52 protein-coding genes, 9 tRNA genes, 1 rRNA gene and 1 other RNA gene (1 of these 63 running past the window's edge) are annotated in these 57,671 nt (G+C 45.9%); 12 read left to right on the top strand and 51 right to left on the bottom strand.

Annotated elements, in window-relative coordinates; translation table 11 throughout:
• Positions 1–169: 169 nt before the first annotated feature.
• The 5 genes from MKX46_RS16570 to MKX46_RS16550 form a co-directional block, all read right to left on the bottom strand.
• A complete protein-coding gene (locus tag MKX46_RS16570) occupies positions 170–430 on the bottom strand; it encodes a hypothetical protein (protein WP_341071486.1) in 261 nt (86 codons plus the stop codon).
• Between the two features lie 105 nt (positions 431–535).
• Positions 536–1,210 carry a hypothetical protein gene (locus MKX46_RS16565; protein ID WP_341071485.1) on the bottom strand — a complete coding sequence of 225 codons (675 nt, stop codon included), beginning with the start codon at positions 1,208–1,210 and terminating at the stop codon, positions 536–538.
• Between the two features lie 325 nt (positions 1,211–1,535).
• Entirely contained in the window at positions 1,536–2,087 is a 552-nt protein-coding gene (locus MKX46_RS16560; RefSeq protein ID WP_341071484.1) for a suppressor of fused domain protein, read from the bottom strand.
• Between the two features lie 214 nt (positions 2,088–2,301).
• Positions 2,302–2,772 carry a DUF600 domain-containing protein gene (locus MKX46_RS16555; RefSeq protein ID WP_102998384.1) on the bottom strand — a complete coding sequence of 157 codons (471 nt, stop codon included), beginning with the start codon at positions 2,770–2,772 and terminating at the stop codon, positions 2,302–2,304.
• A 13-nt stretch (positions 2,773–2,785) separates the two neighbouring features.
• On the bottom strand, positions 2,786–5,884 hold the full coding sequence (locus tag MKX46_RS16550; protein ID WP_341071483.1) for a DNA/RNA non-specific endonuclease: 3,099 nt from the start codon (positions 5,882–5,884) through the stop codon (positions 2,786–2,788).
• A gap of 326 nt (positions 5,885–6,210) precedes the next feature.
• On the opposite strand from MKX46_RS16550, the gene MKX46_RS16545 reads away from it, so the two are divergent.
• The 3 genes from MKX46_RS16545 to MKX46_RS16535 all read left to right on the top strand — a co-directional run bounded on the left by MKX46_RS16545 (position 6,211) and on the right by MKX46_RS16535 (position 8,210).
• Positions 6,211–6,606, top strand: coding sequence for a hypothetical protein (locus MKX46_RS16545; protein WP_341071482.1), 396 nt, complete (start codon positions 6,211–6,213; stop codon positions 6,604–6,606).
• Complete coding sequence (locus MKX46_RS16540) at positions 6,579–7,094, top strand: hypothetical protein (RefSeq protein ID WP_341071481.1); 516 nt, start codon at positions 6,579–6,581, stop codon at positions 7,092–7,094. The genes MKX46_RS16545 and MKX46_RS16540 overlap by 28 nt, the downstream gene beginning before the upstream one ends.
• Before the next feature lie 87 nt (positions 7,095–7,181).
• Positions 7,182–8,210 (top strand): hypothetical protein, encoded by a 1,029-nt coding sequence (locus MKX46_RS16535; RefSeq protein ID WP_341071480.1) that lies wholly within the window; start codon positions 7,182–7,184, stop codon positions 8,208–8,210.
• 48 nt (positions 8,211–8,258) lie between these two features.
• Here MKX46_RS16535 and MKX46_RS16530 read toward each other — a convergent pair whose 3' ends face one another.
• Complete coding sequence (locus MKX46_RS16530) at positions 8,259–8,600, bottom strand: helix-turn-helix domain-containing protein (protein ID WP_341071479.1); 342 nt, start codon at positions 8,598–8,600, stop codon at positions 8,259–8,261.
• Positions 8,601–8,830: 230 nt separating this feature from the next.
• On the opposite strand from MKX46_RS16530, the gene MKX46_RS16525 reads away from it, so the two are divergent.
• Positions 8,831–9,244 (top strand): hypothetical protein, encoded by a 414-nt coding sequence (locus MKX46_RS16525; protein ID WP_341071477.1) that lies wholly within the window; start codon positions 8,831–8,833, stop codon positions 9,242–9,244.
• A 110-nt stretch (positions 9,245–9,354) separates the two neighbouring features.
• Positions 9,355–9,654 carry a hypothetical protein gene (locus tag MKX46_RS16520; RefSeq protein ID WP_341071476.1) on the top strand — a complete coding sequence of 100 codons (300 nt, stop codon included), beginning with the start codon at positions 9,355–9,357 and terminating at the stop codon, positions 9,652–9,654.
• A gap of 111 nt (positions 9,655–9,765) precedes the next feature.
• On the opposite strand, the gene MKX46_RS16515 is transcribed toward MKX46_RS16520, so the two are convergent.
• On the bottom strand, positions 9,766–10,212 hold the full coding sequence (locus tag MKX46_RS16515) for a hypothetical protein (RefSeq protein ID WP_340959779.1): 447 nt from the start codon (positions 10,210–10,212) through the stop codon (positions 9,766–9,768).
• 665 nt (positions 10,213–10,877) lie between these two features.
• Here MKX46_RS16515 and MKX46_RS16510 point away from each other — a divergent pair.
• The 5 genes from MKX46_RS16510 (at position 10,878) to MKX46_RS16490 (ending at position 16,177) form a co-directional block, all read left to right on the top strand.
• Complete coding sequence (locus MKX46_RS16510; RefSeq protein ID WP_341071475.1) at positions 10,878–11,426, top strand: bifunctional DNA primase/polymerase; 549 nt, start codon at positions 10,878–10,880, stop codon at positions 11,424–11,426.
• Positions 11,408–13,318 (top strand): DNA primase family protein, encoded by a 1,911-nt coding sequence (locus MKX46_RS16505; protein WP_341071474.1) that lies wholly within the window; start codon positions 11,408–11,410, stop codon positions 13,316–13,318. The genes MKX46_RS16510 and MKX46_RS16505 overlap by 19 nt, the downstream gene beginning before the upstream one ends.
• Positions 13,319–13,715: 397 nt before the next feature.
• A complete protein-coding gene (locus MKX46_RS16500) occupies positions 13,716–14,165 on the top strand; it encodes a JAB domain-containing protein (protein WP_274483484.1) in 450 nt (149 codons plus the stop codon).
• A gap of 99 nt (positions 14,166–14,264) precedes the next feature.
• Entirely contained in the window at positions 14,265–14,432 is a 168-nt protein-coding gene (locus tag MKX46_RS16495) for a hypothetical protein (RefSeq protein WP_274483482.1), read from the top strand.
• Between the two features lie 185 nt (positions 14,433–14,617).
• A complete protein-coding gene (locus tag MKX46_RS16490; RefSeq protein ID WP_341071473.1) occupies positions 14,618–16,177 on the top strand; it encodes a recombinase family protein in 1,560 nt (519 codons plus the stop codon).
• Here the strand turns inward: MKX46_RS16490 and ssrA are convergent.
• The 10 genes from ssrA to MKX46_RS16440 all read right to left on the bottom strand — a co-directional run bounded on the left by ssrA (position 16,138) and on the right by MKX46_RS16440 (position 28,050).
• Positions 16,138–16,502: a transfer-messenger RNA gene (gene ssrA, locus MKX46_RS16485) on the bottom strand. The two genes, MKX46_RS16490 and ssrA, sit on opposite strands and share 40 nt — an antisense overlap.
• A gap of 250 nt (positions 16,503–16,752) precedes the next feature.
• Positions 16,753–17,232 (bottom strand): SsrA-binding protein SmpB, encoded by a 480-nt coding sequence (gene smpB / locus MKX46_RS16480; RefSeq protein ID WP_013308270.1) that lies wholly within the window; start codon positions 17,230–17,232, stop codon positions 16,753–16,755.
• 283 nt (positions 17,233–17,515) lie between these two features.
• Positions 17,516–20,131: a ribonuclease R gene (gene rnr / locus MKX46_RS16475; protein WP_341071472.1), complete on the bottom strand. Its 2,616-nt coding sequence runs from the start codon at positions 20,129–20,131 to the stop codon at positions 17,516–17,518.
• 189 nt (positions 20,132–20,320) lie between these two features.
• Complete coding sequence (gene secG / locus MKX46_RS16470) at positions 20,321–20,554, bottom strand: preprotein translocase subunit SecG (protein WP_013308268.1); 234 nt, start codon at positions 20,552–20,554, stop codon at positions 20,321–20,323.
• Positions 20,555–20,894: 340 nt separating this feature from the next.
• Positions 20,895–22,181 carry a phosphopyruvate hydratase gene (gene eno, locus MKX46_RS16465; RefSeq protein ID WP_013308266.1) on the bottom strand — a complete coding sequence of 429 codons (1,287 nt, stop codon included), beginning with the start codon at positions 22,179–22,181 and terminating at the stop codon, positions 20,895–20,897.
• Positions 22,182–22,244: 63 nt separating this feature from the next.
• Positions 22,245–23,789: a 2,3-bisphosphoglycerate-independent phosphoglycerate mutase gene (gene gpmI / locus MKX46_RS16460; protein WP_013308265.1), complete on the bottom strand. Its 1,545-nt coding sequence runs from the start codon at positions 23,787–23,789 to the stop codon at positions 22,245–22,247.
• A gap of 1 nt (position 23,790) precedes the next feature.
• Entirely contained in the window at positions 23,791–24,543 is a 753-nt protein-coding gene (tpiA, locus tag MKX46_RS16455) for a triose-phosphate isomerase (protein WP_023986490.1), read from the bottom strand.
• 59 nt (positions 24,544–24,602) lie between these two features.
• The gene (locus tag MKX46_RS16450) at positions 24,603–25,784 is read right to left on the bottom strand and encodes a phosphoglycerate kinase (RefSeq protein ID WP_029518988.1); all 1,182 of its coding nucleotides are present in this window, start codon (positions 25,782–25,784) and stop codon (positions 24,603–24,605) included.
• Positions 25,785–25,907: 123 nt separating this feature from the next.
• Entirely contained in the window at positions 25,908–26,918 is a 1,011-nt protein-coding gene (gene gap, locus MKX46_RS16445; RefSeq protein WP_013308262.1) for a type I glyceraldehyde-3-phosphate dehydrogenase, read from the bottom strand.
• Between the two features lie 94 nt (positions 26,919–27,012).
• Entirely contained in the window at positions 27,013–28,050 is a 1,038-nt protein-coding gene (locus MKX46_RS16440; RefSeq protein ID WP_029518990.1) for a sugar-binding transcriptional regulator, read from the bottom strand.
• 269 nt (positions 28,051–28,319) lie between these two features.
• Between MKX46_RS16440 and MKX46_RS16435 the strand changes: the two genes are divergently transcribed.
• Positions 28,320–28,394: transfer RNA gene (locus MKX46_RS16435), tRNA-Arg, on the top strand.
• A 212-nt stretch (positions 28,395–28,606) separates the two neighbouring features.
• Positions 28,607–29,203 (top strand): ATP-dependent Clp endopeptidase proteolytic subunit ClpP, encoded by a 597-nt coding sequence (clpP, locus tag MKX46_RS16430; RefSeq protein WP_013368815.1) that lies wholly within the window; start codon positions 28,607–28,609, stop codon positions 29,201–29,203.
• Positions 29,204–29,330: 127 nt separating this feature from the next.
• Here the strand turns inward: clpP and MKX46_RS16425 are convergent, their stop codons facing one another.
• From MKX46_RS16425 to MKX46_RS16260, 34 genes are all read right to left on the bottom strand, one after another.
• The gene (locus MKX46_RS16425; RefSeq protein WP_341071471.1) at positions 29,331–30,437 is read right to left on the bottom strand and encodes a PdaC/SigV domain-containing protein; all 1,107 of its coding nucleotides are present in this window, start codon (positions 30,435–30,437) and stop codon (positions 29,331–29,333) included.
• Between the two features lie 241 nt (positions 30,438–30,678).
• Positions 30,679–31,440, bottom strand: coding sequence for an SIMPL domain-containing protein (locus tag MKX46_RS16420; RefSeq protein ID WP_341071470.1), 762 nt, complete (start codon positions 31,438–31,440; stop codon positions 30,679–30,681).
• A gap of 271 nt (positions 31,441–31,711) precedes the next feature.
• Positions 31,712–31,981 carry an HPr family phosphocarrier protein gene (locus tag MKX46_RS16415; RefSeq protein ID WP_013308257.1) on the bottom strand — a complete coding sequence of 90 codons (270 nt, stop codon included), beginning with the start codon at positions 31,979–31,981 and terminating at the stop codon, positions 31,712–31,714.
• Between the two features lie 136 nt (positions 31,982–32,117).
• A complete protein-coding gene (whiA, locus tag MKX46_RS16410; RefSeq protein WP_341071469.1) occupies positions 32,118–33,062 on the bottom strand; it encodes a DNA-binding protein WhiA in 945 nt (314 codons plus the stop codon).
• 5 nt (positions 33,063–33,067) lie between these two features.
• Complete coding sequence (locus MKX46_RS16405) at positions 33,068–34,054, bottom strand: gluconeogenesis factor YvcK family protein (RefSeq protein ID WP_341071468.1); 987 nt, start codon at positions 34,052–34,054, stop codon at positions 33,068–33,070.
• A 12-nt stretch (positions 34,055–34,066) separates the two neighbouring features.
• The gene (gene rapZ, locus MKX46_RS16400) at positions 34,067–34,966 is read right to left on the bottom strand and encodes an RNase adapter RapZ (protein WP_013308254.1); all 900 of its coding nucleotides are present in this window, start codon (positions 34,964–34,966) and stop codon (positions 34,067–34,069) included.
• A gap of 65 nt (positions 34,967–35,031) precedes the next feature.
• Positions 35,032–35,982 carry an ROK family glucokinase gene (locus tag MKX46_RS16395; protein WP_029518997.1) on the bottom strand — a complete coding sequence of 317 codons (951 nt, stop codon included), beginning with the start codon at positions 35,980–35,982 and terminating at the stop codon, positions 35,032–35,034.
• Between the two features lie 292 nt (positions 35,983–36,274).
• Positions 36,275–37,228, bottom strand: coding sequence for a thioredoxin-disulfide reductase (gene trxB / locus MKX46_RS16390; protein WP_029518998.1), 954 nt, complete (start codon positions 37,226–37,228; stop codon positions 36,275–36,277).
• 39 nt (positions 37,229–37,267) lie between these two features.
• The gene (locus tag MKX46_RS16385; protein WP_165149358.1) at positions 37,268–39,037 is read right to left on the bottom strand and encodes a tetratricopeptide repeat protein; all 1,770 of its coding nucleotides are present in this window, start codon (positions 39,035–39,037) and stop codon (positions 37,268–37,270) included.
• A 235-nt stretch (positions 39,038–39,272) separates the two neighbouring features.
• Positions 39,273–40,097 (bottom strand): histidinol-phosphatase HisJ, encoded by an 825-nt coding sequence (hisJ, locus tag MKX46_RS16380; RefSeq protein ID WP_341071467.1) that lies wholly within the window; start codon positions 40,095–40,097, stop codon positions 39,273–39,275.
• A gap of 36 nt (positions 40,098–40,133) precedes the next feature.
• The gene (gene hisIE, locus MKX46_RS16375) at positions 40,134–40,874 is read right to left on the bottom strand and encodes a bifunctional phosphoribosyl-AMP cyclohydrolase/phosphoribosyl-ATP diphosphatase HisIE (protein ID WP_069012126.1); all 741 of its coding nucleotides are present in this window, start codon (positions 40,872–40,874) and stop codon (positions 40,134–40,136) included.
• Positions 40,871–41,629, bottom strand: coding sequence for an imidazole glycerol phosphate synthase subunit HisF (hisF, locus tag MKX46_RS16370; protein ID WP_341071466.1), 759 nt, complete (start codon positions 41,627–41,629; stop codon positions 40,871–40,873). Before hisF ends, hisIE begins: the two co-directional genes overlap by 4 nt.
• 11 nt (positions 41,630–41,640) lie before the next feature.
• Positions 41,641–42,372, bottom strand: coding sequence for a 1-(5-phosphoribosyl)-5-[(5-phosphoribosylamino)methylideneamino]imidazole-4-carboxamide isomerase (hisA, locus tag MKX46_RS16365; RefSeq protein ID WP_341071465.1), 732 nt, complete (start codon positions 42,370–42,372; stop codon positions 41,641–41,643).
• Positions 42,373–42,466: 94 nt separating this feature from the next.
• Entirely contained in the window at positions 42,467–43,096 is a 630-nt protein-coding gene (hisH, locus tag MKX46_RS16360; RefSeq protein WP_341038303.1) for an imidazole glycerol phosphate synthase subunit HisH, read from the bottom strand.
• Between the two features lie 3 nt (positions 43,097–43,099).
• Positions 43,100–43,708 carry an imidazoleglycerol-phosphate dehydratase HisB gene (gene hisB, locus MKX46_RS16355; RefSeq protein WP_341038301.1) on the bottom strand — a complete coding sequence of 203 codons (609 nt, stop codon included), beginning with the start codon at positions 43,706–43,708 and terminating at the stop codon, positions 43,100–43,102.
• Positions 43,692–45,005, bottom strand: coding sequence for a histidinol dehydrogenase (hisD, locus tag MKX46_RS16350; protein ID WP_341038300.1), 1,314 nt, complete (start codon positions 45,003–45,005; stop codon positions 43,692–43,694). Before hisD ends, hisB begins: the two co-directional genes overlap by 17 nt.
• Before the next feature lie 69 nt (positions 45,006–45,074).
• A complete protein-coding gene (gene hisG / locus MKX46_RS16345; protein ID WP_029519011.1) occupies positions 45,075–45,719 on the bottom strand; it encodes an ATP phosphoribosyltransferase in 645 nt (214 codons plus the stop codon).
• Complete coding sequence (locus tag MKX46_RS16340) at positions 45,673–46,920, bottom strand: ATP phosphoribosyltransferase regulatory subunit (protein WP_341071463.1); 1,248 nt, start codon at positions 46,918–46,920, stop codon at positions 45,673–45,675. Before MKX46_RS16340 ends, hisG begins: the two co-directional genes overlap by 47 nt.
• Before the next feature lie 231 nt (positions 46,921–47,151).
• On the bottom strand, positions 47,152–48,303 hold the full coding sequence (locus MKX46_RS16335) for an acyltransferase (RefSeq protein WP_341071462.1): 1,152 nt from the start codon (positions 48,301–48,303) through the stop codon (positions 47,152–47,154).
• A gap of 147 nt (positions 48,304–48,450) precedes the next feature.
• Positions 48,451–48,945 carry an acyltransferase gene (locus MKX46_RS16330; protein ID WP_029519016.1) on the bottom strand — a complete coding sequence of 165 codons (495 nt, stop codon included), beginning with the start codon at positions 48,943–48,945 and terminating at the stop codon, positions 48,451–48,453.
• A complete protein-coding gene (ppaX, locus tag MKX46_RS16325; protein WP_341071461.1) occupies positions 48,942–49,595 on the bottom strand; it encodes a pyrophosphatase PpaX in 654 nt (217 codons plus the stop codon). Before ppaX ends, MKX46_RS16330 begins: the two co-directional genes overlap by 4 nt.
• Positions 49,592–50,647 (bottom strand): prolipoprotein diacylglyceryl transferase, encoded by a 1,056-nt coding sequence (lgt, locus tag MKX46_RS16320; protein WP_318628126.1) that lies wholly within the window; start codon positions 50,645–50,647, stop codon positions 49,592–49,594. Before lgt ends, ppaX begins: the two co-directional genes overlap by 4 nt.
• 43 nt (positions 50,648–50,690) lie before the next feature.
• A complete protein-coding gene (gene hprK, locus MKX46_RS16315; RefSeq protein WP_029519020.1) occupies positions 50,691–51,629 on the bottom strand; it encodes an HPr(Ser) kinase/phosphatase in 939 nt (312 codons plus the stop codon).
• Positions 51,630–51,966: 337 nt separating this feature from the next.
• Entirely contained in the window at positions 51,967–53,091 is a 1,125-nt protein-coding gene (locus MKX46_RS16310) for an ABC transporter ATP-binding protein (RefSeq protein WP_029519022.1), read from the bottom strand.
• 103 nt (positions 53,092–53,194) lie between these two features.
• Positions 53,195–54,337 (bottom strand): PucR family transcriptional regulator, encoded by a 1,143-nt coding sequence (locus tag MKX46_RS16305; RefSeq protein WP_165149384.1) that lies wholly within the window; start codon positions 54,335–54,337, stop codon positions 53,195–53,197.
• Between the two features lie 160 nt (positions 54,338–54,497).
• Positions 54,498–54,570: transfer RNA gene (locus MKX46_RS16300), tRNA-Lys, on the bottom strand.
• Between the two features lie 7 nt (positions 54,571–54,577).
• Positions 54,578–54,663, bottom strand: a tRNA-Tyr gene (locus MKX46_RS16295).
• Between the two features lie 9 nt (positions 54,664–54,672).
• Positions 54,673–54,745 (bottom strand) — tRNA-Phe (locus tag MKX46_RS16290).
• 78 nt (positions 54,746–54,823) lie between these two features.
• Positions 54,824–54,900, bottom strand: a tRNA-Asp gene (locus tag MKX46_RS16285).
• A gap of 23 nt (positions 54,901–54,923) precedes the next feature.
• Positions 54,924–54,999: transfer RNA gene (locus MKX46_RS16280), tRNA-Thr, on the bottom strand.
• Between the two features lie 4 nt (positions 55,000–55,003).
• Positions 55,004–55,079 (bottom strand) — tRNA-Val (locus tag MKX46_RS16275).
• 10 nt (positions 55,080–55,089) lie between these two features.
• Positions 55,090–55,166, bottom strand: a tRNA-Met gene (locus MKX46_RS16270).
• 31 nt (positions 55,167–55,197) lie between these two features.
• Positions 55,198–55,289: transfer RNA gene (locus tag MKX46_RS16265), tRNA-Ser, on the bottom strand.
• Positions 55,290–55,417: 128 nt separating this feature from the next.
• Positions 55,418–57,671 (bottom strand): 23S ribosomal RNA (locus tag MKX46_RS16260) (it continues 674 nt past the right edge of the window).

Genomic DNA, 57,671 nt, shown 5'->3' with positions numbered 1-57,671 from the left:
GTCAGACCTCTCTACCATAAGTATTGAGTCGTTTAATTCTGGATGTAATCATCTAAAATCCCTGTCCAGCATTGACCAATGTGGTTTTATATGGACAAGGGGTTCGTTTTCCGAGGGGAGTTACAGTTCTAATGTTAGTTCAGCAAACGACCTGCTAGATTAACGGATTTTATTTAGATTTATTTCTATCCTCAAAACCTGTCTGGCCTGGAAGAAAATCATTACCTTTAGCCCACGCTATTTCTTTCTCTGTTGATTGGTTTACTGTATATACTTCTCCATCCTTGAAGTACACTTCAATATATGTGTCTATAGCTTTTATATGATCAATAGATTCATTTACAATAGCTTTTGTTAAATTATTTGTTTTACTGTATTCAGTTACAAACTGGTCAAACAATTTATTATGGCTCTTATCGATTTTTTTCATACATAACTCCTCCCATAATGTTTCAATATATTGGAATTCTATAAAACAATATTCTCACACCGTGTTATTACTGTCAAATAATTCATCCCTACTAAAGACCCCACGCTAATCACCCCAACGTATTCCAATTTTTCCAAAGGAAGTTTCGCTTTCATTCAATCCCTCAGAATCACTCGTTCCAATCGCTTCAATTTCTTTCTTGGTTAATATTATGTCATTACTTAAATCTTTAACCTTTCTCGTGTATATTGATTTAAGAAGTTCAACTTGTTCATCCGTCATCTCATAATAATCTCGCCAAGATTCAACCGCTGAATCATATTCCATTAACTGTATTTCTAAAAGATAGCCACCATTTAAAATGATTCTTACTACGTTATCTATAGAGACCATATTATCCTGGTCCCCCCAGAAAGCTGTAGTAATGGAAGGGATGGGCACACCATCTTCCCCTTCTTCCAGCAGATACTCCAAAGTTTCGTTTTTAGCTAGCTCCACGACTTCATCGGGTGCTCCTTTAAAATAATCAATAGCAGCTGTAACATCAGAACGAGTAACATTGTCATTTCTGAATGCTGCAACACAATACTTTTCACTGAATGTAATTGTTGCTCTCCCACCTGTTCCGTCAATAACACTGTAGTTCATTCCATCCCAAGAATGTTCATAGGACAGTTCAGGGTAATGGGCCACCATAATTGCGTGCGCAATAGATGAAAGTATACATCCCTTCCAAAGATCATGTTTATTCCATCCTTTAGTTATCATTATAGGCTTCATTATGGTCTCCCTTTTTTTGGGTTTTGAAATTGAATTGGCTTTATCTCTTCTATTTCATCCCTAAGTTATAGTCCCATACCGAGTACATAATGAAAACCCACTATGATCAGTCTTATCATAGTGGGTTTAGCCCTATTGAAATTAATCTGTCATTATATTTTTCTAAGTATGTTTTTAATTAGTAGGCAATCTCTGCAACAAAAGAAAAGAGGTACAGAGGTACACCCTGCTTTTGCTTTCGGCCATCTCAAAACGTAGTCCAATTCGAAGACAGTCATAAAATTATTCTGGATGTTAGAGGAGCCTTCTCCACCTTTAAGGTCTTTTAATTATTCGACTTTGCTAGATTAACCCTATTAACACTGTATATATCATAGTCCTTGCTATGCCAAAAATCTTTGATCCCTATTCTTTTCATTAGATCAAATTCCTCTTTGTACAAAGGATACATCCCAACTAACTGTATTGTCTTATCGGGCAGTTCAATCACCGCGTCCTCTTTTTCTAGTATTGCAGAGGCAAAAACAAAATAACCCGTCATATCAGACTCTTGTGATATAGGTTCATCTAAAGTAAACAAATCTGCATACGAGAATGCCTGTACTCCCCTAAATTCAGCAGCAAAATAAGCAGCAGCCAGCCCCCAACTTTCATCTTGCGTTTCTAGACTTATGATTAGTTCTGGCTTCGCGTTCTTCCAGCCTATAAATTCACCATCAGATAAACCATACGTCACCGCTGTTAGCATACCTTCTTCAGGCAAATCATAGTAAAAAAACACATGTAATGGCGTACTTCCATCTGAAGGCTCTACTTTTTTTATAACGTCCTCCTGACCAAATATTCCCTCAAGCTTATTCATATAGAGTTTCGCCATTGTTTGCTTCCTCTTCGTATACAGACATGCAAAAAGGCTCATTCCTCTTAACCGTTCAAGTTAGAATGAACCTTTGAAAGCTTATCAAGTGTGTTTACCAAGTTTTTTTAGTGTTTGGTTTGTTGATTATACTGTCTGCATGATCTTGTTGTTGTAGTTGTGATCTATTCACAAAAAAATTTCTGGTAACACCGATTAATATATACAACAAGACTCATTTATTGTTAAAATCCGCTTCGATCTGTTCAAACCACTCCATAGCAATGTCATCAGCAGTTTTAACTGGATCATTGGAATATACTAAATCATATTTATACTCTGCTTTCAGACTATTTTCCCTTACATCATAGACTAATTTAATCTCTGTAGGCATTTCTCTTTTGTATTCATTACATAACTTGTATATTTTTTTAATATCATCATTAATAATATTCATAACAGCCTTTTGACGCTCTACAGAAGTATTATATTCCATATTTTCTGTAATAGCCTCTACTGCATCATTAAGCTTATGCTTCTTAACAACTTTCCCATTAATACAATAAAAAAAATCGTTTGAAATAACTCTTTCTTCAAATGAACAGTATATAAAGATTTTTTCAGTTTTATCTCCAACATATTCCATACAAATTGAAACCATGTCTGCTTGTAATTCACTAAAACTATCTTCAAAAACTTTAGTCATAATAATCTCCTTTTCAATTCAATAAATTCTTGACGAAAACTTCACCATCTATTTCATACTGTACATTAAATTCGGAAGGTCGCAAACTATCCTCCTCATATTTAACTTCTGCGTCGACTTTCACCTGTTTTCCATTTTTCAAGGCTTTAGCCCACTGGTTTTCTATTTTTTTGTATTGACTTAAATTTATATTACTAGACTGTGAAACCAAATTGTCCAGATCTGGTGAACCACCAAATCTATCTCCTGCTAAATGACCGGCATGGTCGCCTGGCTCTTTGCCTGGCGTTTTCGGATTATGTGGTAAACGTTCTTCTCTTGTAGTTAATTTTAAATCATCTGTACTAAACTTATCAATTCTCCCCAGATGATCTGTTTCATAATCATATTGGTGCTCACCAGCTTTATACTTCACATTCGGTTTAAGTTTCCCTGCATCATCAAATGGATTATCGGCAGAAGTCTTATTAGGAGCTTTATCCATCCCCTTAGTTCCGGGCGGATTCTCGTTTGGTTTGCTCGGTTTCTGTGAGCTAGGTGTTCCTTCGCTCTTGCCTGACTTCGCACTAGAAGGTTTAGACGGCGTTGAACTATTTAGACCCTCGCTTTTAGACATTCGATAAAGATCCTTAGCACTTTCCACACTATTGGATGCTCCGGTATACGTTACCGCCGACCCATGTGCTCCCAAAACAACAGATTGTGCCATAGCAAGGACGCCTACAGGTGCCCCTACTCCTGAAGCTGTTACCAAACCACCTAAGAATCCTTCTGTCACAGCACCAACCGTTTCTACAGCTCCGGCTACAGTTGTCAAAGAATGTCCGATCACTTCACCTGTTTTACGCGCCATCGGATGATCTGAGGTATATTCCTTATTCATTAATCCGAACGAATAATCTTCTACAACCGCTGCTGCTGCTCCTAATGCAACTTCTCCGCTCACATCTGCGGTATACTCCAACTCGTTCGCCATCTGCTTCGCCATAATAGCTTCGTTTTCCGCATTCTGGAGTTGGGCTGCCGCCATAAGATCCCACCACGACTGGGGTCCTTCTTCTTGCTTCGGCTTCGGCTGTTGAGCCATGTAACTGTCGTAGTTCGCCCTCCAGCGTTGTCTCAACTCGGCGGGAATTTGCTGATAGGCATGAGCCATAGCATTCGATTCTTTCAGCAAGTTTTGAACGAGCTCTAGGGGACCACCGAAATGGGCCACATGACGCGCACTCGTATATACTTTGCCTAGAATCCACTTGCTATAATAGGCTTGTTTCGCTTGCTCATGCTCGTACTGGCTAATCAATCCTTGAAGCGCCAATCCTGCCAGATGTTTCAACGGATGTACACCCGTTTCCTTAGACGCTCCCAAGGTAGGCGTTCCTTTGCTCCGAACAGGGATTGCTGCGGATACTTGTATAACCGTTGCCGCCACTTTACCTGCTAATCCACCCGATGTATTCAACATCACATTGGCTACTTTCCCGACTGCTGGAATGGAGCCTAAAAGCTTAGACACTGTACCCAGCAAAGCATTGGCCTGCTGAAGCGCCGCTGGACTTGTGACTTTCGCGGTAGGAGTATTGCTGGATGGAGCTTTGGCTGTTGCTGCAGTTTGAGCCGCTTCATAGGCTTTAATATTCATCAATGGAGGCTCAGGTACAGGAGGAAGATCAGCTACGAAAACTGGAGCTTTTACCGTACCTTCCTGATAAATCACTGGAGCTTTGATGTCTGTCTCACCATCTAGCACCATACTGCTGGCTCCACCTTTTAAATATAGTGCAGTTCCAGCTTCCAGTGATAGTTCCTGACTTGCATCCAGCTTCACATGACCGCCCTGGATCTGTACATTCCCCGGACTGTTGACAGTGATGCCCGTATCCTCATGTAGTGTAATCGAAAACCCATCGGAAGTGGACAGGATCAGCTCCTGCTCAGACATTTCGATGCTGCTGCCTTGTACGTGTTTCCATACCTTCACATCTGGTTGTCCATTGGCGTGGCGATGCTGTCGTAAGGAATCGGCCACATAGGCTTCCTGTTCACAGTGTGTAGGTAAATACAGCTCCACTTGTTCCCCAATTTCAGGCATGTCGTACCAGCCGCTATGCTCTTCCGCTACATAACGGGTGGCTACGGGAAACCAACAAGCTTTAGCTGGGTCTTGCTTCGGATCAATTTCCAGTTGAAGTTGTACCAAATCCTGTTGTACTTTCAACACCGTGCCCGTGAGTGAAATCCCGATGGCTTGATCATTTTCATACCGAGCATACTGAATATCCTGTTCGGCTTGGAGATCGTAACGAGTTTGGAGTAAACCGTCCTTTAACTCTGTCACTGCCCTCACAACGACCAGCTCTTTGCCTTGTCCAATGGGTAACGTAATCAAGTCACCCAGCGCATAGTATTGCAGATTTTCAATCGTATAGGTGACATACGCGCCAACACGTTTCCCTGGTTTTCCTGTATCTAACTCATGAAATGTTTTCCGTACCCTGTAAAATACATCTCGTTCCACCTTATACTGCTTGCCTTCTGGCATTCCAAAGAAAATCTTAGGTGATGCAGCCGTGATCTCCGGTACAAGTACCGAACCAAAGCGAGAGACAAGACGCTTTAAAAAGGCCCAATCGGTTTCTTCATATTGTAAAACAAAAGTACCTAATTTAGCATAATTAGTCACCGTATCAATGGCATCCCCATACATGTACTTCCGAACCATTGTAGTGACTAGATCATCATAAGTACGGTGAATATTCTGATAGGAGCGCCTTTTCGTTTTGGTATCCATTTGATAGGAATGCGAAGCCGCCTCCAGTTCAAAAGTGTATACTCCCCGTATGCAGTGCACAGACATGCGTGTAATTAATCCATGAAATAAGCGTCTAAGCGACTGCCCTTGCTCATCTAGCTGACGTATGACAATCGGTTCCTGCTCCATGTCCTGTCCAATGCACGCGGCTCCCTGTTCTTCCGACAGCATGCCGCTCACATATAGGAATACATGATCGTTAACGGCCCTGGTAATTCGCAATTGTTCCATATGCTGAGGTTGAAAAGGACCGTATAAGCGTAGACTTTCATACCCTATTCCGTTTTGCAGTACGTCCAAATGCTTTCATATCTCCTTCCCAGCGACACAAGGCACATTTCGCCAGCTACCTTGTGTTTATATGTGTTCGTAGCTACCATACAATTCAAATTGTGAGTTTAAGAGGTTATTTTTAACAGCAAACCATTCTTATGTATGTATCGGATAGAATAAAGATTTTGTTTACATAAACCCCCATCCATTCTGTTATTTTGAATTAACATAGCGAACGAATGAATGCATAAATTACCCTAAAACCGTCTTGGCCTTAAATGAAAATAGATATTATTACTTTGAAAGGCTTCCTGTTATCGGCGAAGCCCTATTTTATTTTAGGAGGTTACGTTGTGCGCATCATACAGACCCAGCAAGACATCGACTCACTGCAATACTCTTCGCTTTCCCCCTCTTTTTTAAAACACATCCAAGAATACTTCACTCAGCTTCGCAACTCATTCCATAACCAAGATGATCCGTATTTTTCCCTCCAGCCTTCCGGCCCTATCTTCATACTAGAAGCAGGGGATAACCTACACGATCTTAGCCTCGTAGGTTTTAGACGAGAAGACGACGGACTTTTCGGTAGTTACCCTGAATACGTCGAGCTGTTCGACCTAGGCAGCATTCAAATTTACAAAATCGCTGTCATGAACACCAATGACTACATCATTACCCTGTTTACACAAGTCGGGATTCACCACAAGGAGGCCGAACAATGGCTAAAAGAACAAGCAGAAGTCTAAAGGCAAATGAGGACAATGTACTAAATAAACTAAAAGAGGTCATTGAATACAACGGGGACGTTGTAGATAATCCTGAATCGTACGGAAACACTTGGATCATGGCGCTAGCGATTAGGCCGTTCAACCACAATCAAAAACAGTTCCTACCCGCCTGTTTGGAAGAGCATGAAGTGCTCCATTCCGAACAGGCCTTTTTTGTACGTGTGATTATCAGAACAACCGATCAGAGTGGAACAAACAGATACGTGGATGGTACGAATCTGTTTGTGACGATAGACCAGGATACTGGAATTGTAGATATTGTAAAAGAAGATGAAGTACTGTCAGACAGTCCTGTATTTCTTGGCGGAGAAATTGCAGATGCCTTGCGTTGGGTGAATGAGTTAGCCGATCCTTGTTACATCGCGCTAGAAGACCCGTTCCTTACACCGGAGCAACGCATTCTGTTCATGCAGACTACAAAAGAAGATGATCCTTTTACTCTATAAATGAATCTTTCCAATCAAAAAAGCGACAGTACGGGCATGTGAATGTCCATACTGCCGCTATTCTTATTTAGAAATGGAGCAAAAATCATGACAACGCTAACCTTCACGGAAAAAGAAAAACGTGCCCTCGTTGCTCTCATTCAAGAGCAGATAGATACACATCTCTCACGCTTCCCATATGCCAGATATCCTGTATATCCTTTGGAAGAATGGAAGCGTCTTTTGTGTGATCCAGCTACTGTGACGCCAACGATTTTAAAACAAATACTTGGTTGGACATTCGGAGGCTGGCAGCGGAAAGACCTGCCCTCTGCACAAAGTAGTGTGGTTAGAAACATCATCAAGCTGTGGTCGGAGTTCACAGAAAAGATGCCATCAGAATCCGCTGGCATCCTTCAATTTTGGGAAGTGCGGCTGACAGACTGGACGAATGGATTTCAGGCTGTTTCCTTCCTTTTACACCTCATGCGTCCTGACGAATACGAAATCACGGACTCCCATCGCCTTCAAGCCATGTACGAATTGCTTCAAACGATCAGTCACCAGGAAAACGACCGTAGTTTGTCACGTTCGTTACTTGACCTTGAAAACTACTCCAGCTTCTTCCGCGCCATTTTACCCAAGCTTCCCTTTGGTGATCACAACCGCATACAACTCGACCGCTTTCTAAAAGCCTACGGCAATCGTCATGCTTACAAAAATGTCGACAGCAGCTACACCACCAGTGAGCCTCACATCTGGCAATTCTCTTGGAGTGACGCTAAAACAGAACACTATGACCTGGAGAAAATCACTTTGCGCTCCAATGCAGATGTTCTATTTGCTTGCCTACTCTCCTTACTTGATAAACAGCCTGATGCGGGGCAAAAACTTACCATTGGACAGATCGTTGAGCTGCTCCCTTTGGGCACTGGAGGCATTTGTAATCCCGCCAGCTTTAAATACGCGCTCATTTCTTTGTTTGGTAAGCAGAAAGGGAGGGATTACTTCATTACGGAGGATTCCTCTCTTCAACAGGCTTTTACAGACCAAGCCAACCAATCGACTCGTGACATGAAGTTCTACAGTAAACATGATAGCGAACAAATAAAGGTTAATCCGAAATATCTAAAATAAATATAAACTTGGAAAAAGGAATCTGTACAAATCGTTTTGAGGAAGCAATTAAATTTCTTCAAGTAGTACGTCAATCATTTTTAATACTTTTTTCTGTTCTGAAACTGAGCATCCTCGCAATCTGTTCACTATTAATTCCAAAGTGGTAATCTCTTGGTTTCCTTCTTTGCTTGTAGGCTCAATATAGCGAAAAAATTCACTTAAGGAGACTTCGAGGGCATCTGTCAATTTGGATAACATTTCAATTGAGCAAACTTTCTCTGCTCTTTCCAATTTACCAATGTAGCTTTCATTTATACGCGCCAAATGTGCCAGTTCTTCCTGACTCAAGCCACGTTCCTTACGATAATGGCGTATGCCTTCTCCAACTTTTTTCATTACTATGCTCACAGTTATCACCCTAAGCCAAACATAAGTGAGGTCATAAAACTGACCAAGGGACTTTAGGGATTTATTACTTAAAATAGTCTCTATAGAGACTTTTTATGATACAATAGGACCAATTACTTAGGTTTTATTTTCTACCTATTCAATTGGACTATCCAAAGGAGGTTAGGACGTTATCACACTAATTGCACGATGTGACTTTTAAACAATAAGAAAGGATGCAAACAGACTTTATGAATTCTATACAAAGAAACGCTAGCCCTTATTTCCGTTCATTAACCTTTCTGTTTCTGTGTATGTTACTACTATTCCTTATCTTGTTAACAGGTTGTTCGAAAGAGGAAAAGAACGAGAAGGATAAAGCTTATTACGATGTTACCTTGATCATCAACAGAGAAGGAGCCTGGGGCGGCGCTTTCCTTGACTATTCGATTTACTTGGATGATGAGGAAATATCCAGTGTTTCTAATGGCTCAACTAAACAATATGTCCTCTCACTTGCAGAAGGAAAACATACTATTTATCTGAAGTGGGGAATAGTTTCCAGTGATAAAATTGATTTTAGTGTGAGCAAGGAATCACTCAGTTTTTCCTTTTCTGCCAAAACCAAAAGCACATGGGGAATCGACCTTTGGAGAAATGACTAAGCACCTAACAATATGTAGCCGCTATTCAGTTAACTTGAGAAGCCTTTCCTTAAAAAACGTCAGACTACTAACTTTACTTGCTAAATACTAAAAAGGGTGGTTCGTACACAATGGAAGATTTCATACTCATCGGAGCGCTCATTCTCGGCTTTATTATTTTTCGAATCATGAATCGAATCTTCACGATTGGACATTGGGGATTCAAAGGAGTTTTAATGTTTTACGGAGGTTGCTGTGTCGCTGCTTACATCATCCTCATGGCAGGTGCTGCTCTCTTTTCAAACTATTACGTTTGGATCATTGCATTGATTGTAGTCGCACTCATTTTTTGGCTGGTGAAACGGAACCGTGTAAAAAAAGAGCAAGATAACGTTTCAGAGTCTGAGCGCAATAATAACAATCAATACTAACTAACATTAATTTTATTCAGACCGTCCTCTTTAGGTCGGTCTTTTCAACTTGCACATCTAACCTGGTCATATGTCTTTATTTATTTGACCACATAGGACCAAAATAAAGGCTTAGTCAGTACTATTTATTAATTTCTGAAGGCGTTCCTTCATTCTAGTTCTCCTTGTACTATTTTTCACGACTACTTGCAACATATTTTCTCCGGGTATACACCCCAATACGCTACTCGGATATTTTTCTTCAATCATTTTACCTAGCAAAGCTGCCGATCCAGGCTTTGTTTGAACATAAAAGCTAACATGATTTTTAGGGACATCCACAATAAGGCCCTTCCAAAGTGTTTTATAAAAAGCCTCACTTTCTCGCTCTTCTTCACTCTGCCCCGTGTAATAACCATCTTCTTTAGTAATACCTAGGTTTTGTAGCTCCCTACTAAGAGTGGCCTGAGATATTTTAATTTTTTTTTCAGATGCCAGTTTGTCTTTCAATTCTGTTTGGGTCTGGATTTTATTATTGTTAATAATGTCTTCAATTGCTTCCTCGATTTTCGTTTTCATAGTGCACCTCAAATTTTTTTATTTGAAATAAATAAGTACAATGGTAGATTATTCATGGATATTTTGGATTCTAAATCCAGAAAGTGAATGCGATTATGGGTTTTTATGGGCTTTCAAGCAACAAAAATGCTCTTAAAATACTGAATAACATTCATAGCCCCGAAACCATTGTCCTACCTGGGAAAATTCTCAGGAAACTCTTCTCCTCTCTATCCTCCCTTTTTATTTATTCATAATACGAATAAAATACTTTATTTTCAAGAATAATCATGAATATTTTTTCTGGAAATCGGAAATTCCATATCCCCTTATTTACGAATATCCCTTGATTAACAGCCTCTTTACAAGCAAAAATCCTTGTTATATGATCACTTGGCAGCTCTTTGAAAGTTGAATATTACTTGACTTTTATATTACGATATCAACTTTGGAATATTATCACGCATCATTTTTACTTTCCCTAATGCGTAGGAGCATAGAGTGGATAAATGACAGAAAGGTAAACAAGGAAAACCAGTAGATTGTTTGTATTTCCTTATCTCTGGTTACTATGTTCACCAGATAAGTTTACATCCCTCCCTACATATTCCGCCTTTGCAGGAAAGTCTTTTGAGAAGTAGAGCAACACTGATGCGTATTTTCACTTACTTTGAGGAGGAAACAGTATGAACACTGCAAACGGTCAAAACCAACACGCTCAGGAAATTCGAAAGTACTTTTACAAGTATGCCGACATGGGCTTACCTGTCATTCCTCTTTGCCCTCACGATCACGAAGGAATGTCTGAGAGGCATAAAGAAACGTGTAGTCATCCTGGAAAAGCCCCTTTTTTGAAGGGGTGGCAAGAGGCTGTGCCACCATCCCAAGCCAAGATTGACCATTGGCTCTCCAAATACCCGTCATGTAACATCGGGTTGGTACTAGGAGAGAATAGCGGCATCATCGGTATCGACGTGGATGGAGAGAAGGGATTTGACATCCTAGAGCGCCTTTCCCAAGGGAATGTACCCTCTACATGGCAATTCAGTACCCCAGGCGGAGGAATGAGGTACTTGTACAAAATCCCGGAAGGATCGTCGTTCACTAGTTGGGTAGAGCGACACCCGACGGAGTCACATTGCGAAGTAAACGTGTTGGGAAGTGGACGTCAGACCGTTCTTCCCCCATCCATTCATACAAACGGAGGTCAATACCAATGGATCATCGAACCCTAAAGGCCAGTACAGTGCTGGCAGAAGCACCCTCTTGGATTTTTCAGCGCCCTACTCGGGTGCCAAGCAACAAGAGCACGTTTGCATCTGCACAAACCAACGTACAAGGTAGCTTGAAAACCTTGCACGATCGTTGCCCTCGTTTTGCCCAGGACTACGCTACCCAGCAACAACAGGGTCTGGATGAAGAAACCTGGTTTAAGTGGGTACAGTTACTTCCAGAGGAATTAGCATTGGAGTTTTCGGCGCTTTCGGATAAACACGACACACACAGCCAGAATCGCATTCGTCAATTACAGCAGAACAAGAAGCCACCTACACGCTGCCGCACGCTTGGCTGTAATGAACAACAAATCGCCACTTGCTTTCATCACCGTGTACGTAAAAATGAGGAGGGAATCATCGTGAATAGTCCTGCTAAAATGTTAAGTCAACCTAAAACCAAAAAAAGTACTCGTGCTAATCCCTACATGTCCAAAACTACCAAACTGAAGTCTGTGCACAATATAGGTCCGAAAGACGTTGGCTTTACCTTAGATAATAACAATAAGCCAACACGTTTAAACCCTAACCTGTTTTCAGAATTCATTCGTCGTCATTACCTCAAAACTATTTTTGTAGCTCCTGAGCAACGCTACTATGTTTACAAATCTGGGGTGTGGCAGGATCAACTCCCAGATGTACTAAAAAGGAATGCACGAAAAATTCTTCACACTTGGGCTCCTCATTTCTGGCGTTCTAAAATCGAAGCGGAGTACATGACTGCCTTGACACGTGATTGCACACTGGAACATTCAATGGACAGCGAGCGCGATTATATTAACCTGAGAAACGGGATGCTTGACCTACGTAACTTCAAGTTAGAGGAGCATGATCCTACGTTCTATTCCAGTGTACAGGTTCCCATTGACTATGAACCTGAAGCTCCCTGTCCGAATTTTGAAGCCTTTTTGAAGGACATTTTTGATCACGACCAGGAACGTATTGACCTCATTGCAGAAATCTTTGGCTACTGTCTTACCACATCCACCCAAGCTGAACAAGTCTTTCTTTTTTACGGAAAAGGGTCTAACGGGAAGTCCGTGCTCGTTCATGTGCTAAAAGGCCTGATTGGAGAACGTAATACATCGGCTCTCTCTTTAAATGACCTAGAAAAACCTTTTGCCCGTTCCGAGATGATCAACAAACTGGTCAATATTACGACGGAAAATGAAGTTGGCAGTAAAGGGATTGAAACAAGCTACCTAAAGGCCATTGCTTCCGGTGATCCCGTTCGTATTGAAGAAAAATTTAAACAAGGGTACATGCAGGAACTATTTTGTAAGCTTATTTTCGCAACGAACAACCTGCCCTACTCCAAGGACAAAAGCTACGGACTAATCCGTAAAATGACCATGGTTCCCTTTGAAAAAACGTATACGGACGCTCAGAAAGATCCGGATTTGAAAGTAAAACTGATGAAGGAAGGCTCAGGTATTTTGAACTTTGCGTTAGAAGGATTGAAGCGTTTACGTAAACACTCATACCTTTTTACAAAGTCGAAAAAGGTACAGCAACTGGCTAACCAGTACAGCCAAATGATTAATCCAATTCAAGTGTTTGTTGAGGATATGGTTGAAGCTAAACCTGAAAGTAAGCTGCTTAACAAGGATTTAAAAGCTGGTTTTGTAAACTGGTGTCACCGCGAAGGCCATAACGGTCTGTCCAACATCAGTAATCAGCAACTGACGGGTAAAGTGAAAGAAGTTTTAAAGGAACAAGGAATCGTATTTGAACCGGATAAGTCTGGCGGGGAACGCTTAATCAGAGGCATTTGCCTGAAAACCGCCCCTAAGCCTTCTTGGATGAATAGTACTCAGATCCAAGTCGTTGATAACATTGAAGATCTGGATTAAACGGTAGCAAGAGGCATTGTGGGGCAGTCAGGGGCGAGGATGTGACAGATACATCGAAGGTACGCCACATCTCAATTCCTTGCCCGGTAAGGATTCTGGAGAAAGTGGGGCGCTTGTGGCTTTCTTTTTCCCCCCTGACAATTTTTTTATCCTTCATCATCTAAAAATAAAAAGAGTAGTTTTCCAGAAAAAGGGTCACAAACGCCACGACACCTAAAAAAGCCATGCCCTGCAAAGAAAGAGGCTGTGGCACAGGCTTTCACAAACGTCACTTTCGGGTCGCTCCAGCGCCACCACCTAAACAGGTAATCCGTTTCAACTCCTCTTTCAAACAGACATTATATCTTTGTAGTCCTGATCGCAAGACTACTCACAACCTGTTTAAAGGAGGAACACCATGAAACAAACCGCTAAACGTGTACAGGTGCTACACCTGCACACCATTCGAGAGAAATCCCTGCTCTTTGCAGATCGGGTGGTTCACAGGCCTGAGGACACCGTTTGCCTTTTCCGAGAGTTCATCGGGGACTGTGACCGGGAGGCCTTTTGTGTCCTAACCCTGAACACCAAGAACCAGCCCATGGCCTTACAGTTGGTTTCGCTGGGTACACTGAGCTCGTCCTTGTTACACCCGAGGGAGACGTTTAAACTAGCGGTGCTTTCCAACGCTGCGTCCATCATAGCTTGTCATAATCATCCTTCTGGCAAGCCAGATCCTTCTACGGAAGATCTGGACATGACCAAGCGGCTCCAACAAAGCGGTGCTATTTTAGGTATTGAACTGCTGGATCACATCATTTTGGGCGATAACTCGTTTGTCAGCCTCAAGCAAAGGGGGCTCATGTAATGAATCAAGCCATACTCACGTTGATTGTCGCTGCTGCTCAGTTGGCATTCGAGATCATCGCCCAATCAAAAAAAAGATAAGTAAGGGGTTTTTGCTCTCATGCCAATGCATTACTCGACTCGTATTTCCAGACGCAAGCTCAAACAATTTTGCACTGATCCCGATGCCTCTTCCTGGATTACTGCCGATCAGGTACAGGAAACGACTACTTCATACTACCAACCTGCCGTTGAAATGCTGGATACCATTTTGAAACGAAAACGATAGGCTCACAGTTACGTTCCTGATGATACCTAAGCGGTAGACTTTTCAGAACGCGAACACATCCATATACTTTAATACTTTAACGCTTTTGTTAGCTATATCAATCTGTGGCCTCTCCTTTTACAGAGGGGCTATATCAAATTCATCACCATCATCATTCGCCTTCATCGAAAGGGGTAACTATACTAATGACCATTCAACGCGCCGCAGCTTACACTCGCTTCTCCAGTGACAACCAACGGGATGAATCCATTGACGCTCAGATTCGAGCCATTGAAGCCTACTGCAAACAAAAAGGCTTTGAACTCGTTAAAATCTATATCGACCGCGCCAAAAGCGCCACCACAGACAAACGCCCACAGTTCCAGCAAATGATTGTCGATAGTGAAAAAGGCCTTTTTGATGTGCTCATCGTTCATAAGCTGGATCGTTTTAGCCGGGATAAATACGACAGTGCTAAATACAAACGCAAACTGAAATTGAACGGTATTAAACTGTACAGCGTCACCGAAAACCTAGATGGCTCTCCCGAAAGTATCATTATGGAAACTTTTCTGGAAGGTATGGCTGAGTACTATTCCAAAAACTTGGCCCGTGAGGTCATGAAGGGAATGAAAGAAACAGCATACCAATGTAAACATACAGGCGGCTTACCTCCCATCGGCTATGCTGTAGATCCTGTAACAAAAAAGTACATCATTAATGAAGAGGAACGCGGCATCGTCGAAACGGTTTTTTCGATGTTCCTCGCTGGTCACGGGTACAATCAGATCATTCGGGAACTGACGGAGCAAAGTTACAAATCCCGTTACGGTAAACCCATCAGCAAAGGCACCTTGGGTACCATTCTTCGCAATGAAAAGTATACAGGCACTTACATTTTCAACCTCACCGACAGCAAGGATGCGGCTGGTAAGCGTAATGGTAATCGACATAAAAATAGTGAAGATGTGATTCGTGTCGAAGGTGGTATGCCACAACTTGTAACCAAGGAAGATTTTCAGAAGGCACAGGAAAAGATGAATCAAAACAAACGTCAGCCTGGTGCTTACAAGGCAAAAGAAATGTACCTGCTTAGCGGACTCATTGTTTGTGGGGAATGTTTGAAAAACGTAGGTATTCAGTATGCCATGATGGGCAATACCAAATACAGTGGTAGAAGCAAACTGAAATATGTCACCTACCGTTGCGGCAACCGTGACCGAACAAAGGCATGCAAGAATCCCGAATTACGCCGGGAGTACATTGAAGCCTATGTACTAGCCCAACTCCAAGAGAAGATTTTTAACGATGAAGCTATCCCTCTTCTGGCTAAACAGCTTAATGAGTACCAGAAGTCCAAAGAAACTCGTGTGAAAGCCGATCAACAACGCCTGAACAAGAGTCTGGAAGGTGTAGAGCGCCAGATCGATAACATTGTAAATGCGGTGGCTGGCGGTCTGAACAATCCTACCATTCTCGAAAAGTTGTCCTCACAGGAACAGCAAAAGATTGAGCTAGAAACGAAACTGCTTGAGGCTCAGCAGGTAAAAGAAAAAGCAGCCATCACAGAGGATGCTCTGCGACAACTGCTTTCTGGCTTTCAGGACCACATCACCAGCCGAAACCTTCCTGAGATCAAGAAGTTCATCGGCAGCTATCTAGAAAAGGTGATCGTCTACAAGGAACACGTAGAAGTCATCTTTAAGCTACAAGTTGTGGATTTGATCAATGGAGGCGAGGGGAGTCGAACCCCTGTCCGAAGATAACGACACATAAGCTTCTACGGGTGTAGTCACAGTTTTGATGTCACCCGAGTATCGCCCCGTAACCGGCTATACGTTGGGTCAGCCTGATTATCTTCTTCAGCTCACCGCAGGCGGAGATGAGACAGCGTATCCCACTATTTGTTAGCCCCTATCCCTGTCACATGGGCGATGCAGAGTAGAAGCACGCACACAGTTTCTTAGGCTGCGAAAGCGTAGTTGTTTTGTTGTTTGCCGTTTAATAGGCTTTAGCGTTGATGAAGCGGACGCGTCCCCACTACCCGCTACCCATGCTCGAACTATCCCCGTCGAATCCATAAACGCCCCCTTATTATAAAAGGGCTCCACGGATAAATCCGGAAATACCGGAGCATAAGCATGCATAATATCAAAAGCTGAATCCTAAGATTCAACACTCGAAAAAAGTTAAAAGCTTTAAAACTGACTACTTCGTTAGTATACCATATTACAGGTCATTACGAAACGAAATGAAGCCATTTAAGCCTTATAAAATAGCACCATTAGAGGAACAAGTAACTTTTCCACGTAATTTGTACCATAACTAATAATACAATAACTTATCTCGCAATTTTCTGCTTCTCACGTAAAGCACGTTGGATATCACGTTGTGCATCGCGTTTAGCGGCAGCATCACGTTTATCATACTGCTTTTTACCTCTACCCAGTCCGAGCAAAAGCTTGGCATAACCATTGCGAACATAAATCTTTAACGGAACAATCGTGTAACCTTCCTGTTTGGACAGACCGATAAGCTTGCGAATCTGCTCTTTATGCAACAGCAGCTTACGCGTACGCGTCGGATCGGTAGGATTATTACGATTACCTTGCTCAAAAGGACTGATATGCATATTGTGAATATGAATTTCGCCATTACGGATCGTAGCAAATGCATCACTTATATTGGAACGACCATTTCGCAGAGACTTAATTTCCGTTCCCGTTAATACCATGCCCGCCTCGTAGGTGTCCTCAATAAAATAGTCATGGGAAGCTTTTTTGTTCTGGGCGAGCACTTTCCCGTCTGCCTTCTTACCCATGAATACCACTCCTTATGAATAACGTAATTCACTCTTGAAATCCAGGCATCAAAATCTGGCTACAAAGAGCCACCTAGAAATATATTGTAACAAATTTCAGATGGTAAAAGCAAGAAGGGTCAAGCCTTCTACATTTCTAACTAACACTAACATCACACTTAAAACAAGGCGGCTCCTATCCGTTACTGCAGACAGAAACCGCCTTTATACCTAAGTCGCATGATTAGTTTCATCCCCTGCCACGAAAGAAGACTCCTGCCTTCTAGCAAGCAAGTATAGCCACCTACTTCTTCTTTTTCCGCACAAAGCCAGCGGTGCTATTGCCGCCACTTCCGCCCTTATTCTTCCGTTTGCGTCGTGCTGCGCCTTCACCGTTTGGTCTGGCATCACTTCCTGGTGTAGCTGCTCCGCCGATGAAAATACCGCTGGCAGACGTCTTCTTCCGTCGCTTGCTTGCCCCGGATGCTGGCGAGTTATACCCGCCCTTGCCACTGCCAAAGCCGAAGCTGCTAGCTGAACCAGCTCCTGCCCCGTTCCCACCGCCGCGCCCTGAACGGCCTGCGGTGCTAATGCCTCCGTTACCTGCGCCAGCCTCTTTTGGCTTCCCGGTAACATCACGACTGCCTTTACCCTCTTTGCCAGTCTTATCCTTGCCGCCCTTGCGGTCACGCCCTTCTCGGCCTTTGCCTTTACCACGGCTCTCGCCACGTGCAAAGCCTCCGCCCTGTCCTGTACCGCCAGTCCGTTCACCGCGTTGCCGTTGCTTCATATCGACAAGTTCAAAGTCAATTGTGTAATCTTCCATATTTACACGTGCGACCCGAACCTTAACCTCATCTCCAATGCGGAACACCTTGGAGGTGCGTTCGCCGATCAACGCCATATGCTGCTCGTCAAAATGATAATAGTCGTCCGTAAGCGCACTCAGACGCGTCAGACCCTCCACTGTATTGTCGAGCTCAATGAACATTCCGAAGCTGGTTACACTGCTGATGATTCCCTCGAATTCCTCGCCGACCTTATCCAACATGTACTCAGCCTTTTTCATCTGCTCTGTATCACGCTCTGCATCCACAGCTACACGCTCACGCTCGGAAGATTGCTGCGCAATATCAGGCATACGTGCAGTCAAATATTCCTGACGTTCGGCTGTTAAAGCCCCGCCATTCTCCAATACCTCACGAATGACACGGTGAATCACCAAGTCAGGGTAACGACGAATCGGCGATGTAAAATGAGAGTAATATTCCGCTGCTAGTCCAAAATGACCTGTCGACTCCGCATCATACTTTGCCTGCTTCATCGAACGCAGCATCATCGTGCTAAGCACGGTTTGCTCCTTCGTACCCTGAATGTCTTCCAGCAACGTTTGCAGTGCACGCGGATGAATGGAATTCCCTCTACCTTTGATCTGATGCCCAAAATTAGCTGCGAAAGCCATAAAGTTTTGCAGCTTCTCTGGATCTGGGTCCTCATGAATCCGGTACAAGAAAGGTACTTTGAGCCAATGGAAATGTTCAGCTACCGTTTCATTGGCCGCCAACATAAACTCTTCAATAATTTGTTCAGCTATCGTACGATCCCTCTTCACAATATCGACAGCTTTACCTTCATCATCAACAATCACTTTGGCTTCATCAAAATCAAAATCAACTGCACCTCGGCGCATTCGATTAGCACGCAGCTTCAATGCCAATTCCTTCATCGTGTCGAATACATCAACCAGATCCTTGTACCGTTCCATCAGTTCAGCATCTTCCTCTTCGAGGATTTTGCGAACGTTAGTGTACGTCATCCGTTCCTTCGTTTTAATCACACTGGTGAAAATATCATGCTTTACAACCTTCATATGCTCATTGAATTCCATCTCACAGGATAAAGTCAGTCGATCCACCTGTGGATTCAAAGAACATATTCCATTCGAAAGTCGATGTGGAAGCATAGGAATGACACGGTCAACCAAATACACGCTACAACCGCGGTTATATGCCTCCTGATCCAGCTTGGAGTTCTCACGCACATAATACCCTACGTCGGCAATATGAACGCCCAGACGGTAGTTTCCGTTCGGCAAGCGCTCTACATTGACAGCATCATCCAGGTCTTTGGCATCCTCACCATCAATGGTAACAATGATCTTATCACGCAGATCGCGCCGTCCCTGACGTACAATCTCTTCTTCCGTAATCGCGTCGGGAGCATTCTCGGCTTCCTCTGTCACTTCATCTGGAAAAGCTTCCGGAAGCTGATGCTTGCGAATAACGGACAAAATGTCAACGCCTGGATCATCCTTATGACCCAAAACCTCCAACACTTCGCCTTCCGCCGCAGCTCGTCCTTCTGGATAGCTCACAATGCGCACAACGACCTTTTGCCCGTTCACAGCTCCGTTGAAGCTATCCTTTGGAATGAAAATATCCCGGTTAATGCGCTTATCATCCGGCAAAACAAAACCGTATGCTTCGTGGCTCTGAAACACGCCTACTACTTGAAGCACTGCGCGCTTCACGATCCGCACAACTTCGCCTTCTAATCGGCCACCCGCAGGTCCCTTCGACGTCACTCTTACCAGTACCGTATCTCCATTCATCGCACTCTTCAAGTCGTTAGCATGAATATATACATCCGGGTGCTCCCGGTCCTCTGGAATCAAAAAGGCAAATCCCTTGGCATGAGCCTGCAAACGCCCACGCTGCAAATCCATCCGTTCCGGCACGCCATAACGGTTTGTGCGGGTCAGCAGAATTTTCCCCTCTTCCTCCAAGGCATTCAAAAGCTTAAGAAATTCACGGAAATCTTCGGCATCCTTAATATCAAAATGCTGCTCCAGCTCCTGGTAAGTCATGGGTTTGTATGCGGTCTCGCGCATAAAATCGAGTAGTTGTTGCTCTGTTATCATAATATTGTCCACCTCGGGTGACCTTTAATTTTCAGTAATAAAATCCGCATGTCCTTGTTCCTGATACAAGGCTCTTAATATACTCATACCCTAGTATACACGAATTTAATCGACGGCATCCCTGCCTGTCCAAAATCTAAAAAAAGCCCCCGTTTCCCGCGAAACGAAGGCTTAAGGTACATATTTATCTTATTTTGCAAAAAATGCAACTAAAACAGAAACGATCATGAAACCCGCACCCAAAACAGCAGTTGCGCGTTGTAAAATCAAATCCATACCGCGAGCTTTTGTCTTGCCGAACAGATGCTCAGCACCGCCAGAGATGGCACCGGACAAACCTGCGCTTTTCCCCTTTTGCAGTAAAACAACCGCAATAACAGCAATCGAGAACACAACGAGCAGCACTTTCAAAAAGATTTCCATGAAAAATCCCACCTCCTGAGCTTATACATCTGTTTTGCAAAACAACACAGCCTCTTTTATGAAAACATGTACATATCATGTTATAAATAGCCGGAGATTAACGCAAAACACTATTTTTATTCTACCACAGCTTCCAGTAGATAACAACAGCTATAGCAAGTCACTCAGCCATTAAGCCTTTGCAAAGTTATAAATTCTCATACACATCCATAATAACAAAAAACAGACCTGCTCGCGGTGGCGAGTAGGCCTGTTTTATTCATGCGTAAAAGCTTTGAGCGTTCAGACTTCATGATCATAAACCATGGGTCAGAGACGCCATCAGCATTTTTGCGCAATATTATTTTTTCAGGTTGTAGAAAGATTTCAGGCCGTGGTATTGAGCCAGTTCACCCAGTTGATCCTCAATGCGGAGCAATTGGTTGTACTTCGCAATACGGTCAGTACGGGAAGGAGCACCTGTTTTAATTTGGCCTGCATTTGTTGCAACAGCGATATCAGCGATTGTGCTGTCTTCGGATTCACCGGAACGGTGAGAGATAACAGCTGTGTACCCTGCACGTTTAGCCAATTCGATAGCATCGAATGTTTCAGTCAGCGTACCGATTTGGTTTACTTTGATCAGGATGGAGTTACCGATGTTTTCATCGATACCTTTAGCCAGACGCTCTGTGTTTGTTACGAACAGGTCGTCACCAACCAATTGGATTTTGTTGCCCAATTTTTCAGTGAGCAATTTCCAACCTTCCCAGTCATCTTCGGAGCAACCATCTTCAATAGTGATGATTGGGTATTTATCAACCCAAGAAGCAAGCAGGTCAACGAACTCAGCAGAAGTGAAGGATTTGCCTTCGCCTTCCAAAGTATATTTTCCATCTTTGAAGAACTCAGTGGAAGCAACGTCCATACCGAGGAATACGTCAACGCCTGGTTTGTAACCAGCTTTTTCGATCGCTTCGATAATAGTGGACAGAGCTTCTTCGTTAGATTTGAAGTTAGGAGCAAAACCACCTTCATCACCAACAGCTGTGTTCAAACCTTTGGAGTTCAGTACGGATTTCAGGTTGTGGAAGATTTCTGCGCCTACACGCAGAGCTTCTTTGAATGTAGGAGCGCCTACAGGCAGAACCATGAACTCTTGTACGTCAACGTTATTGTCGGCATGAGCGCCACCATTAACGATGTTCATCATTGGTACTGGCAATTGTTTAGCATTGAATCCGCCCAGGTAAGTGTACAGTGGCAAGCCCAGAGCTTCAGCAGCAGCACGAGCTACAGCCATGGATACAGCCAGAATTGCGTTTGCACCCAATTTACCTTTGTTATGTGTACCATCCAATTTGATCATCAGCGTGTCGATTTCTACTTGGTTCACAGCATCCAAGCCGATTACTTCAGGAGCAATAATTTCGTTCACGTTTTTAACAGCTTGCAGAACGCCTTTACCCAGGTAACGGGATTTGTCGTTATCACGAAGTTCTACAGCTTCGTGAGCGCCTGTGGAGGCACCGGAAGGAACGATAGCACTACCGATAGCACCGGATTCCAGATATACTTCAACTTCAACCGTAGGGTTACCACGGGAGTCGAGGACTTCGCGAGCGTACACGTCAGAAATAATAGTCATTTGTACTTAATCTCCTTTGTGAATCATGATTTATTGGTCAAGCCTATACTTATTAAATCAAGCTTACTTGCGGGATGCAATCATAGATTTTCCTGTCATTTCCGCAGGTTGCGGAAGTTGCATCAAATCCAGAAGCGTTGGAGCTACGTCAGCCAATATTCCATGCTCACGCAAAACGATATTTTCGTCAGTCAAAATGAACGGAACCGGATTCGTTGTGTGAGCTGTGAACGGACGTCCCTGCTCATCAATTTCCATATCCGCGTTACCATGGTCGGCAATGATAATAACCACGCCACCTTTGGCTTTAACCGCATCTACAACACGTCCAACACATTCATCCGTCGTCTCTACCGCCTTAATCGTTGGCTCCAGCATACCGGAGTGTCCAACCATATCCGGATTGGCAAAGTTCAGGATAATCGCATCATGCTTGTCGGCTTCGATTTCCTTAACAGCAGCATCCGCTACTTCATACGCACTCATTTCCGGCTGCAAGTCATATGTAGCCACTTTAGGCGAGTTGATCAAAATACGAGTTTCGCCAGGAAGCTCCACATCACGTCCGCCACTGAAAAAGAAAGTAACGTGCGGATATTTTTCAGTCTCAGCAATACGCAATTGCTTCTTGTTGTTTTGAACCAACACTTCACCAAACGTGTTATCCAGATTTTTCGGTTCGTAAGCTACAAAGCCCTCAACCGTTTCGCTGAACAACGTCAGGCAAACAAAGTGCAAATCTTTAGGCCATTTCGGGCCACGGTCAAAACCACGGAAGTCCGCGTTTGTAAATACCTGAGACAGTTGAATCGCACGGTCAGGACGGAAGTTGAGGAAGATAACAGAGTCATTGCTTTCGACCAGCCCTACAGGACTTCCGTCAGCCTTCACAATAACAGTTGGCTCCACAAATTCGTCGAACACTGATTTTTCATACGATTCTTTCAATGCTTCCATTGGATCTGTGTATTGAGGTCCTTCTCCGTATACGATTGCACGGTAAGATTTCTCTACACGTTCCCAACGTTTGTCGCGGTCCATAGCATAATAGCGTCCTTGTACAGTCGCAATTTTACCTACGCCCACTTCTTGAATCTTAGCGATCAGCTGCTGCATGAAGCCTACGCCGCTGTCTGGCATAACGTCGCGTCCATCCATGAAAGCATGAATGTACACTTCTGTTAGGCCTTCTTTTTTCGCCAAGTCCAGCATAGCGAACAGATGGCTGATATGGCTATGCACGCCGCCGTCGGACAGAAGTCCGTACAGGTGAAGTTTCGTGTTGTTCTTCTTGGCATGTTGCACTGCTTTAACCAGTGTTTCATTGTCGTAGAATTCACCTTCACGGATGGACTTCGAAATACGAGTCAAGTCTTGATATACGATACGGCCTGCGCCGATGTTCAAGTGACCCACTTCAGAGTTACCCATTTGTCCTTCCGGCAAACCTACTGCTTCGCCAGAAGCCGTCAGCGTCGTATGAGGATACTGTTGTAAATACCGGTCGTAATTCGGTTTGTTGGCCTGTGCAACCGCATTGCCTTCCACGGTGTCACGCAGTCCGAACCCGTCCATAATAATTAAAGCTACCGGTTTTGGTGCTGTCATCTTACTTCGCCCCCTCAACAAGCGCGATGTACGACGCCGGTTGAAGACTGGCACCGCCCACGAGCGCGCCGTCGATATCGCTTTGACCCAGGTACTCAGTAACATTTTCAGGTTTTACACTACCACCATACTGAATACGTACAGCATTTGCTGTATTTTCATCATACAGCTCTTTAATCAGACTGCGGATATAGGAAATCACTTCATTCGCATCCTGCGAAGTGGAGGATTTGCCTGTTCCGATGGCCCAGATTGGCTCATAAGCAACAACTACTTGTGCAGCCTGATCCTTAGCCAAACCAGCAAAAGCTGCTACAGTTTGCACTTTTACAACTTCTTTGGTTTGTCCAGCTTCACGATCTTCCAGCTTTTCGCCTACACATACGATTGGAGTCAGGTCATGACGGAATGCCGCATGAACCTTTTTGTTCACCGTTTCGTCTGTTTCATTAAAATATTCACGACGTTCGGAGTGTCCGATCACAACGTAGTCTACGCCCAGATCTTTCAGCATTCCGCCGCTAATTTCACCTGTAAATGCACCATCTTCTGCAAAGTGCAGGTTTTGTGCGCCAATTTTAATAGACGTGCCTTTTACTGCTTCAACCAGAGCAGGAAGATTCGTAAATGGTGCGCAAATCACGCTTTCCACTCCTGCAACCTCTGCTTTGCCTTTGATCTCTTCGATGAAAGTTTTAGCTTCTGGTACGGTTTTAAACATCTTCCAGTTACCCGCGATAATCGGTGTTCTCAATGGTTTCAACTCCTAACTATTAGGTGCCCTAAAGCTTTATTCACGCATAGTGCGTTTGATTATTTATCGTTCAGTGCAACAACACCCGGAAGTGCTTTGCCTTCCATAAATTCCAGAGATGCGCCGCCGCCAGTGGAAATATGATCCATCTTGTCAGCCAAGTGGAATTTTTCAGCCGCAGCCGCAGAATCACCGCCACCAATGATGGTGTATGCTTCAGTTGTTGCGCAAGCTTCCGCTACTTCACGAGTACCACCAGCGAAAGGCTCGATTTCAAATACGCCCATTGGTCCGTTCCATACAACCAGTTTGGAGTTTTTGATTACATCTGCATAGATTTTACGTGTTTTCGGTCCAATGTCCACGCCTTCCCAAGCTGCAGGAATGCCGTCGATATCCACAATGTCTGTGTTCGCCGTAGCGCTGAAATCGTCAGACACAACAATATCTACCGGAAGATAGAAGTTTTTGCCGAGTTTCTTCGCTTTTTCGATAAATCCAAGAGCTACGTCCAGTTTGGATTCATCCAGCAAAGATTGACCCACTTCATAACCTTGAGCTTTGAAGAATGTATAAGTCAAACCGCCACCAATGATTACGTTATCTGCAATGTTCAGCAGGTTGTCGATCACGTCGATTTTGTCTTTTACTTTGGAACCGCCGATAATGGCTGTAAAAGGACGATCTGGATTCGACAGAGCTTTACCAATAACAGACAATTCTTTTTCCATCAGCAGGCCGGAAACAGCCGGAAGAATATGAGCGATACCTTCAGTGGAAGCATGAGCACGGTGTGCTGCGCCGAATGCGTCATTCACGAAAACGTCAGCCAATTCAGCAAATTGCTTCGCCAACTCAGGATCATTCTTTTCTTCTCCTGCATAGAAACGTACATTTTCAAGCAACAGCACGTCGCCGTTTTGCAGTTCAGCCACTTTCGCTTTAACAGCTTCGCCTACCGCTTCGTCCACTTTAACTACTGGCTTTTTCAGCAGTTCAGACAAACGTACGCCAACAGGAGTCAGGCGCATGGATTCAACAACCTGACCTTTTGGACGTCCAAAGTGACTCGCCAAAATAACTTTTGCACCTTTTTCAATCAGGTAGTTAATGGTTGGCAAGGTTTCACGAATACGCTTGTCATCCGTAATTTTACCGTCTTCAACTGGAACGTTAAAATCTACACGAACAAACACCCGTTTTCCATTCAGTTCTATATCACGTACGCTCTTTTTGTTCATCTCCATATTCCTCCGCACCCTTATAATTTTACGAAACAGGAATTTAAGGCACATTTTGATATATAAAGAGCGGAAACAATAACCTGTTTCCGCTCTATGATGTTGCTAATAAGAAAGTTCTTATTATTTAGCCAGTTTAGCGAAGTATTCCAACGTGCGGATCAATTGTGCAGTGTAGGACATTTCGTTGTCATACCAAGCTACAGTTTTCACCAGTTGTTTGTCGCCAACAGTCAGAACTTTAGTTTGAGTTGCATCAAACAAAGAACCGAAAGTGATACCTTTGATGTCGGAAGAAACGATTTGATCTTCAGTGTATCCAAAAGTATCAGGATCGGAAGCTTCTTTCATCGCTGCGTTGATTTCTTCAGCAGTTACGTTTTTCTCCAGAACTGTTACCAGCTCAGTCAGGGAACCAGTTGCTACTGGAACACGTTGAGCCGCGCCATCCAGTTTACCTTTCAGTTCAGGGATAACCAAACCGATTGCTTTAGCAGCACCAGTTGTGTTAGGAATGATGTTTTCAGCTGCTGCGCGAGCACGACGGAAGTCACCTTTAGCATGTGGAGCATCCAAAGTGTTTTGGTCGCCAGTGTAAGCGTGAATTGTAGTCATCAAACCTTCGATGATACCGAATTTGTCTTGCAGTGTTTTAGCCATAGGAGCCAGGCAGTTTGTTGTGCAAGAAGCACCGGAGATTACAGTTTCAGTACCGTCCAGAATTTCATGGTTTACGTTATAAACGACAGTTTTCATGTCGCCAGTAGCTGGAGCGGAGATAACAACTTTTTTAGCGCCGCCTTTCAAATGTTTCTCAGCAGCTTCTTTAGTTGTGAAGAAACCTGTGCATTCCAGAACGATGTCTACACCCAGGTCTCCCCAAGGCAGTTCTTCAGGGTTGCGGTTAGCCAAAACTTTAACTTCTTTACCGTTTACTTTGAAGAAGCCGTCATGTACTTCTACTTCTCCTTGGAAAGTACCTTGTGTTGTATCATATTTCAACAAATGTGCCAACATTTTGGAATCTGTCAAGTCATTGATTGCTACTACTTCAATACCTTCCACGTTTTGAATCCGACGGAAAGCAAGGCGTCCAATACGTCCGAAACCATTAATACCAACTTTAACTGTCATGAGTGAGTTCCTCCCAAAGTTCGTTTAGTTTAGTTTTATATATTCAAGACAGACCCGAAAGCCCGTCAAGACAACACGATTCATAAATCCTATATTAATCATTTAAATAACGACTTACAATCTCAACAGCAGCGCCTTCGTCGGTGACTAGAATGTCTTCTTGTCCGAAACGCAGTACCGCATGAATAGCGGCAGCCTTGTTCTTACCTCCAGCTACACCTAGAACCGTATCGGTACGCCTAATGTCCTCCAATCGGAGTCCAAGCGTCAGCATTCTGTGAACAACGACGCCATCTTCGTTAAAATAATAACCAAACGATTCGGCTACCGCCCCTTCACTGCTGATCTGGGCAAAGGTTTCGGGATCAAGTTTACGTCTATGTGCCATCGCTATGGCGTTGCCTATCCCGTGAATGATGATACGACTCTCGCGAATCAGGCTCAATATATCCTGAATGTTCGTATCTTCAAGCAAGGAGTTGTAAGCATGATTGCTGAGCAAATCCGGTACATGGAGCAGACGGTATTGAGCGCCGACCTTGCGAGCCATTGTGGAAGCAATTGTGTTGGCCTGCATTTCCATGCTTTCTCCCAAACCCCCGCGTGCCGGTACAAACCACCCACCCTTAAGGGGGCCATTAGAAGGTAATGCCAGTTGTTCCGCCACGTCTGCAATCGTCGTGCCACCTGTTACAGCGACCACATCCTCGTCGTCCATAACACTTAGCAACGCTTTTGCTCCAGCGCGCCCCAGCTCCTGCTTTGTTAACGGAGAAACATCCGAATCCCCTGGAACGACAACCACCTTCCTCAAACCATAGGCTTGACGAATCTGGTCCTCCAATTGGGACAGGCCGAACAAGTTGTTCGCAATCGGCTCCAGCTGTTCCAGCAGATCCAGTCCTGCTTTGCTCACCTTCATGCCTACACTCTCAATCTCAATTAACCCCTGAGCTTTAAGAAGATCGGTTTCGGCGCGCAACACGCGCTCGGTCATGTTCAGTGAAGCTGCCAGTGTTCTGCGTCCAACAACATCGGACAGCATAATCTGATGCAGGATCGTGTACCTTTTTTTCAAAACATCCATGAGGTCGGGCAGAAGCTGCTTCTGTATTTCTAATATCTTTCGCATGCTTTCCACTCCCGCACACTTCTAAGTTCTGTCTCTAATGCTCTATCTCTAACTGGTCTTAAAACGTCCCGGGATAACTTTTTAAGTCCCACGTATATCTTAACCAATATTTGCTCTACATGCAAGTCTATCTGAACCTATATTTCTCAACCATTTGTCTGAATATGCGCATTTAATAAAAGCTTGCAATTCACTGCTGTATATCATATAATCATCTTTGTTTCCAATTAGCTGTTTAATTAGTTAGTTGTTTGCATTGATTCAACTATGCGCCCGTGGTCCAACGGATATGACGTAGGCCTCCGGAGCCTGAGATCGAGGTTCGATTCCTCGCGGGCGCGCCATTTTAAATGAACGCTTAAATGCTTATATATAATGTTTTAACCAATAAGAGCGCTGAGGGCTCTTTTTTTAAAATCATTAGTTTGACTTTCTTTGACTTTTTGTTTGAAATTGTTTATCATGTGGTTAATACGGTAACAGTTTATAAATAAGGGACGTGTAATCGGCATGTCCACCAAAATCCACTAACGATATTTAAGGGAGGTTTTTTGACGTGAGCTATGTTCCTATGGTAGTAGAACAAAGTAACCGCGGCGAACGCGCCTATGACATTTATTCCAGACTGTTAAAGGATCGCATTATTTTGTTAGGCTCGGACGTCAATGACGTTGTAGCCAACTCTATAATTGCGCAAATGCTGTTTTTGGCTGCCGAAGATCCTGAAAAAGATATTCACTTGTATATTAACAGTCCTGGCGGTTCCATTACAGCGGGTATGGCCATTTTTGATACGATGCAATACATTAAACCTGATGTATCTACGATTTGTGTAGGTATGGCGGCTTCCATGGGCGCGTTCTTGCTGAATGCAGGCGCCAAAGGTAAACGTTTCGCTTTGCCAAACAGTGAAATTATGATTCACCAACCTCTGGGTGGTGCACAAGGCCAGGCAACGGATATCGAAATCCGCGCACGCCGCATTCTGAAAATGCGTGATAAACTGAACCGCATTCTCGCAGATCGCACAGGCCAACCACTGGAACGTATTGAAAAAGATACAGACCGTGACTACTTCATGTCTGCTGATGATGCCAAAGAATACGGTATTATTGATAAAGTGCTAACTAGCTCCTCTCCAGAAGGTGTATAAGAGAAGAAATTCGCCTCTCGATAGCTGGTAAATGAAAAAGCTGCTCCGGATGTTATTATCCGGTAGGCAGCTTTTTTGCTTTATTGTTTCTTAGAGTATAGACAGTCCAACCTATTCATTTCTACTATTAAATCTGTCCCGCAAAAGGCTTTCCGCCTTGAGGCAGCAGTTGACCGAACGAGTAGGTAAACTCTGGAATCCCATACGCGTATGGTGCATAATCATACAAATCAAACACGATTGTTACCCCACTGTTCGTCACATAAAAATTCTGATCTGCCGCCAGCTCTTTAAATTTGCCGAATCCTTCACCAGCCTGAAGCGCATCGATTTTTTTCTTCAAATCAGCATTGAGGAACTTTTTGTAATTCGGATTCGCCTTCAATACGTCAGACAACTGCAGCAGTTTACCATCAGGAAGCGAGAACGTATATCCTTTACGTACCGTCATTCCATGTGCGCCACCCATATACGAGTAATCCTGCATAATCACACTCAGAATACCATCTTTGTTATAGGAAATCGCAAAATCATTTCCGAACTCATACGGTCTTTCTGTTGTAGCCCCTCCCTCAGCCATTATCTTTTTGCCTGCTGCCAATATACCCTCTGCATGCTTTTTAAGCACATGGTTAATGGCCTGCTCTGCCTCAGGATTCAGCTGGCTGCCGCTGATTTGCGGATACTTAATCTTGTAGGATACCTTCGCATTACTCGAAGCTGGTAGTGTTTGAGACGCAACTGTGATCGGGTTTAGCTGGCTTTTACTCAGCGTTACTGTTTTCTGAGCTGCGTTCCATTGAGCATCTATGCCTAGATAATCTTTCAGCAGACTCATAGGAATGTATAGCTTCCCAGCGATCTGTTTGGCATCCATACTACGTGTATTGATTCCATTGACGTTGACGTAGGCATCCGAGGAAGAAGCCATAATGTAAAGTCTATTGTACCCGCTACCTACGGTATATGTCGTTGCTTTCGCATCATAGCTTACCGGAATCCCCAAGCTGTCACGCAGTACGGCCACCGGAATCATTGTACTCCCGTTCACTTGAACACCTTTAGCGGGCAACGTTTTACCATTCCATTGGATGGTGATTCCTGGTTGCTGTGTTGCCGTTTGCTGCTGTTGGATCGATGCTGCCTGGATATAGGAAACGGGAACAGCTGTGACTCCTGCTAAAATCCCTGCTGCCAGCAGTGCTGAACCCCATTTTTTCGTATGCTTACTCATATTAAGTATTCCTCCTGTTATTATTTCTGTATTGTCTATGTGTAGATAATCACTTTTCTTATTATATCTATACCCCATTGTACGTAGTTTACAATCTGTACACTCCCCGATTTCAATCTGTACACCTAATAACCCTTAGCTATGACAGACTCATTACAAAAAGGTTTCGGTATACAAAAAAAGCCAGCAAGCCAGCCTGCGCATGATGCAGGCCGCTTGTGGCTTCGTTTGATGATCTATATTAGTTCATTTCGTATTGAGCCGACACCTGAACTTTCACTGTTACTTGCCCCGATTGTATCTCTGTCCCGCCACCCGCTACGTCCAAGAGCGATTTTGACATGGCATTTTCACGTTGTGTAAAGACTTGTGCTTCTCCGCCATCTACCGTTACATTCACAAGAGCACCTAATCCGCGTTTGGCTGCTTTAGCTACAGCACTGGCTTTAGATTGCGCGCTTCCCAATGCTTTAGTAATGGCTTCTTCTTCATAAGTCGAAGGATCTTCCACGGAAAAACGTATATTATCTACGTTATTGGCTCCGGACTTGGTCGCCTCATCCAACAACTGACCTATTTTATCCAAATCGCGGTATTTGACGGAAAGTGTATGGTTGGCAGTATAGCCTTTGAGCTTCTGCCCTTCTTTTTCATTATAGGTGTAGTTAGGCTGTACATAAAACTGGCTGGTCTGAATGTCATCTGCACTGATGCTCCACTTTTCTTTCAGCAGTTGTGTAACCTTGTTCAATTTTGTAGCATTGGCTTTTTGAGCAGCGGCTGCCGTATTCCCTTCCGATTGTACACCAATAGAGAGATAAGCAATATCGGGCTTCGCCAATACTTCCCCGCTTCCAGTCACATTAATAACACCGTTTACCGTCGAAGCTGTTGACGCAGCATAAGCACGATCTGCCCCTGTCCATAATCCTCCTGCTACTCCTCCTGCCATTAAGGCTCCTGTGAGAACTGCCGTGGCTACTGTTTTTGTCCAAAGTCTCATTGAATTCAACCTCTTTCTAGTAAATGTTTGTACCTTCCAGACGGAAAAGACGGAAAAAGGTTGCAGCCAAGCGTACAAATTTCCGAAACAGAGCATGACCACGAGGATTTTCATTATTTATAGTTTGAACTTAATACGGTCTCTATATCCAATAAATCTATACATAAAACAGTTGACTGAGGAGTGTTCGAAGACTTTTTTCTGGATATAAAAAAAGCCCCAAAGGGGCTTTTTACTAAGATCATACACTATATTACAAGCAATTCTTTGTTTATTGATTTTCCAGCTCTACCTTACTAACCAGACTTACTAAAGCGTTTACAGCCTGTTCGGCGTCCGCACCTTCAGCACTAATATTGATTTCAGTACCTGTACTGATGGCAAGACTCATAATCCCCATGATGCTCTTGGCATTAACCTTTTTGTCATCTTTTTCCACAAAAATCTCGGATGAATATTTATTCGCTTCCTGTACGAACAACGCAGCAGGTCTGGCGTGCAGTCCTGTTTTCAAGCGTACGACTACCGGATGTTTTGACATGTCAGCTTACCCCCTCATCAAATAAATCTGGACACTACTTACTCCATTTTATTTATCACATTATAACATTAACCCGGGACAGACACTAGAAAAAAAACTAAAAAAACCGGGGCTAAAAGCCCCACCGACATTCTTTTTACGGAATCAGGCCATTTTCGCCCCTGATTTTGTCAGCCATCTCATCAATTTTGCGAAGTCGATGATTTACACCCGATTTACTCACGACCCCTTTAAGCATTTCCCCGACTTCTTTCAAATTCAAATCGGGATGAGCGAGCCGAACCTCTGCCACTTCACGCAGTTTATCCGGCAAGGTTTCCAAGCCAACTTCTCTCTCCAGCAACTTAATATTCTCAATTTGCCGGACAGCAGCTCCGATTGTCTTGTTCAAATTAGCCGTTTCACAATTAACAATACGATTCACGGAATTGCGCATATCACGCATAATACGTACATCTTCAAATTTGAACAAGGCTTGATGCGCCCCAATGATGCTAAGCAGCTCAATGATCTTCTCGCCTTCCTTGATGTAGAGAATAAAACCTTTTTTTCGCTCAATACAGCGAGCATTTAGATGAAACTCATTCGCAAGATCAACGAGTGCCTGACAATGCTCCTCATACATCGAAGAAATTTCAAGGTGGTAAGACGATCCTTCAGGATTGTTAACAGAGCCACCTGCCATAAAGGCGCCCCGTAAGTAAGCTCTCTTACAACAGTTTTTCCGAACAATATCCCGATTAATCCCGTCTGTGAACAAGAAACCTTCTGAGACGATATAAAGATCCTTTAGCAGTTGTTGCACACCATTAGGAATACGGACAATGTACACATTATTTTTTTTCAAACGCATTTTTTTCCGTACAAGCAGTTCGATATGAAGTTGAAAATGCTTCTTGATCAAGGAGTAAATCCGCCTTGCAATCGCGGCATTTTCTGTGGACACGTCCAATATTACCCTTTTATTCGACAGTTGTACGGATCCGAGCATACGTATGAGCGCAGATAGTTCCGCTTTCTCACAGCAGGACTGGCTTTCAATCATCGTAAGCTCTTTTTTCGTTTGTGCCGCAAAGGACAAGGGACTCACCTCCTTCTTAATATCCAGTTTTGTACCAATTGGTAAATATGCTGGCTCAATTTGTCGGCATCATGCCGTAAATAGGTGCGGAACAGAACTAATGTATCTGCCACCACTTTATATCCCCGGTCGGTCAGCTCGCCCATGTCTACTTGAACTGGCTTGGCTCCCTGCTCGGCATACATTTCCTGTACTTGGGGTGGAATTTCTCCGTTATTTACAATGACATAGTCGAAGAGATGATGCCCTACATGCTCAAAAATAGCTTGCAGGTGGTCTCCTACTGTATAGCCATCGGTTTCACCAGGCTGGGTCATAACGTTACAGACAAATATTTTGATAGCGTCTGATTTTACTACAGCTTCAGCGAGTTTAGGTACAAGCAAATTCGGTAATATGCTGGTATATAGACTGCCGGGGCCAATCAAAATCGCATCAGCTTCATTAATGGCCTCTACAGCCTCAGGCAACGGCTCCACGTGAGTCGGTTCAAGAAAGACACGTCTGATTCGTCCGCCCGCTTCCGGGATCTTGGACTCTCCGGTAATCACCGTGCCATCCTCCATTTCGGCGCTTAGCACAACGCCTTCTTCGGCTGCTGGCAGCACACGTCCCCGGACAGCAAATACACGGCTAAGCTCACGCACCGCCGTTACAAAATCTCCCGATATATCGGTCATCGCTGCTAAAATCAGATTACCCAGACTATGGCCTGACAATCCTGATCCCGCACCGAAACGGTATTTCAGCATATCTGACATCACTGGTTCCACGTCAGCCAAGGCAGTCAGCACATTGCGAATATCCCCTGGAGGGGGCATCTGCAGCTCACTGCGCAAAATCCCGGAGCTTCCGCCATCGTCAGCGACTGTAACAATAGCCGTAATATCCAGCGGCTTTTGCTTTAAGCCCCTCAGCATGACGGACAAGCCGGTTCCGCCGCCCATAACAACAATACGTGGGCGCTCCCGTTGTGATCCGGTCTCTTTCATGATTTCACCTCATTAATGCCGGTCCCGATCAGCATCCCGATGCGAAACAGAAACAGATTCTGTCTCGCTGGCACCCAGCATTTTTCCTAAATACTCCGATATTGCAACAGAACGATGCTTACCACCAGTACAGCCAATGCCGATAATGACCTGGCTTTTGCCTTCTTTGCGATATTGCGGAATCAAAAAGTGTAACATATCCAGCAACTTGGTCAAGAATGCCTGAGTCTCGGGCCATTTCATGACATAATCATATACATCGCTATCCTGTCCCGTGTGGGGACGTAGTTGGTCCACATAGTGGGGATTAGGCAGGAAGCGCACATCGAATATAAGATCGGCATCAATGGGAATACCATACTTGAAGCCAAAAGAAGTAATATTCACGGAGAGCATACTACTCTCCAGATGAGAAAATCGTGAAATAATCCTCGCCTTTAAGGTTGCAGGCTTCATCACACTTGTATCAATAACCTGTGTAGCTGAGCTTTTTAGTTCTTCCAACATCTTGCGCTCCAAACGAATCCCATCCAAAGGCATGCCGTCTGGAGCCAGCGGATGACGTCTACGGCTTTCCTTATACCGCTGTACGAGAACGCCATCATTCGCATTTAAGAATAAAATTTCACAATGAATCGTAAAATGATCTTTAATATAATTCAACGATTCCGACAAGGCAGTAAAAAATTCTCGTCCGCGTAAATCAATTACGAGTGCCACCTTGCCTATTTTACCGTTCGACTGCTCAATCAACTCGGCAAATTTGGGAATCAGTACAGGGGGCAAATTATCAACGCAGAAGAAGCCCAAGTCTTCCAGGCTCTGAACCGCAATGGTCTTCCCTGCGCCTGACATCCCCGTAATAATAATGAGCGTTGCCCACGGCGCAGCATTTTTTAGGTTATCTGTCATATGGACTTCCCTCTCCTTTTGCTTCTTCGCTCTATGCCAGTACCCGTATTATCAGTAACCTGTGGTCAGGAGCGTAGCAGCAACCCTGCAGCCCCTACAACACCCGCGTCATTGCCTAACACCGCTGGTACGATATATACACCTTTTTGAAGCGGTTCAGGTGCCAGCTTGGCGTATACGCGACGCATCTCTTCAAACAAAAAGTCGCCTGCTTTAGAAACACCGCCGCCTATAATAAACAACTCTGGATTAAGCACAGCGGCAACCGCTGCCATGGATTTCCCCAAATAAAAGGCAGCCCGGTTCACGATACGCAGTGCGACTTCATCCCCGGCTTTAGCAGCATCAAATACTTCCTTGGCGGCAATTTGATCCTCCAGCGCCAGAGAGGTCCGGTCGCCACGTTCCACAGCATCCTTGGCCATACGAATGATGCCTGTTGCAGAAGATACAGTTTCCAAGCAACCCATTTTGCCGCATCCACACTGAATTGCCTCCAGATCAGGTACGACACTGATATGACCAATTTCCCCGGCCATGCCTGAAGAACCTTGGTATATTCTACCGTTTATAATAATACCGCCACCTACTCCTGTTCCCAGGGTATAGCATACGCAGTTTTCGATGCCTTTGCCTGCACCAGCCCAAGCCTCACCTAGCGCAGCAACATTCGCATCATTGTCTATTTTCACAGGCTTGCCAATCCGGTTCTCTAGGAGCGCACGGATCGGTACGTCACGAAAGCCAATATTAGGAGCGAGGACAATAATACCATCACGAACATTCGTAAAACCTGCAACGCCTGCACCGACACCCTTGAGTTGATCCCACTCATAAGGAGATTCCTCAACAATGTGCCGCACATATTTTTCGATATTACCAATGACAACATCTACACCTTTATCGGTTTCGGTTGGTCCCTCGTATGTGTGCAAAAGCTGTCCGTTCTCATTACAAATGCCTACTTTAATCGCTGTACCGCCCAAATCGACACCCACATAGATACTTTCAGACATGTTCCAAGCCACCTTTATGTTTACTTAAAAACCTGGTATGAAATATATGCTTATAATTCCTACTTCATAATAGTAATCCTACGTTCCAACTATAATTGAAGCCCTCGTTACGGTCAAGGACACTTCCTTGTTGAAAAGTGTACGATTAGAGGAACTTTTAACCTTATGCACCCATAAAAAGGAGAAAGCCCGTGCAAACGCAGCAGGCTTTCTCTTCCTGAACAAAAGATGTGGCATAACAGAGGTTTCCTTCGCTCTCCCGTTAGCCTTTTTGTGTACTATAGACACGCTTTTATTGATCCAGTGTTTCGCTCCAGTCGTGAACAGCACTGCCTTCGAGATATTTCTCGCAGTCCATAGCCGCCATACAGCCCGTTCCCGCAGCCGTAATCGCTTGACGGTAACGATTATCCTGTACGTCCCCACAGGCAAAAACTCCGGGGATGTTCGTTTCCGTTGTGCCTGGCTTCACTACAATATAGCCGTGTTCATCCGTATGGATTTGTCCGTTCAGGAAACCTGTATTCGGTGTATGCCCGATGGCTACGAACACGCCATCTACCTCAATCAGCTCATCCTGATTGGTCTCATTATTGTGTACCTTCAAACCCTTTAAACCAGATTCTCCCGTCACAACTTCCAGAGGAGTCCGGTTTAATGCCCAATGTACTTTTTCGTTCTCACGCGCGCGATCTTGCATAATTTTGGATGCCCGCAACTCATCGCGACGATGGACCAAGGTTACACTGGAAGCAAAACGGGTCAAGAAGCTCGCTTCCTCCATGGCTGAATCGCCACCGCCAACCACGACAATCTTTTTCCCGCGGAAAAAGAAGCCATCGCAAGTTGCGCAAGTGCTGACTCCGCGACCTACATTGTCCTGCTCACCCGGAATACCAAGATATTTGGCGGACGCACCTGTAGCAATAATGACCGACTCCGCCTCAATGATGCCTTTACCCTCTACCTTCACTTTAAAAGGACGTTTGCTAAAATCCACTTCCTCTACCCAACCGGAAGTAAATTCAGCGCCAAAACGTTCAGCCTGCTTGCGCATATTATCCATCAGTTCAGGCCCGAGGATACCTTGCTCAAAACCCGGAAAATTTTCAATTTCGGTCGTTGTAGTAAGCTGCCCACCGGGCTGCATCCCTTCAATGATCAGCGGATTCATGTTAGCACGTGCCAAATAAATAGCCGCTGTGTAGCCTGCAGGACCTGTACCAATAATTATGGATTTATACATACGTTTGTTGCCTCCTTTAAGTGATGTTTGGAGCAGGTCTCAGACCTGCTTTTTAAACGTGGAGAGCGGCTGCTTCAGCTTCTGTTTGATACCACACACGCTGTCAATCTGGCGTGCATAGCGGCTTACGGTCGATACGGAAATACCATAGCGATCGGCTACTTCCTGATAGGTGACTGAATGATGATGCATTTTGGCAGTCAAATATTCCAGCGCCGCTGCCCATCCCTCAGTATGCTGAACCATCGGAACTTCCGGGGCAAGCCGATCCAAATACTCCAGCCACAGCGATCTCAAGTCGTGCTGCATGACCGGATCGGATGGCTTGCTCATAACGGTCAGTACCTTATCCAGCACTGCCTGCCATTGTGGATCAACCGGGGAGGCAGATACATCACCTTCAATTGTATGAGGATCGTTCTCAACCTCCAACTGATCAGAACGTTCCGTTTCCGGGTACATTTTCTGCTCACCCTGCTCCGCCAGCTCTTGCAATACTTGCAAGGCACGGCGTTTCAGCTCATCCTCCTGGTCCGGGTCTTCTACGAAGGACTCCAGTGCCTGACGCACCTCATCATCACCGATCAAGCTTAACGCCTGAATGACCTGAAGCTGAGTCGCCCGGTCCCCGTGGCGCAAGGCCCAGAAGAAGGATGACCGGATTAGCGGGTCCTTCTTCATGCTGTCAGGCACCTGGTCAGCACCAAACTTCTCCCACATGCGGAATTGCTCCTCAAACGGGAGATGATAATGATAGCTGAGCACTTGCAGCGGTGTACCCTCCTGCTGGAGTTCCTCCAGTCGGGACAGGAAAAACCGCGGAACTTCCGAGGAAGCATCCTGCTTTTGCAAATGACTCCACAACCGCCGTGCTTCCGCATATCTTCCCGTATTGCTGGCAGCTACCGCCGTGTAATGGTACAAAGAAGCGTCCGCATTGTTCTCTCCATCGCCATGAAGCAACCTGCGGAAATGTCTGTAGGCCTCCTCATGGCGTCCGAGAATGCCCATAGTGGTCGCCAGCTTGAATACCTGCTCCTCCTGAAACGGTATAGTGACCGCCAAAGTCTGCACCAGACGATCCAATTCCGGGCCGCCGCCCTCGTGCTGATAAAAGATCGCCAAGTTGCACAATGCGTGTAAATTCCCCGGCTCATCCTCCAACACTTGAATAATGGTAGCCTTAGCATTTTGGAACAATCCCATGTAGTAATACGCTAACGCCAGATTATTTCGCGCAGCGAACATATCCGGTTGTTCCTCTGAAATTTGCTTGAGCAACTGGGCTGCCTGAGCAAATTTCCCCTCCTCCAGCAGGACACGAGCCTGATCATGCTCTACTACTCCCTGCCGGGCCTTAATGCGGTTCAGCTTCGTTGGACGGTCCAGCTCATAATACAGCAGCTCCATCATTTCCTCCGCTTCATCAAGAAACTGGCCTTCTTCGTCCTCCTCCAGGTACGTGACCAATGCTTTCTCCGCTTCTTCAAACTGCTCCATATTAGCGTAATTATTCGCCATATAGAAATAACACTCTGTCATCGACGAGTCTACGTCACTCAGAACAGAGGACAGGATCTCATTCGAACCTGCATAATCCCCCATCTCTGATAATATACCCGCCATATTGCAATGATTCACCGGATTATCCGGTTCATATTCAACGGCTTTGCGAAAATATTTCAATGCCTTGTCATAATGATTGCGATCAAGCGAGCGCACAGCTTTCTCAAAAAAGAAAGATGCGTCGAAACGCAAAGCAATAATCTTAGGGCTAGGTTCCGATACTCGCAGATGTTTCCCTTTCATAAATAACCAAGGCACCTCCTTTAAAAGTAACTGACATGTTCATACCCTTCAGTATACCACAACTTCAAAACGACTTGACAGTCGATCCTACCTCATTCCAAAAAACGGATATATGCTCGTATACGATAGATATATATACAAGAATACGCTAAATAGCCGAACGCTTTTCCCTGTATAAATAAGGAGCGTTCGGCTAGCCACTGGATATGATACTTAGACCCAATAAACGTAATAATTAAAGCGTCAGCGGCACCGGCGAGCGCTCGCGATGCTGAAATACGGCAAGCTCGCGATAGCCGACTTCATATAGAAGCGCGCGTGCCTTCTCCAAGTGCTCGGACAGCTTCGCCGGATCATGGGCATCCGATCCTACGGTCAGCGGGATGCCTAGCGAAAAAGCTTCGTCCAGCATGCGGTGGCTCGGGAACATCTCAGCACAGGGCTTCGAAAGCCCTGATGCATTCAGTTCCATCGCCCGACCGCTGCGGGCAACGGCTGAGAGTGCGGAGCGCTCCAGTTCACGCAGCTCCTCCATTTCCTCCGGCTTCGGATGATAGCCGAAGCGCTTAATGACATCCAAATGCCCCATGATGTCATACAAACCGGTAGCTGCCGCCTTAGAAACCGCATTATAATACGTGCGGTACACCTCAAGCACATTTTTGCCTTCCCAATAGTGTACCTGACGGAAGTCCGTGATATCCCATTCACCTAGAAAATGGACGGAACCAATCACATAATCCCAGGGATACGCGGTGATGATATCTTCGATTTCTCGTTCCCAGCCCTCAATGTAGTCGCCTTCCAAGCCAACACGAATATCAATTTGCTCTTTAAAACGTTCCTTCAGTTCCAAACATTCTTCCACGTATCGGGGCAGCTCCTCCATAGGCATCGCCATTTCCGGGTAATAGTCAGCCGGTTTTACATGCAGTAGTGGCATGTGATCGGACAAGCCGAGCTGATCCAGCCCCAGCCGAATTCCCTGCTGTACATACTCTTCCAGACTCCCTATGGCATGCCCACAGCGGGCGTGATGCGTATGATAGTCAATTTTCATGCGATCCTCCCCCTTTCAACACTACAACAAATCGTACTAATCACGACGAGGTCGTTCATGACGGCGATTCAGCTCAGCCAGCACGTGATCTAGCGGTAGCTTGCGCTCCTGCAACAGCACCAGCAGGTGATAAATCAGGTCGCTAACCTCCAGGCGCAGTTCATCATTATCTTTATTTTTGGCGGCAATGATCGTCTCGGATGCTTCTTCGCCAACCTTTTTCAAGATTTTGTCTACACCTTTATCAAAAAGATAGGTCGTATAGGCCCCTTCAGGACGTGTCTCTTCGCGCTCCTTAATAATCGCCTCCAGCTGGGCAAGTACCTCAAAGCGGTCTGCTGAAGCATTGGAAATATCATCGGTTTGATTTACCAGCGTGTGGTCTCCTGCATTTCCTGCAACAGGTGCTACAGCCGTCCCTGGCGCGGAAATATCACGGAAAAAGCAGCTCGTTGCTCCTGTATGACAGGCAGGACCGTTCGGAATGACACGTATCAACAGAGCATCACCGTCACAATCCAACTGGATGGAAGTGATTTTTTGCGTATTCCCTGAAGTAGCCCCCTTGTGCCACAGCTCCTGTCTGGAACGAGACCAGAACCAGGTCTCTCCCGACTCCAAAGACAGTTTCAGCGACTCGCGGTTCATGTAGGCCAGCGTAAGCACCTGAAGGGTGGCATCATCCTGCACAATCGCCGAGACAAGACCCACCTCATTCCAGCGGACATTATCCAGTATCTGCTCCAGAGATAGCTGTTGGTTCAATTCGTTGCTCATCGTATCTCCACTCCTCTGCGCTTCAAATCCCGTTTTAGGTCAGGGATTCCTATTTCTTTATAGTGAAAAATCGTTGCTGCTAATCCAGCATCCGCTCTGCCCGCCGTAAACACGTCATAGAAATGCTCCTGTTTGCCTGCTCCGCCAGAAGCAATAACTGGAATTCCAACGGTATCCGATACCGCATAAGTCAGCGGCAGGTCAAATCCGTCCTTGGTTCCGTCCGCATTCATGCTGGTTAGCAGAATCTCACCGGCTCCCAACTGTTCAGCTTCCTTGGCCCAGGCCAAGGCGCGAATACCAGATGGCGTGCGGCCTCCGTGGGTATATACTTCCCACTCGCCCCACGCCTCGTTGTACTTGGCATCAATGGCAACAACGATACATTGTGAGCCAAAGCTGCGCGCACCCTCCGCAATCAGCTGAGGATTACGGACAGCCGCCGTATTTACGCCGATTTTATCAGCCCCGGCACGCAAAATGCGTTTCATATCATCGACATGAGATATCCCGCCACCTACGGTGAAAGGAATGGCTATCTCTCCGGCTGTCTGACGAACTACTTCTTCCATGGTGGCACGCCCTTCAACTGAAGCAGAAATATCCAGAAATACGATTTCATCTGCCCCTTCCCGGTCATAAAGCGCCGCCAATTCCACCGGATCACCTGCATCGCGTAGGTTCACAAAATTAACGCCCTTAACCACCCTGCCATCCTTTACATCCAAGCAGGGAATAATACGTTTAGCCAGCATGCCTACTCCCCCTATGCCTTTGCTACAGCTTGTACGGCTACCTGTAAATCAATGCTGCCTGTATACAATGCCTTACCCACAATAGCACCGCCTACACCCTCTTTCGCATAGGTGCTCAGCGTGATCAGATCGTCCATCTTGCTGACACCGCCGGAAGCGATCACGGTTCGTCCACTGCTTTTCGCAAGCGCTACGATAGCCTCCACATTCGGGCCTTGCATCATTCCGTCGCGGGAAATGTCTGTAAAAATGAACGTTTCCGCTCCCTTGGAGGCCAACTCAGCAGCCAATTCATCCGCTCGAACCTCCGAGGTTTCAAGCCATCCGCGCGTGGCCACATAGCCATTCCGTGCATCCAGACCAATGGCGATCCGATCACCGTAGGTACCCAATACCGCTTCCGTAAAAGCACGATCCTCAATCGCTGCCGTACCCAAGATCACACGGCTCACGCCCAGCGACAACAGCTGCTCCACATGTTCACGTGTACGCAAGCCGCCACCCACTTGTACAGGCACTTGCACCGCAGAAGCGATGCGCCCAATGAGCTCATCGTTCACCGGTTGACCTGCTTTAGCACCGTCCAAATCAACCAAGTGAATGTAGGAGCCGCCCATACGCTCCCATTCTTGGGCAACCTCCACCGGGTTTTCGTTGTATATCGTCTCCTGGCTATAATCTCCTTGTACCAGTCGTACACATTTGCCATCGCGAATATCAATCGCCGGGTATATCGTGAACAAAGTATGACCCCCTTGTGAGCTATTCAACATCTATATGCCTTTAAATCCATCAACGACCATGTTGGCGTACCATCAACTACAGACACACGAATCGTTACGCTCGCTTTTCCGCTTCCGCTAGTTCCAAAAACTGTCGAAGCAACCGCATCCCCATTTCCCCGCTTTTCTCTGGGTGGAACTGCATGCCATATACATGGCCTCTGCCCACGATAGCCGTTACGGGCCCACCGTAGTCAGTCACCGCCAGTAGGTCACTTTCGGCCTCCGGCTTCGCATGATAGGAATGTACAAAATACACATGTCCTTCCTCCAAGCCCTGTAACAACGGGTGGTTCGGCTGAGTCATACGCAGACGATTCCAGCCCATATGCGGCACTTTAACCCCCAGATCAGGAGCAAACCGAACAACCTCGCCTGGTAAAATATTAAGCCCTTCGTGACTGCCGTATTCTTCACCACGAGTGAACAACAGTTGCATTCCTAGACAAACACCGAGCAGTGGTTGTCCGGCACTTGCAACCTCCTGAATCACCCGATCCAATCCGCTGGAACGCAAATGCTCCATAGCGTCCCCGAATGCCCCTACACCCGGCAAAATCACACCGCTGGAGGAACGAATCACTTGGGCCTCTCCCGTTACTACAGCCTCATAGCCAAGACGCTCAACCGCCTTGCTCACACTATGCAGATTGCCTCTGCCGTAATCCACAATGGCAATGGACATAGGCTACAGCACTCCCTTCGTTGAAGGCACTCCCGTCACCCGTGGATCAATGGATGTCGCTTCATCCAGTGCACGTCCCAGCGCTTTGAACACCGCCTCAATCATATGGTGGGTATTTTGCCCGTAGTGAACGATGACGTGTAGCGTCATGCGAGCCTCCAACGCAAATTTCCACAGAAATTCATGCACCAGCTCTGTCGAAAAGCTCCCTACCTGCTGTGATGGATACTCCGCACGATACTCAAAATGAGGTCGGTTACTCAGATCAATGACAACCTGTGCGAGCGCCTCATCCATTGGTACAAAGACGCTGGCATAGCGCTTAATTCCTTTTTTATCACCCAATGCTTCCAGCAAGGTCTGTCCCAGACAAATACCAATATCCTCTACGGTATGATGATCGTCTATATCAACATCCCCTCTGGCCTGCACATTCAGATCAAATTGTCCGTGCTTGGTGAACAAGTCCAGCATGTGATTCAGAAAAGGAACATCCGTTTCAATCTCAGCTTGCCCTGTGCCGTCTACTGCAAAAGATAGCTGAATATCCGTTTCGTTCGTCTTTCGGCTGACACTGCCTGTACGTCCTGCTACGTTATTTTCGTTCCCCATTGCCATCCACCGCCTTCTTTTCATTGTCCAATCGAACTTGTATCGCCCGTGCGTGACCTTCCAGTCCTTCATGGCGGGCAAGCTGCATAATCGTCTCTCCATTGCGCAGCAGCGCTTCCTTGCTGTAATAGATCATACTCGACTTCTTGATAAAATCATCAACATCCACTGGCGAGGAAAAACGTGCCGTTCCATTCGTCGGAATAATGTGGTTAGGTCCGGCAAAATAATCGCCTACTGGCTCCGAGCTGTACGCTCCCAGGAAAATAGCTCCCGCGTTTTCGATCAGACCTACATGCTCCATCGGCTGCTCTGTCATAATTTCCAAATGTTCTGGTGCCAGTCGGTTTACAATATGGATGCCCTCTTCCAAAGTGTCGACGACAATGATAGCCCCGTAAGCCTCCAACGATGCAGCAGCAATATCTCTGCGCGGCAGCTCTGCCAATTGGCGCTGTACTTCAGCTGATACTTCTTCGGCCAAGCGTTGCGAGGGCGTAACCAGTATGGCTGAGGCCATCTCGTCATGTTCCGCCTGTGAAAGCAGGTCAGCCGCTACATATGAGGCATTCGCCGTGTCGTCAGCCAACACGACAATTTCACTTGGTCCCGCTATACTGTCGATATCCACCGCGCCGTACACCTCGCGCTTCGCCAGCGCTACATAAATGTTACCGGGACCGCAAATTTTATCGACTGGTTCAATGCTATGTGTTCCATAAGCGAGGGAAGCAATCGCTTGCGCTCCGCCAACCCTATATATTTCCGTTACACCAGCCTCTGCCGCAGCTACCAGTGTATATGGATCTATCCCTGCCTTGCCGCCTGTCGCCGGGGGTGTCACCATGACAATCTCAGGTACACCAGCCACCTGAGCGGGAATGACATTCATCAGCACAGAGGATGGATAGGCCGCTTTACCGCCCGGAACATACACGCCTACACGTTTCAACGGTCGGATAATTTGGCCGAGCAAGCTACCATCCGGCTGTAAATCCATCCACGAATTACGTTTTTGCTTCATGTGAAAAGCACGGATATTATCCGCCGCCTCTCGAATCGCCTGTAAAAAAGAAGGCTCTACCTTGTCATATGCCGCCTTCAATTCTTCCTCCGTCACACGAAGTTGCTCTGCGATCAGCGATACACCATCAAACGATTGCGTATACCGCAGGACAGCCTCATCCCCCTCTTGGCGTACCGACTGAATAATGGTACGCACAGCCTCATTTTGCTCAGGTGTGCCGTAATCCACCTCCCGTTGGAGACTGAAATCACGGGCTGATACAATCTTCATTTGTCCATTCCCCCTTACTTGCAGCTTGCAGAATGCTCCTTTAAACCTTGGCTTATTCCTTTAGTCCATTTACTCCCGGGGTGCCACCGCATTGGGAATCACCTGATGCAATCGATCACACAAAGCCTGAATCGAGCTGTTTTTCATCCGGTAGCTGACCCGATTCGCAATCAGGCGACTGGTAATATCCAGTATGCTGATCTGCTCGACCAATCCATTCTCCCGCAAGGTCTGCCCCGTTTCTACCATATCAACAATGCGGTCTGCCAGACCAATTAACGGCGCCAGCTCAATGGAGCCATTCAGCTTAATAACCTCCACCTGTTGGCCTTGCTCCCGAAAATACTGGGAAGCCACATTCGGATACTTTGTAGCGACCCGCTGACGAATACCTGGCTGCCAATCTGGTAAAGCAATCACTGACATCCGACAACGGGCGATCCCGAGATCCAGCAGTTCATACACATCCTTGTTCTCTTCCAGCAAAACATCCTTGCCCACAATGCCGATGTCCGCCGCCCCGTACTCTACATACGTAGGAACATCGACGGGCTTCGCCATAATAAATTCCATGCCTAGCTCAGGCAGTGGAATGACCAGCTTGCGCGTTTCGTCCACATCCAGTGGAATTGGAACCCCCGCCTGGCGAAACAGCTCGGAAGCCTGCTTATAAATCCTTCCCTTGGGCATGGCTACTTTCAATGTTTCTGTCATGGCAGTTCCCCCCTTGTACTGGCTCTCTTCCTTCGGCTGTATAGCTGTATACCTCTGCGTACAGCCCCTGCTGCTCACGACGTCGATCTTCCGGTCCGCCCGTGAGCCCTGTTACTACAGTAAGACCTGTTGCGCGTAGCTGTGCCGCTGCAGATAACGCCTCTTGGCGTCCCTGTTCGTCATAACGGATAAGTACAGGAAGCTTCGTCTCCATTTGGATACCATCCACACCATCGACGATCCGGTTTGTCTTCAATGCAAATCCCGTTGCAGGTACGGATCGACCAAACTGCTGAAGCAGATTGTCATAGCGACCCCCGTTGCATACCGGGAACCCAATCTCCGCCGCATAGCCCTCAAAAGTCATTCCTGTATAATATGAAAAATCCCCGATCATGGTAAGGTCGATTAACACATGCTCAGATACGCCGTATGCCTCCAGTACTTCCCACACCTCGCACAAATGTGCAATGGATCGAATCGTCTGCTGCTCCACACTAAGACGGGTAGCATGGTCACAAATTTCTTTTCCACCGCGCAACCGAAGAATAGCTTCCAGCTTATCCCGATGTTCGGGAGCCAAGCCCAAAGCTTCAATCGCTGTTCGGTAGCCCACTACATCACGACTGAGCAACAGTTCCTTTAGCGCTTGTTGTTCAGCCTGACGGCCTGGAATGATTTCCTCAAATAAGCCGTTCAGAAATCCCACATGTCCCATGGCAATTTTAAAAGAGGCCACTCCTGCCGCCTGTAATGATGCAATAGCCAATGCTACAACTTCTGCATCAGCCTCAGGCGAATCATCACCTACCAGCTCCACACCTGTCTGAAAAAACTCCGCTTCTCTTCCTGCCTCTTCCTCAATCGCCCGAAATACATTTGCGTGGTAGGAAAGTCGGAGTGGTACTTCCTCTTCCTTTAGCAGCGAAGATACCACCCGCGCAATGGGAGCGGTCATATCCGATCGCAGCACCAATGTGGTTCCCCGGTTATTGAGTAATTTAAACAGCTTTCGATCGGAAGTAGAACTAGCCACTCCCACCGTATCGTAGTATTCCATCGTAGGCGTCATAATCTGGCGGTAACCCCAGCGCTCCATGCATTCGAGTACATTCAGTTCAATGGCCCGCAGCTTCGACACTGCACGTGGAAGATAATCTCGAACCCCTACAGGGATTTCGAATCCTTTTGGCTTAGACATTTCTATCACCTCATGATTTCACAATATCTTTATCATGGTAAAGTGCTAACAAACTAAAGTATATTCGATATATTATCATGCTCTACTTGTGAACGTCAACCGAACGGAGCAGCCCTTTTTTACAGATTCGCCAAGCCGCTGCCCCTTTCTATATTTTATCCAATGCAAAATACACGAATCCTAAAAAAAAGACTGCCAGCCTTAAGCCAACAGTCCAATCAATCAAAATATTTAGCTATTTATTTGTTCATCTTTACTCCGGGAAGGAAACTTCGGAACCGTGCCCAAACCGATCCATGCAAATGGTACATATCGAAAACACAACGTCACAATCAACCATGAGCCAAACAACGCCAACAACCATCCACCCGCAACAGAGAAGATATATTCTACTGGCGTTCCGTGCAAATCCAGCTTGCGATATACTCTCAATAACGCCGGGTGAAGTAAATAAATGCCGAATGAGCATGAGCCCAGCCAGCTGATTAACATTCGCAGCCTATCGTTAGCATGACGATATAATAAAACCGAGAACTGAAACAGCACCAGCGCTGAGACGAGGGCATATGCATTATGGAGCAGTTCATAGATCAGCGAGTCTGCATAGATGGCTTCGCGATATGCTACAAACCATATTTGTACATATGCTATACCCAGGAGTAGCCAAGCCACCCACAAGCCCCACCAACTGATCAACTGTCCGCGTCTAATTACTGTACCTGACACCGGAAAAAGCCACTTTTTAAACCCTTCATATCCAATCGCTACAGCTGCGCCCAAGGCAAAATAACTGATATACGTAATCGCGAGACTTCCTCTTTCCTCTTGCCAAACATATTTGTTCAGCAATACAAACCCCCATTGAATGACTAACCCTACTGCCAAAATGATACAGGCTGCTCTCCGTGGACTCGATATCCAATGACATAAGCGCTGCACTCCCCACAACAACAGTGGGAAGACCAAATAAAATTGGATGATGATGATGACATAATACAAATGCGTGTACGCCTTTCCCGTTAACAGCACGAGCGGAAGATCACTGAGCGGCATCAACCCGCGTGTTACCAAGGTCAAATAATACACAAGAGAAAACAAAACGTACGGCAACACAATAAACATCAGTCTTTTTCGGAAGAATATAAGCATATTCTTACCACGAAGCGGCCTATCGACATAATTGTAAAATAAAACAAACCCGCTCACAAAAATAAATACTGGCACCGCAAAGCTACTAAACATATTTAAAAATAGAAAAGGGTAAAACAATAGAGAATGGCGCGCATCAATTAAAGCCATTGAAGTCGCATGAATGGTAACAACGGCTGCAATTAATATTCCCCGGTAAACATCAAGCTCTGGTATACGTTCTTTTTTGACCAAATCAACACGCTCCCATATCGCTTTGCAAATATGTCTGTTATCAATTTTTAAACATAATTAACATGCATTACCCCACTTATTATACAGAAAAACAACAATAAGGAAGACCCCTTAATACATAAGGGGTCTTCCTTATTGTGCTATTTCCTACTCATCCACACCAGAGCGTCTTAAATCACGCAACGGATTGCCACCTACAAATGCACCTGCGGGCACGTCTTTATGCACGACCGCTCCGGCTGCTACGATAGCTCCGTCACCGATGGTGACACCCGGCAAAATGGTTGTGTTGGCGCCGATCAGCACATGATCACCAATCACCACTTTACCGATACGATACTCTTGTATGAGGTATTCGTGAGCCAGTATCGTTGTGTTATATCCAATGACCGAATTGTTCCCTATCGTAATATGCTCCGGAAAAAAAACATCCACCATCACCATCAGGCCGAAGGCCGCATGTTGCCCCACCTTCATCCCCAGCACTCTGCGGTAAATGACGTTTTTCAGAGAAAGCACAGGACAATACCGGGCAATCTGTATAAAAATAAAGTTCTTAATGCCTTTCCAGCGGCTCACCGTCCGATAAATCTGCCACAACGCATTGGGACCTTCTACAGGATAGCGGTTCACCCTTCTCACGATACATTGACACCTTGAAGCTCCAGCTTCAGCAAATCCCGCATATCATGCAACATGTAGTCAGGCCCATATCCGCGCAGAGTTTCCTCGCCCTTGAGCGACCAAGCTACACCAGCCGATTTCACACCTGCTGCCTGAGCTGACAAAATATCAAAAGAACTGTCTCCGACCATCAATGTGTGCTCTGCTTCAGCATTCAAACCTGTCAAGGCCTTGAGCACTGGTTCAGCGTGTGGCTTTGGATGTTCCACATCGTCTACCGTTACAATATAGTCCATTGAGGAAGTCAGATTGAACAGATTAAGTACACGTATCGTGGATGGTCGTATTTTGGTTGTCACAACCCCCAGCTTAATCCCTCTCGCACGCAACTCCTGAATGACCTCAATGACATATGGAAATGGCTTCACCATTTGGTCATGATGAATCTGATTATAAGCACGGTAGTCCTTAACCAACCTAGATACATCCGTTAATCCCGAAAAAGTACGGAGTTGATCGTCCAGCGTTCCACCCATATGAGGAATAATATGCTCCCGCGTCAGCGGATCAGCATCCGGATGATTCAAAATGTGTAGAAATGTGCTGATGATCAGCTCATTCGTATCCATGATGGTGCCGTCTAAATCAAACAAAATTGTATTTATCATAGATGCTCCTTCTTGTCCTCGTCCGTGTCTTCCTTAGGTAGCTTATCCGCCGTAGCTGTTGGAGGAACCGCGTCCTGTCCTGGACGGGATACCTGCTCTGGCATCACGTCAGGTACCTGATCAATTCCTGCTTTGCTGGAGATAATCGGATCGCTATATCGAGCAACAGATGTACCCTTCCGGCGACGAACCAAAATGAAAATCACCGCAGCTACAACAATAAAGATAGGCAGCAATTGCGAGATCCGTACATTACCGTAACTCGGGTCCAGATGCCCTGGTTCAAACCCTAGCCATACCATAGGAGACCACAAAGCATTCACAAAGGAAGCCAGCCAATCCGGTCCCTGAAAAGCCAAACTGTCCGTCCGTACACGCTCGATGAAGAAACGGCCAATTGAGTACCAAATGAAGTAAAATGCAAACATTTCGCCTGCACGCACAAATTTCATACGACGAATGACGAGCAGCAAAATCACACCTACAATACTCCACAGTGATTCATATAAAAATGTAGGGTGATGGAACACCCCGTTAACGTTCATCTGATTCACAATGAAATCCGGCAGATGGAGCTGATTTCGCAAGAATGTCTCTTCCGTCGGTCCACCGTAGGCTTCCTGATTGACAAAATTACCCCAGCGTCCAATCGCTTGACCGATCAGTAGGCCTGGTGCACAAATATCAGCGATACGCCAGAAGTTATACCCTTTATACCGGAAATAAATGACCGCACATATAATGGCCCCGATCAAGGCACCGTATATCGCAATACCGCCATTCCAAATTTTAAAAACATCCCATAGATTATCTCGGTAGTCTTCCCATTTGAAGGCTACATAATAAATACGCGCTCCAATAATAGCTGAGGGAACACCCAGAAGCAGCATATCCATAAAAAAGTCCTGCGGAATACCGAATCTTTTTCCTTCACGGATGGCAAGATATAAACCCACAAGCGCCGCCAGCCCCAAAATAAGCCCATACCAGTGGACCTTGATTGCCCCGATTGAAAAAGCGATCGGATTCAGCAGTAATGTTGCCGTTGACATATGTTTCTCTCACTCCTCGTTCTTCCTTGCAAACGAACAAACCTTAATCCATCTCTTCCATATCTTCAGAAATTGTAGCAGTCAGCTTGTTTGTAAATTGCAGGGCTGCATTAACACCCATTTGTTTCAAACGATAGTTCATCGCCGCCACCTCGATAATAACAGCCAAGTTTCGGCCCGGACGAACTGGAATCGTAACCAGTGGAACATCTGTATCAATAATGCGTGTCGTTTCCTCATCAAGACCAAGACGGTCATACTGCTTGTCCTGCTGCCATGCCTCCAGACGAACAACCAATGTAATCCGTTTGTTATTACGAACTGCACCGGCCCCAAACAGCGTCATCACATTAATAATGCCCACGCCACGAATTTCCAACAGGTGACGGATCAGCTCAGGTGCTGTACCATGCAGCTGAAAATCGGACGTTTGCCGAATTTCTACCGCGTCATCTGCTACCAAGCGATGTCCACGTTTAACCAGTTCCAGTGCCGTTTCACTTTTACCAATTCCACTACTTCCTGTGATAAGCATTCCCACGCCATACACGTCACACAGTACACCATGAATAGTTGCTGTAGGAGCCAGCTTTCTTTCGAGAAAGCCTGTGATGCGGCTTGATAAAATCGTCGTCGCCATATTAGTGCGCAGTACAGGAATATCTCGCTCTGCGCTCGCCTCCACTAACTCAGCCGGTACCTCTAGACCACGTGTGACGATAATGCATGGAGTCAGCTCTGTACACAGACGCTCCATCCGATCCCGGCGTTCCTCAGGAGGAAGCATTCCCAGAAAAGCCAACTCAGACCTTCCCAGAAGCTGTACCCGCTCTTGTGTATGATATTCAAAATACCCGGCCATCTCCAGACCTGGGCGATTTAAATCGTCCACTGTGATCAGTCTTCGCAGACCTTTTTCACCGGAAATAACTTCCATTTGAAACTGCTGTACAAGCTCGGATACCTTTACCTGTTTAGCCATTTTATTCTCCCCTTCATCTGCAAAACCAGATTCTATACGTCACTTGATTTATGTAGCTTTACCCTATTAACCATACAACCCAACGCCAGTCTATCCTGCGCCAATGCACACTCCACTTGATTTAACATATGGTTCCAGGCTAGCTCCATTCCGCCAGCTGGGTTGATCCCATCTAGGACTCCTGCCAACGAACCTACATCTAGACCTGTCCATTGTACCCATCGTATCGGAATTTTCCAATGAATGCAATGCCGAAGCTAGTAGCCGTATGCGATATATAAAAAGAGTCGCAGTTCTCCGCTCGGGGAAAACTGCGACTCTCTTCCAGAGGCAAATTTTATTCGCCAACCAGAACACTCAATTCCGATTCCTTATCAAAAATATGAACCTTGTTCATATCAACAGCCAACTTCGCTTTGACACCATCACGAGTATTGGAGCGTCCGTCTACACGGGCAATAATCGTATCATTTCCAGCACCGCTCAGGTACAACAGCATTTCATGACCGAGGTTTTCCGTTACATCCACAGTGGATGTAAAGATCGTATTCGGAGAAGCCTCCAAGAATACAGGCTCTTCATGAATATCCTCAGGACGGATACCCAAGATCACTTCTTTCCCGATATAGCCCTTCGCTTTTAAAATCTGTCCTTTACCTTCTGGTACAAACAGATCCAGACCCGGCGCAGCAAAATGCAATGCACCTTCTTTTTCAACCAGCTTACCTGTGATAAAGTTCATCGTAGGAGAGCCGATAAAACCAGCTACGAATAGATTCACTGGACGGTTGTACAGTTCATCTGGGGATGCAGCTTGTTGGATAATACCATCCTTCATAACTACAATCCGGTCACCCATCGTCATGGCTTCGACCTGGTCATGGGTTACGTAGATAACAGTCGTTTCCAGACGCTTAGCCAGCTTCGTGATTTCCGCACGCATCTGACCACGCAGCTTGGCATCCAAGTTGGACAGTGGCTCATCCATCAAGAACACTTGCGGGTCACGCACAATCGCACGTCCCAAGGCAACACGCTGGCGTTGACCACCTGATAACGCTTTCGGCTTGCGGTCCAGCAGATGCTCAATATCAAGGATTTTAGCCGCTTCACGTACACGTTTGTCAATTTCTTCTTTCTTCACCTTACGGAGTTTCAGACCAAAAGCCATGTTTTGATATACATTCATATGCGGATACAAGGCATAGGATTGGAATACCATCGCGATATCGCGGTCCTTTGGAGCCACGTCGTTCACAACACGATCTCCAATGTACAATTTACCGTCTGAAATTTCCTCTAGACCAGCGATCATACGGAGCGTAGTAGATTTACCACAACCGGAAGGACCAACCAACACGAGAAACTCTTTATCTTGAATGTCCAAATTGACATCAACAACCGTAGCTTTATCTGCACCCGGATATTTTTTGAAAATATGCTCTAAACGTACACCAGCCATAGCTTTTGCCTCCCTAAGATCAAGTTATGAAATCGAATACATTTCTTACTTGTATCTTATCCTAGTCCCCGTAGCATGGCTATTCGCAAACTGCACAAAAATGCTATTTCCTTTTTGTCACTTTGTACAATAGAAGATAGAGCTTGACTAAAACCGCATCATTAAACGTCCGCACGTCCAATCCAGTCTCCTGTTTGATCTTGTCCAAACGGTAAATCAACGTATTTCGATGCACATATAGACGCTTAGCTGTCTCACTCACATTACAATCCAGTTGAAAAAAGATGTCTAATGTGGCCATCGTTTCTGAGTCTTCTAGTATGACAGATGACTTCATTACCTGCTCTAAAAATAATACGCGTTGTTCCTTGGAAATGCGGTTTAACAGCCTTTCCAAATGAAGCTCCCATGAAAAGTGGATGTGCTCTGTTACATGAAAAATCTTGCCCAAATGTATGGTCTCCCATAACAAATTCAGCTCTTGGGGAAGACTTTGCAAAGGGATTGAAGGCTTAGAAACCGCCAAATGGAATACACCCACCCACTCATTCGCAATAAGCTCATATAGACCCAAGCTAAAAGCCGTGAGAACCTCCTCCAACGATTCCGTAAAATCTGCATCCCTGGACTCAGTGTCTTTATCCCGTTCATCGTCCGCTCCTAATAAAAGCTCCTTTTTAGCCATAATCAGCCAAGACTGTTTGTCCAATGGAGTAAGCAGCACATCCCCTCCAAAATAGCTCGCGAACAATCGATGGAGCTGGGTATAAGTAATAGCCCCCTCCTGTGTTCCCTCGCCATTCAGTAAAATCGGAACCATACACGCTGATAGCGAATCACGAAGCTGCAATTCATCTGGAACCTCTTCTTCCTTGTTTAGATTGGCAGCCTGCTGTATAAGCCATTGTCCATAACGATTCATGCGCTCTTCCTCGCTATAAACCGGGTTATCCGACAATTGTGGACCGTTCTGCCAGACCTGCTCCATGTTCCCCAATAGCGCTTCTACCAGTTTCCGTTCTCGATCCGTCAAATATCTGGCCTCTACCACAAATGCAGCCAGTTCACCTGCCGACGCACGAAATGGAAAATATAACTTGTTGTCACGGACAAACGATCTATCCGGAATAACTGAATCGGCTGTCTCTCCCTCTGCCATCATTTCCGGGCACCAAGGCACTATGGTAAAAGGCGCTTGAATAATATTCTGAAGCTGTTGCTGAATCCATTCTGTATCCAGAGTCACGCGATCACCACTTCACTTTTTTTTAGAATATAGAATAAGCACTAAGCGAACATAATGAACTCATTATAACCTGTCGATACCGTAAAATAAAAAAGCTATATAAAAACATAACTTAAAACAATACAAAAAAAGCCATCAACCTATAGTTGATGACTTCTGATGAGCCATGAAGGACTCGAACCTTCGACACCCTGATTAAAAGTCAGGTGCTCTACCAACTGAGCTAATGGCTCGTAAAACTGGTGGAGGATGATGGATTCGAACCACCGAACCCGTAAGGGAGCAGATTTACAGTCTGATGCGTTTGGCCACTTCGCTAATCCTCCATATAAAGGTGGCTCGGGACGGAATCGAACCGCCGACACGAGGATTTTCAGTCCTCTGCTCTACCGACTGAGCTACCGAGCCATATCCATTAACAAAAAAATAAAGTGCGGAGGGATACCCCTTCCCACTTTAGTACGGTAAAACTATTGAATTGAAAAATGGCGGAACTGACGGGATTCGAACCCGCGATCTCCTGCGTGACAGGCAGGCATGTTAGGCCTCTACACCACAGTTCCCTGGATTTTTCAAAATTCAAAAATGGTGCCGGCGAGAGGACTTGAACCCCCAACCTACTGATTACAAGTCAGTTGCTCTACCAGTTGAGCTACACCGGCACAATGGTGGAGGCTGAGGGGATCGAACCCCCGACCCTCTGCTTGTAAGGCAGATGCTCTCCCAGCTGAGCTAAGCCTCCTGGGTATGTATGGTAGCGGCGGAGGGGATCGAACCCCCGACCTCACGGGTATGAACCGTACGCTCTAGCCAGCTGAGCTACACCGCCATAACATAATATTTCGCTAGCTTGTCCTAAATGGCGGAGAGAGAGGGATTCGAACCCTCGCACCACTTTCGCAGTCTAACCCCTTAGCAGAGGGTCCCCTTATAGCCACTTGGGTATCTCTCCATATAAATGGACTCACTTAGCAAAACTCCGCAAGTTATTCTGTATCTCAACAAAGTGATTTGGAATATCAAGCGCAATTTCAAGGTTACACCCTGAAAACTGGATCCGAAACTCATTGCGCTTTATCTTAGGATAAGCCCTCGACCGATTAGTATTGGTCAGCTCCATGCATTACTGCACTTCCACCCCCAACCTATCTACCTCGTCGTCTTCAAGGGGTCTTACTAATTGGGAAATCTCATCTTGAGGGGGGCTTCACGCTTAGATGCTTTCAGCGCTTATCCCTTCCGTACATAGCTACCCAGCGGTGCTCCTGGCGGAACAACTGGTACACCAGCGGTACGTCCATCCCGGTCCTCTCGTACTAAGGACAGCTCCTCTCAAATTTCCTACGCCCACGACAGATAGGGACCGAACTGTCTCACGACGTTCTGAACCCAGCTCGCGTACCGCTTTAATGGGCGAACAGCCCAACCCTTGGGACCTACTTCAGCCCCAGGATGCGATGAGCCGACATCGAGGTGCCAAACCTCCCCGTCGATGTGGACTCTTGGGGGAGATAAGCCTGTTATCCCCAGGGTAGCTTTTATCCGTTGAGCGATGGCCCTTCCATGCGGTACCACCGGATCACTAAGCCCGACTTTCGTCCCTGCTCGACTTGTAGGTCTCGCAGTCAAGCTCCCTTCTGCCTTTGCACTCTTCGAATGATTTCCAACCATTCTGAGGGAACCTTGGGGCGCCTCCGTTACTCTTTAGGAGGCGACCGCCCCAGTCAAACTGCCCACCTGACACTGTCCTCGCACCGGTTTACGGTACCAAGTTAGAACCTAGATACGATCAGGGTGGTATCCCAAGGATGCCTCCCTTCAAGCTGGCGCTCAAAGTTCGACGGCTCCCACCTATCCTGTACAGATCGTACCCAAATTCAATATCAAGCTGCAGTAAAGCTCCATGGGGTCTTTCCGTCTTGTCGCGGGTAACCTGCATCTTCACAGGTATTAAAATTTCACCGGATCTCTCGTTGAGACAGCGCCCAAGTCGTTACGCCATTCGTGCGGGTCAGAATTTACCTGACAAGGAATTTCGCTACCTTAGGACCGTTATAGTTACGGCCGCCGTTTACTGGGGCTTCGGTTCATAGCTTCGCTCTTGCGAGCTTACCACTCCCCTTAACCTTCCAGCACCGGGCAGGCGTCAGCCCGTATACTTCGCCTTGCGGCTTCGCACAGACCTGTGTTTTTGCTAAACAGTCGCTTGGGCCTTTTCACTGCGGCCCCCTCGGGCTATTCACCCTACCGAGGCACCCCTTCTCCCGAAGTTACGGGGTCATTTTGCCGAGTTCCTTAACGAGAGTTCTTCCGCGCGCCTTAGAATTCTCTTCTCGCCTACCTGTGTCGGTTTGCGGTACGGGCACCTTCTCCTGGCTAGAGGCTTTTCTTGGCAGTCTGAGATCATGACCTTCGCTACTACAATTTTCGCTCCCCATCACAGCCCAGCCTTAACGATATGCGGATTTGCCTACACATCAGCCTCACTGCTTAGACGGACATCCATCAGTCCGCGTCACTACCCTACTGCGTCACCCCATCGCTCATAACGGATTACGGTGGTACAGGAATTTCGACCTGTTGTCCTTCGACTACGCCTATCGGCCTCGCCTTAGGTCCCGACTTACCCTGAGCGGACGAACCTTCCTCAGGAACCCTTAGGCTTTCGGCGGATCTGATTCTCACAGATCTTTTCGTTACTCATACCGGCATTCTCACTTGAATGCAGTCCAGCGCTCCTTACGGTACACCTTCAACCCGCATTCAACGCTCCCCTACCCCTGATGCAAGCATCAAGCCATAGCTTCGGTGGTGTGTTTAGCCCCGTTACATTTTCGGCGCAGAGTCACTCGACCAGTGAGCTATTACGCACTCTTTCAATGGTGGCTGCTTCTAAGCCAACATCCTGGTTGTCTGTGCAACTCCACATCCTTTCCCACTTAACACACACTTGGGGACCTTAGCTGATGGTCTGGGCTGTTTCCCTTTCGACAATGGATCTTAGCACTCACTGTCTGACTCCCGGAACTAAATCTATGGCATTCGGAGTTTGACTGAGCTTGGTAACCCTTGCGGGCCCCGCACCCAATCAGTGCTCTACCTCCACGATTCTTCTTTCCGAGGCTAGCCCTAAAGCTATTTCGGGGAGAACCAGCTATCTCCGGGTTCGATTGGAATTTCTCCGCTACCCCCACCTCATCCCCGCATTTTTCAACATGCGTGGGTTCGGGCCTCCAGTGCGTGTTACCGCACCTTCACCCTGGACAGGGGTAGATCACCCGGTTTCGGGTCTACGTCCACGTACTCATTCGCCCTATTCAGACTCGCTTTCGCT

The organism is Paenibacillus sp. FSL P4-0113 (assembly GCF_038009305.1).
GTDB classification, from domain to species: Bacteria; Bacillota; Bacilli; order Paenibacillales; family Paenibacillaceae; genus Paenibacillus; species Paenibacillus polymyxa_D.
The sequence above is the reverse complement of the archived record's forward strand: the minus strand, read 5'-3'. Positions and strand labels throughout refer to the sequence as shown.

Coding starts and splice junctions, on each gene's coding strand:
- hisH (WP_341038303.1), bottom strand. CDS start 43,096: ATGTCCATTGCCATTGTGGATTACGGCAGAGGCAATCTGCATAGTGTG.
- MKX46_RS16385 (WP_165149358.1), bottom strand. CDS start 39,037: ATGAAAGGGAAACATCTGCGAGTATCGGAACCTAGCCCTAAGATTATT.
- MKX46_RS16560 (WP_341071484.1), bottom strand. CDS start 2,087: ATGGCGAAACTCTATATGAATAAGCTTGAGGGAATATTTGGTCAGGAG.
- MKX46_RS16440 (WP_029518990.1), bottom strand. CDS start 28,050: ATGCGAAAGATATTAGAAATACAGAAGCAGCTTCTGCCCGACCTCATG.
- rapZ (WP_013308254.1), bottom strand. CDS start 34,966: ATGACAGATAACCTAAAAAATGCTGCGCCGTGGGCAACGCTCATTATT.
- hisG (WP_029519011.1), bottom strand. CDS start 45,719: ATGACAGAAACATTGAAAGTAGCCATGCCCAAGGGAAGGATTTATAAG.
- hisD (WP_341038300.1), bottom strand. CDS start 45,005: ATGAAGATTGTATCAGCCCGTGATTTCAGTCTCCAACGGGAGGTGGAT.
- MKX46_RS16525 (WP_341071477.1), top strand. CDS start 8,831: ATGAATTCTATACAAAGAAACGCTAGCCCTTATTTCCGTTCATTAACC.
- hprK (WP_029519020.1), bottom strand. CDS start 51,629: ATGGCTAAACAGGTAAAGGTATCCGAGCTTGTACAGCAGTTTCAAATG.
- MKX46_RS16555 (WP_102998384.1), bottom strand. CDS start 2,772: ATGACTAAAGTTTTTGAAGATAGTTTTAGTGAATTACAAGCAGACATG.
- hisB (WP_341038301.1), bottom strand. CDS start 43,708: ATGGGGAACGAAAATAACGTAGCAGGACGTACAGGCAGTGTCAGCCGA.
- MKX46_RS16450 (WP_029518988.1), bottom strand. CDS start 25,784: ATGAACAAAAAGAGCGTACGTGATATAGAACTGAATGGAAAACGGGTG.
- hisF (WP_341071466.1), bottom strand. CDS start 41,629: ATGCTGGCTAAACGTATTATTCCCTGCTTGGATGTAAAGGATGGCAGG.
- lgt (WP_318628126.1), bottom strand. CDS start 50,647: ATGTCAACGGCAACATTACTGCTGAATCCGATCGCTTTTTCAATCGGG.
- secG (WP_013308268.1), bottom strand. CDS start 20,554: ATGGAAATCTTTTTGAAAGTGCTGCTCGTTGTGTTCTCGATTGCTGTT.
- MKX46_RS16415 (WP_013308257.1), bottom strand. CDS start 31,981: ATGTCAAAACATCCGGTAGTCGTACGCTTGAAAACAGGACTGCACGCC.
- MKX46_RS16565 (WP_341071485.1), bottom strand. CDS start 1,210: ATGAAGCCTATAATGATAACTAAAGGATGGAATAAACATGATCTTTGG.
- MKX46_RS16505 (WP_341071474.1), top strand. CDS start 11,408: ATGGATCATCGAACCCTAAAGGCCAGTACAGTGCTGGCAGAAGCACCC.
- rnr (WP_341071472.1), bottom strand. CDS start 20,131: ATGATAACAGAGCAACAACTACTCGATTTTATGCGCGAGACCGCATAC.
- MKX46_RS16540 (WP_341071481.1), top strand. CDS start 6,579: ATGGCTAAAAGAACAAGCAGAAGTCTAAAGGCAAATGAGGACAATGTA.
- MKX46_RS16310 (WP_029519022.1), bottom strand. CDS start 53,091: ATGGCTGGTGTACGTTTAGAGCATATTTTCAAAAAATATCCGGGTGCA.
- MKX46_RS16500 (WP_274483484.1), top strand. CDS start 13,716: ATGAAACAAACCGCTAAACGTGTACAGGTGCTACACCTGCACACCATT.
- MKX46_RS16535 (WP_341071480.1), top strand. CDS start 7,182: ATGACAACGCTAACCTTCACGGAAAAAGAAAAACGTGCCCTCGTTGCT.
- hisJ (WP_341071467.1), bottom strand. CDS start 40,097: ATGAAAATTGACTATCATACGCATCACGCCCGCTGTGGGCATGCCATA.
- ppaX (WP_341071461.1), bottom strand. CDS start 49,595: ATGATAAATACAATTTTGTTTGATTTAGACGGCACCATCATGGATACG.
- gap (WP_013308262.1), bottom strand. CDS start 26,918: ATGACAGTTAAAGTTGGTATTAATGGTTTCGGACGTATTGGACGCCTT.
- MKX46_RS16570 (WP_341071486.1), bottom strand. CDS start 430: ATGAAAAAAATCGATAAGAGCCATAATAAATTGTTTGACCAGTTTGTA.
- MKX46_RS16340 (WP_341071463.1), bottom strand. CDS start 46,920: ATGTCTAAGCCAAAAGGATTCGAAATCCCTGTAGGGGTTCGAGATTAT.
- gpmI (WP_013308265.1), bottom strand. CDS start 23,789: ATGACAGCACCAAAACCGGTAGCTTTAATTATTATGGACGGGTTCGGA.
- trxB (WP_029518998.1), bottom strand. CDS start 37,228: ATGTATAAATCCATAATTATTGGTACAGGTCCTGCAGGCTACACAGCG.
- smpB (WP_013308270.1), bottom strand. CDS start 17,232: ATGGGTAAGAAGGCAGACGGGAAAGTGCTCGCCCAGAACAAAAAAGCT.
- hisIE (WP_069012126.1), bottom strand. CDS start 40,874: ATGAGCAACGAATTGAACCAACAGCTATCTCTGGAGCAGATACTGGAT.
- MKX46_RS16395 (WP_029518997.1), bottom strand. CDS start 35,982: ATGTCTGAAAGTATCTATGTGGGTGTCGATTTGGGCGGTACAGCGATT.
- MKX46_RS16510 (WP_341071475.1), top strand. CDS start 10,878: ATGAACACTGCAAACGGTCAAAACCAACACGCTCAGGAAATTCGAAAG.
- MKX46_RS16490 (WP_341071473.1), top strand. CDS start 14,618: ATGACCATTCAACGCGCCGCAGCTTACACTCGCTTCTCCAGTGACAAC.
- MKX46_RS16515 (WP_340959779.1), bottom strand. CDS start 10,212: ATGAAAACGAAAATCGAGGAAGCAATTGAAGACATTATTAACAATAAT.
- MKX46_RS16425 (WP_341071471.1), bottom strand. CDS start 30,437: ATGAGTAAGCATACGAAAAAATGGGGTTCAGCACTGCTGGCAGCAGGG.
- MKX46_RS16495 (WP_274483482.1), top strand. CDS start 14,265: ATGCCAATGCATTACTCGACTCGTATTTCCAGACGCAAGCTCAAACAA.
- eno (WP_013308266.1), bottom strand. CDS start 22,181: ATGACTATTATTTCTGACGTGTACGCTCGCGAAGTCCTCGACTCCCGT.
- MKX46_RS16420 (WP_341071470.1), bottom strand. CDS start 31,440: ATGAGACTTTGGACAAAAACAGTAGCCACGGCAGTTCTCACAGGAGCC.
- MKX46_RS16405 (WP_341071468.1), bottom strand. CDS start 34,054: ATGAAAGAGACCGGATCACAACGGGAGCGCCCACGTATTGTTGTTATG.
- MKX46_RS16520 (WP_341071476.1), top strand. CDS start 9,355: ATGGAAGATTTCATACTCATCGGAGCGCTCATTCTCGGCTTTATTATT.